This is a genomic window from Brachybacterium subflavum, from assembly GCF_009299795.1.
Taxonomy (GTDB): Bacteria; Actinomycetota; Actinomycetes; order Actinomycetales; family Dermabacteraceae; genus Brachybacterium; species Brachybacterium subflavum.
On sequence record NZ_VIGP01000002.1, the window covers coordinates 681,996 to 738,829 of the forward strand.

The 56,834-nt window shown below is 72.8% G+C and carries 47 protein-coding genes and 1 tRNA gene (2 of these 48 cut by a window edge); 30 read left to right on the top strand and 18 right to left on the bottom strand.

The window, feature by feature from the left end; genetic code table 11:
• The 3 genes in view from FHG10_RS06805 to FHG10_RS06815 are tightly spaced (at most 40 nt apart) and all read left to right on the top strand, a layout consistent with a single transcriptional unit that may run on beyond the window.
• Nucleotides 1-168, top strand: the 3' end of a protein-coding gene (locus FHG10_RS06805) for a phosphotransferase (RefSeq protein WP_152352538.1). The gene continues 912 nt to the left of window position 1, outside the view; only the last 168 of its 1,080 coding nucleotides appear in the window; its start codon lies off the left edge, out of view; its stop codon occupies nt 166-168.
• 40 nt (nt 169-208) lie between these two features.
• On the top strand, nt 209-1,990 hold the full coding sequence (locus FHG10_RS06810; protein ID WP_152352539.1) for a sensor histidine kinase: 1,782 nt from the start codon (nt 209-211) through the stop codon (nt 1,988-1,990).
• A complete protein-coding gene (locus FHG10_RS06815; RefSeq protein ID WP_152352540.1) occupies nt 1,981-2,643 on the top strand; it encodes a response regulator transcription factor in 663 nt (220 codons plus the stop codon). The genes FHG10_RS06810 and FHG10_RS06815 overlap by 10 nt, the downstream gene beginning before the upstream one ends.
• Nucleotides 2,644-2,673: 30 nt before the next feature.
• Here FHG10_RS06815 and FHG10_RS06820 read toward each other — a convergent pair whose 3' ends face one another.
• Complete coding sequence (locus FHG10_RS06820; protein ID WP_152352541.1) at nt 2,674-3,198, bottom strand: hypothetical protein; 525 nt, start codon at nt 3,196-3,198, stop codon at nt 2,674-2,676.
• Nucleotides 3,199-3,496: 298 nt separating this feature from the next.
• Between FHG10_RS06820 and exaC the strand changes: the two genes are divergently transcribed.
• Together exaC and FHG10_RS06830 are read left to right on the top strand one after the other, a co-directional pair.
• Nucleotides 3,497-5,020 (top strand): acetaldehyde dehydrogenase ExaC, encoded by a 1,524-nt coding sequence (exaC, locus tag FHG10_RS06825; RefSeq protein WP_152352542.1) that lies wholly within the window; start codon nt 3,497-3,499, stop codon nt 5,018-5,020.
• A 395-nt stretch (nt 5,021-5,415) separates the two neighbouring features.
• Nucleotides 5,416-5,865 (top strand): DUF779 domain-containing protein, encoded by a 450-nt coding sequence (locus tag FHG10_RS06830; RefSeq protein ID WP_152352643.1) that lies wholly within the window; start codon nt 5,416-5,418, stop codon nt 5,863-5,865.
• A 31-nt stretch (nt 5,866-5,896) separates the two neighbouring features.
• On the opposite strand, the gene FHG10_RS06835 is transcribed toward FHG10_RS06830, so the two are convergent.
• The 5 genes from FHG10_RS06835 to FHG10_RS06855 all read right to left on the bottom strand — a co-directional run bounded on the left by FHG10_RS06835 (nt 5,897) and on the right by FHG10_RS06855 (nt 11,198).
• Nucleotides 5,897-6,634 carry a MerR family transcriptional regulator gene (locus FHG10_RS06835; RefSeq protein WP_152352543.1) on the bottom strand — a complete coding sequence of 246 codons (738 nt, stop codon included), beginning with the start codon at nt 6,632-6,634 and terminating at the stop codon, nt 5,897-5,899.
• Between the two features lie 85 nt (nt 6,635-6,719).
• Nucleotides 6,720-7,430, bottom strand: coding sequence for an LrgB family protein (locus tag FHG10_RS06840; protein WP_152352544.1), 711 nt, complete (start codon nt 7,428-7,430; stop codon nt 6,720-6,722).
• Nucleotides 7,427-8,002, bottom strand: a complete 576-nt coding sequence (locus tag FHG10_RS06845) for a CidA/LrgA family protein (protein ID WP_152352545.1) — start codon at nt 8,000-8,002, stop codon at nt 7,427-7,429. Before FHG10_RS06845 ends, FHG10_RS06840 begins: the two co-directional genes overlap by 4 nt.
• A 4-nt stretch (nt 8,003-8,006) precedes the next feature.
• Entirely contained in the window at nt 8,007-9,653 is a 1,647-nt protein-coding gene (locus tag FHG10_RS06850) for an AbgT family transporter (protein ID WP_152352546.1), read from the bottom strand.
• A gap of 126 nt (nt 9,654-9,779) precedes the next feature.
• Complete coding sequence (locus FHG10_RS06855) at nt 9,780-11,198, bottom strand: M20 family metallopeptidase (RefSeq protein WP_152352547.1); 1,419 nt, start codon at nt 11,196-11,198, stop codon at nt 9,780-9,782.
• 239 nt (nt 11,199-11,437) lie between these two features.
• Here FHG10_RS06855 and FHG10_RS06860 point away from each other — a divergent pair, with 239 nt between their 5' ends.
• From FHG10_RS06860 to FHG10_RS06880, 5 genes are all read left to right on the top strand, one after another.
• Nucleotides 11,438-13,321 (top strand): sodium-dependent transporter, encoded by a 1,884-nt coding sequence (locus FHG10_RS06860; RefSeq protein ID WP_152352548.1) that lies wholly within the window; start codon nt 11,438-11,440, stop codon nt 13,319-13,321.
• Nucleotides 13,321-13,431 (top strand): methionine/alanine import family NSS transporter small subunit, encoded by a 111-nt coding sequence (locus FHG10_RS06865; protein WP_152352549.1) that lies wholly within the window; start codon nt 13,321-13,323, stop codon nt 13,429-13,431. Before FHG10_RS06860 ends, FHG10_RS06865 begins: the two co-directional genes overlap by 1 nt.
• Nucleotides 13,432-13,561: 130 nt before the next feature.
• A tRNA-Ser gene (locus FHG10_RS06870) sits at nt 13,562-13,646 on the top strand.
• Nucleotides 13,647-13,721: 75 nt separating this feature from the next.
• Nucleotides 13,722-14,147, top strand: coding sequence for a HEAT repeat domain-containing protein (locus FHG10_RS06875; RefSeq protein ID WP_152352550.1), 426 nt, complete (start codon nt 13,722-13,724; stop codon nt 14,145-14,147).
• Nucleotides 14,148-14,247: 100 nt separating this feature from the next.
• On the top strand, nt 14,248-14,466 hold the full coding sequence (locus FHG10_RS06880; protein ID WP_152352551.1) for a hypothetical protein: 219 nt from the start codon (nt 14,248-14,250) through the stop codon (nt 14,464-14,466).
• Nucleotides 14,467-14,638: 172 nt separating this feature from the next.
• On the opposite strand, the gene FHG10_RS06885 is transcribed toward FHG10_RS06880, so the two are convergent.
• On the bottom strand, nt 14,639-15,274 hold the full coding sequence (locus tag FHG10_RS06885; protein WP_152352552.1) for a cysteine dioxygenase family protein: 636 nt from the start codon (nt 15,272-15,274) through the stop codon (nt 14,639-14,641).
• A gap of 222 nt (nt 15,275-15,496) precedes the next feature.
• Here FHG10_RS06885 and FHG10_RS06890 point away from each other — a divergent pair, with 222 nt between their 5' ends.
• Nucleotides 15,497-16,003 (top strand): OsmC family protein, encoded by a 507-nt coding sequence (locus tag FHG10_RS06890; protein WP_152352553.1) that lies wholly within the window; start codon nt 15,497-15,499, stop codon nt 16,001-16,003.
• A gap of 320 nt (nt 16,004-16,323) precedes the next feature.
• Here the strand turns inward: FHG10_RS06890 and FHG10_RS06895 are convergent, their stop codons facing one another.
• Nucleotides 16,324-18,366 (bottom strand): S9 family peptidase, encoded by a 2,043-nt coding sequence (locus FHG10_RS06895; RefSeq protein WP_152352554.1) that lies wholly within the window; start codon nt 18,364-18,366, stop codon nt 16,324-16,326.
• Between the two features lie 291 nt (nt 18,367-18,657).
• On the opposite strand from FHG10_RS06895, the gene FHG10_RS06900 reads away from it, so the two are divergent.
• From FHG10_RS06900 to FHG10_RS06935, 8 genes are all read left to right on the top strand, one after another.
• Nucleotides 18,658-19,812: an LLM class flavin-dependent oxidoreductase gene (locus FHG10_RS06900; protein ID WP_152352644.1), complete on the top strand. Its 1,155-nt coding sequence runs from the start codon at nt 18,658-18,660 to the stop codon at nt 19,810-19,812.
• A gap of 67 nt (nt 19,813-19,879) precedes the next feature.
• Nucleotides 19,880-20,587, top strand: a complete 708-nt coding sequence (locus FHG10_RS06905; RefSeq protein ID WP_227488085.1) for a CE1759 family FMN reductase — start codon at nt 19,880-19,882, stop codon at nt 20,585-20,587.
• Between the two features lie 115 nt (nt 20,588-20,702).
• Nucleotides 20,703-21,566 (top strand): SMP-30/gluconolactonase/LRE family protein, encoded by an 864-nt coding sequence (locus FHG10_RS06910; protein ID WP_152352556.1) that lies wholly within the window; start codon nt 20,703-20,705, stop codon nt 21,564-21,566.
• A 61-nt stretch (nt 21,567-21,627) separates the two neighbouring features.
• Nucleotides 21,628-22,803 carry a hypothetical protein gene (locus tag FHG10_RS06915; RefSeq protein WP_152352557.1) on the top strand — a complete coding sequence of 392 codons (1,176 nt, stop codon included), beginning with the start codon at nt 21,628-21,630 and terminating at the stop codon, nt 22,801-22,803.
• Nucleotides 22,800-23,888, top strand: coding sequence for a Sir2 family NAD-dependent protein deacetylase (locus tag FHG10_RS06920; protein WP_152352558.1), 1,089 nt, complete (start codon nt 22,800-22,802; stop codon nt 23,886-23,888). The genes FHG10_RS06915 and FHG10_RS06920 overlap by 4 nt, the downstream gene beginning before the upstream one ends.
• Before the next feature lie 4 nt (nt 23,889-23,892).
• The gene (locus tag FHG10_RS06925) at nt 23,893-24,087 is read left to right on the top strand and encodes a hypothetical protein (protein WP_227488086.1); all 195 of its coding nucleotides are present in this window, start codon (nt 23,893-23,895) and stop codon (nt 24,085-24,087) included.
• Nucleotides 24,084-24,866, top strand: coding sequence for a sugar phosphate isomerase/epimerase family protein (locus tag FHG10_RS06930; protein ID WP_152352559.1), 783 nt, complete (start codon nt 24,084-24,086; stop codon nt 24,864-24,866). The genes FHG10_RS06925 and FHG10_RS06930 overlap by 4 nt, the downstream gene beginning before the upstream one ends.
• Nucleotides 24,863-25,855: a hydroxyacid dehydrogenase gene (locus FHG10_RS06935; RefSeq protein WP_152352560.1), complete on the top strand. Its 993-nt coding sequence runs from the start codon at nt 24,863-24,865 to the stop codon at nt 25,853-25,855. Before FHG10_RS06930 ends, FHG10_RS06935 begins: the two co-directional genes overlap by 4 nt.
• A 6-nt stretch (nt 25,856-25,861) precedes the next feature.
• Here FHG10_RS06935 and FHG10_RS06940 read toward each other — a convergent pair whose 3' ends face one another.
• Entirely contained in the window at nt 25,862-28,153 is a 2,292-nt protein-coding gene (locus tag FHG10_RS06940) for a glycoside hydrolase family 3 C-terminal domain-containing protein (protein WP_152352561.1), read from the bottom strand.
• Nucleotides 28,154-28,311: 158 nt separating this feature from the next.
• On the opposite strand from FHG10_RS06940, the gene FHG10_RS06945 reads away from it, so the two are divergent.
• Nucleotides 28,312-29,763 carry an APC family permease gene (locus tag FHG10_RS06945; protein ID WP_152352562.1) on the top strand — a complete coding sequence of 484 codons (1,452 nt, stop codon included), beginning with the start codon at nt 28,312-28,314 and terminating at the stop codon, nt 29,761-29,763.
• Between the two features lie 47 nt (nt 29,764-29,810).
• Here the strand turns inward: FHG10_RS06945 and FHG10_RS06950 are convergent, their stop codons facing one another.
• Both FHG10_RS06950 and FHG10_RS06955 read right to left on the bottom strand, forming a co-directional pair.
• Entirely contained in the window at nt 29,811-30,773 is a 963-nt protein-coding gene (locus tag FHG10_RS06950) for an alpha/beta hydrolase (protein ID WP_227488087.1), read from the bottom strand.
• A gap of 234 nt (nt 30,774-31,007) precedes the next feature.
• Nucleotides 31,008-32,054 carry a hypothetical protein gene (locus tag FHG10_RS06955; RefSeq protein ID WP_152352564.1) on the bottom strand — a complete coding sequence of 349 codons (1,047 nt, stop codon included), beginning with the start codon at nt 32,052-32,054 and terminating at the stop codon, nt 31,008-31,010.
• 224 nt (nt 32,055-32,278) lie between these two features.
• On the opposite strand from FHG10_RS06955, the gene FHG10_RS06960 reads away from it, so the two are divergent.
• The 5 genes from FHG10_RS06960 (at nt 32,279) to FHG10_RS06980 (ending at nt 39,996) form a co-directional block, all read left to right on the top strand.
• Entirely contained in the window at nt 32,279-33,619 is a 1,341-nt protein-coding gene (locus FHG10_RS06960) for an MFS transporter (RefSeq protein ID WP_152352565.1), read from the top strand.
• A 43-nt stretch (nt 33,620-33,662) separates the two neighbouring features.
• Nucleotides 33,663-35,015, top strand: a complete 1,353-nt coding sequence (locus FHG10_RS06965; RefSeq protein WP_227488088.1) for an MFS transporter — start codon at nt 33,663-33,665, stop codon at nt 35,013-35,015.
• Between the two features lie 67 nt (nt 35,016-35,082).
• Nucleotides 35,083-36,261 (top strand): L-rhamnose isomerase, encoded by a 1,179-nt coding sequence (gene rhaI / locus FHG10_RS06970; protein WP_152352566.1) that lies wholly within the window; start codon nt 35,083-35,085, stop codon nt 36,259-36,261.
• A gap of 58 nt (nt 36,262-36,319) precedes the next feature.
• Complete coding sequence (locus tag FHG10_RS06975; RefSeq protein WP_152352567.1) at nt 36,320-38,362, top strand: bifunctional aldolase/short-chain dehydrogenase; 2,043 nt, start codon at nt 36,320-36,322, stop codon at nt 38,360-38,362.
• Nucleotides 38,363-38,427: 65 nt separating this feature from the next.
• Entirely contained in the window at nt 38,428-39,996 is a 1,569-nt protein-coding gene (locus FHG10_RS06980) for a rhamnulokinase (RefSeq protein ID WP_227488089.1), read from the top strand.
• A gap of 7 nt (nt 39,997-40,003) precedes the next feature.
• On the opposite strand, the gene FHG10_RS06985 is transcribed toward FHG10_RS06980, so the two are convergent.
• A complete protein-coding gene (locus tag FHG10_RS06985) occupies nt 40,004-40,591 on the bottom strand; it encodes a hypothetical protein (protein ID WP_152352569.1) in 588 nt (195 codons plus the stop codon).
• A gap of 188 nt (nt 40,592-40,779) precedes the next feature.
• Between FHG10_RS06985 and FHG10_RS06990 the strand changes: the two genes are divergently transcribed.
• Both FHG10_RS06990 and FHG10_RS06995 read left to right on the top strand, forming a co-directional pair.
• Nucleotides 40,780-41,550 (top strand): IclR family transcriptional regulator, encoded by a 771-nt coding sequence (locus FHG10_RS06990; protein WP_152352570.1) that lies wholly within the window; start codon nt 40,780-40,782, stop codon nt 41,548-41,550.
• A gap of 161 nt (nt 41,551-41,711) precedes the next feature.
• On the top strand, nt 41,712-43,055 hold the full coding sequence (locus FHG10_RS06995; RefSeq protein WP_152352571.1) for an MFS transporter: 1,344 nt from the start codon (nt 41,712-41,714) through the stop codon (nt 43,053-43,055).
• A 40-nt stretch (nt 43,056-43,095) separates the two neighbouring features.
• Here the strand turns inward: FHG10_RS06995 and FHG10_RS07000 are convergent, their stop codons facing one another.
• Entirely contained in the window at nt 43,096-44,139 is a 1,044-nt protein-coding gene (locus FHG10_RS07000; protein WP_227488090.1) for a LacI family DNA-binding transcriptional regulator, read from the bottom strand.
• Nucleotides 44,140-44,300: 161 nt separating this feature from the next.
• Here FHG10_RS07000 and FHG10_RS07005 point away from each other — a divergent pair, with 161 nt between their 5' ends.
• Entirely contained in the window at nt 44,301-46,661 is a 2,361-nt protein-coding gene (locus FHG10_RS07005; RefSeq protein WP_152352572.1) for a family 78 glycoside hydrolase catalytic domain, read from the top strand.
• Here the strand turns inward: FHG10_RS07005 and FHG10_RS07010 are convergent.
• The gene (locus FHG10_RS07010) at nt 46,649-47,641 is read right to left on the bottom strand and encodes a LacI family DNA-binding transcriptional regulator (protein WP_152352573.1); all 993 of its coding nucleotides are present in this window, start codon (nt 47,639-47,641) and stop codon (nt 46,649-46,651) included. The genes FHG10_RS07005 and FHG10_RS07010 overlap by 13 nt on opposite strands.
• Before the next feature lie 264 nt (nt 47,642-47,905).
• Between FHG10_RS07010 and uxaC the strand changes: the two genes are divergently transcribed.
• Both uxaC and FHG10_RS07020 read left to right on the top strand, forming a co-directional pair.
• Nucleotides 47,906-49,333, top strand: a complete 1,428-nt coding sequence (uxaC, locus tag FHG10_RS07015; protein ID WP_152352574.1) for a glucuronate isomerase — start codon at nt 47,906-47,908, stop codon at nt 49,331-49,333.
• 74 nt (nt 49,334-49,407) lie between these two features.
• Nucleotides 49,408-50,730: a mannitol dehydrogenase family protein gene (locus tag FHG10_RS07020; protein WP_227488091.1), complete on the top strand. Its 1,323-nt coding sequence runs from the start codon at nt 49,408-49,410 to the stop codon at nt 50,728-50,730.
• Nucleotides 50,731-50,779: 49 nt separating this feature from the next.
• Here FHG10_RS07020 and FHG10_RS07025 read toward each other — a convergent pair whose 3' ends face one another.
• The 4 genes from FHG10_RS07025 to FHG10_RS07040 form a co-directional block, all read right to left on the bottom strand.
• A complete protein-coding gene (locus FHG10_RS07025; protein ID WP_193636220.1) occupies nt 50,780-53,365 on the bottom strand; it encodes a glycosyl hydrolase in 2,586 nt (861 codons plus the stop codon).
• 122 nt (nt 53,366-53,487) lie between these two features.
• A complete protein-coding gene (locus FHG10_RS07030) occupies nt 53,488-54,963 on the bottom strand; it encodes a tagaturonate epimerase family protein (protein ID WP_152352576.1) in 1,476 nt (491 codons plus the stop codon).
• Complete coding sequence (locus FHG10_RS07035) at nt 54,960-56,243, bottom strand: Gfo/Idh/MocA family protein (RefSeq protein ID WP_152352577.1); 1,284 nt, start codon at nt 56,241-56,243, stop codon at nt 54,960-54,962. The genes FHG10_RS07030 and FHG10_RS07035 overlap by 4 nt, the downstream gene beginning before the upstream one ends.
• Nucleotides 56,240-56,834: the final stretch of a Gfo/Idh/MocA family protein gene (locus FHG10_RS07040; RefSeq protein WP_152352578.1), read on the bottom strand. Its footprint extends 797 nt past the window's final position; the window shows 595 of its 1,392 coding nt (coding positions 798-1,392); its start codon lies beyond the right edge, outside the window; it ends in the stop codon at nt 56,240-56,242. The genes FHG10_RS07035 and FHG10_RS07040 overlap by 4 nt, the downstream gene beginning before the upstream one ends.

The window sequence follows — 56,834 nt, forward strand, 5'->3', positions numbered from 1 at the left end:
CGCGCCGAGCAGGGGCTGCTGGCCGACCCCGCGGAGGCGGCCGGGGCCGTGCTCGAGGGCGCGCGCCCGGACGCCGCCGTGCGCGGAGCCCTGCCCGCCTGCGCGGAAGCGACCCGCCTGCGCCTGCGCGCCGTCTACGGCCTGCGTGATCCCGGGATCGCCACGTGAGGCCGCGCGCGCAGCGCGCGGCGTCGGGGAGACTGGCCCCATGACCACGCCCGCCGCCGACGCGCCGCCCCGCCGGGACCCGTCGGACGATGCCGGCGCCCCGGAGCCGACGGGGATCCGCCGGCGCCGCACCCTGAGCGTGCGCCTGCGCATCCTCACCGTGGTCCTGCTGATCACGGCGCTGGGGATGGCCCTCGCCGGTGGCACGTCGTATCTCATCGCCCGCGAGCAGGCGCAGGCGGAGGTCTACGGCAACCTGCGCCAGGAGGCCGAGGAGTTCCGCTCGAACGCGAAGCTCGCCGCCGATCCGGACACGGGCCTGGCGATCACCGATCTCTCGCAGCTGCTGAACTACACGATCAAGACCACCTATCCCAACGACGACGAAGCCGTGCTCGGCATCATCGACGGCGCCGTGCGCTGGGTGCCGGGGACCGACGACCCGGCCCACCAGAAGTCGGTCGAGGACGACGCCGAGTTCGTCGCCGAGGCCACCCGCGTCACGCCCGACCAGTCTCCGGGTGTCTATCGCGCGCACACCGCGAAGCATCCGGACCTCGCCTACATCTCCGTGCCGGTGCAGATCGAGGGCTCCCCGCAGCGCGGCCATTACGTCACCGCAGTGGACATGACCACGGCGTTCTCCACCGTGGACCGCGCCTACCTGGCCTATGCCGGCGTGTCCGCGGCGACGCTGCTGGTGATCTGGCTGATCGCGCACGCCCTCGTGGGCCGACTGCTCGCCCCGCTGCGCTCCCTGCGCACCACCGCCCAGCGCATCTCCGAGGCGGACCTCAGCGAGCGGATCCCGGCCGATCAGCTCGCCAGCCGCGACGAGGTCGCCGACCTCGGCCGCACCATGAACGCGATGCTCGACCGCCTCGCGCACTCCTTCGACTCCCAGCGCCGCTTCCTCGACGATGTGGGCCATGAGCTGCGCACCCCGATCACGATCATCCACGGCCACCAGGAGCTGATGGCGGCCGACGACCCGGAGGACGTGCGCGAGACCCGCGAGCTCACCCTGGACGAGCTCGACCGCATGCAGCGCCTGGTCGACGACCTGATGCTGCTGGCCAAGGCGCGCCGCCCCGACTTCGTGCGTCCTGCCCCGGGCGACGTCGACGAGATCCTGGTGGGAGTGCTCGAGCGCGTCGCGCCCCTGGGCCGGCGCGTGTGGACGATCGAGGGCGAGCAGGTCGGCGTGCGCACGATGGATCGCCAACGGATCGTGCAGGCCCTCGTGCAGCTCGTCTCCAACGCCCTGCGCTTCACCGAGGACGGCAGCGTCATCGCGCTCGGCGCGAGCCGAGGGCCGGGCGCGAGCCGGGGGCCGGGCACGAGCCGAGGGTCGGGCGCGAGCCGGGGCTCCGATGCGGCCAGGGCGCCCGGCGCCGTCCACGGCGAGGAGCCGCGTGCGCCCACCGGTGCGGAGGCCGCCGAGAGCGCCGACGTCCCCGCCACCACCCGGCTCTGGGTGCGCGACGAGGGGGCCGGCATCGCCCCCGAGGACCAGCAGCGCGTGTTCGAGCGCCACGGCAGCGGCGGTGCCAGGGGCGCAGGCAGCAGCAGCGGCGCCGGCGGCGCCGGCGGGGACGAGGCCCATCAGGGCGCGGGGCTGGGGCTCGCGATCGTCACCGCGATCTCGCAGGCCCACGGCGGGAGCGTCGAGCTCGACAGCGCCCCCGGCCGCGGTTCGACCTTCACTATCGTCATCCCCGATCCTGGGACGGCCCATCCGGGGAGCGGACGCGCCGCCTACCCTCCGGCCGGGCCCTCCCCGTCGACTCCCCCGCACTCGAAGGAGACCCCATGGCCGTGATCCTGATCGCCGAGGACGAGCCCCGCATCGCCGCGTTCGTCGAGAAGGGTCTGCGCGCCGCGGGGCTGGCCACGACCATCGTGCGCACTGGACCGGAGGCGCTGGACCAGGCCGCCGCCGGAGCGTTCGACCTCATGGTGCTGGACATCGGGCTGCCGGGGATGGACGGGTTCTCCGTGCTCGAGGCGCTGCGCGGCCAGGGCTCGCGCCTGCCCGTCATCATCCTCACCGCGCGCGACTCGGTCACCGACACCGTCACCGGCCTCGAGGGCGGGGCCGACGACTACATGGCCAAGCCGTTCCGCTTCGAAGAGCTGCTGGCCAGGATCCGCCTGCGGCTGCGGGACCAGAGCACCCAGCCCGAGTCGATGCGTCTGGGGGCCGATGGTCTGGTGCTGGACCTGCGCACGCGGATCGTGGAGGCCGACGGCCGCTCGATCGAGCTGTCCTCCCGCGAGTTCGCCCTGCTCGAGGCGTTCCTGCGCCATCCCGGGCAGGTGCTCAGCCGCGAGCAGCTGCTCTCACAGGTGTGGGGCTACGAGTTCGATCCGGGCTCCAACGTGGTGGACGTCTACGTGCGCTATCTGCGCGCGAAGATCGGCGCGGAGCGCATCCTCACCGTGCGGGGTGCGGGCTACCGCCTCGCCGGGTGAGGCGGCAAGGTCCTCGGATCTGGGTCCGGGTCAGTCGTCCTCGTCGGGCGAGTCGGCGGAGATCGGGGACGCCGGGCTGACGACGTGCGAGTCGTCATCGTCATCGTCATCGTCATCGCGCGAGGTCGTGCTCGAGCTCTTCGGATGCGCGGGCGCGGTGGTCCGCCGCGCGGTGGAATACCGCGAGGAGTCCCCGCTGGACTTCGCGGCGGAGGTCGACTCCTGCTCGCGCTGCTGGACCGTGAGGCGGTCTCCGCCCTCGGCATCCGCGTCGGCCGCGGCGGTCGAGGCGGTCGGCGAGCTCTCCGCCGCCCGGGTGGGCAGCCGCTGGGCGTCGGAGGAGACCGAGGAGTCCTTCTCGGCCGCGCCGTCGGCGCCGCCGCTCCCCGAGCCCCTCGAGTCCCCTGCGTCCCCCGCGCCGTCCTGGGCTCCGATGACGACCCCGCCGCCGGGGATCGCGGGCGCATCCGTGAGCGAGCCGGCGATCACGCCGAGCGGTGCCAGGGCGGCGGCCGCCGCCCCTCCGATCACGACCCATCTGCTCCTGCTGCGCATGCCTCCATGATCCCGTGTTCCCCGGCAGATGCCAGGCCCGGGCGATGAGAGTCCTCTCATCGCGGCGGCACGACCGGCCGGGGCGCCGAGGTCCGCGACGGGGCCCTCCGTCCGCCGCTCCCCTGCGATCGCAGCGCTCCCCCGTCGGCCGCCCGCCGACCCTCTCGCCACGCGAGAATCGGGCACCCACCAGCGCCTCCAGCGCCGTAGGATGGTGATGCCGGTCACGTCACGCGGGCACGATGTGCGCCCCGGGCGCGACCCACCACCGATGGAACCGATCTCGACGAGGAGAGTCATGACCGTCTATGCACGACCCGGGACCGACGGGGCGAAGGTCACCTTCGCCTCCCGCTACGACAACTACATCGGCGGCACGTGGGTGCCGCCGGTCAAGGGCGAGTACTTCGAGAACCCGACGCCCGTCACGGGCGAGGTCTTCTGCGAGGTCGCCCGCTCGACCGCCGAGGACGTCGAGCTCGCGCTCGATGCGGCGCACAAGGCCGCCCCTGCGTGGGGGAAGACGTCCGTCGCCGAGCGCGCCGTCATCCTCAACAAGATCGCCGACCGCATCGAGGAGAACCTCGAGACCCTCGCGGTCGCCGAGACCTGGGACAACGGCAAGGCGATCCGTGAGCCGCTGAACGCCGACCTGCCGCTCGCGGTGGATCACTTCCGCTACTTCGCGGGCGCGATCCGCGCCCAGGAGGGAACGCTCTCCCAGATCGACGACGACACCGTCGCGTACCACTTCCACGAGCCCCTCGGCGTGGTCGGCCAGATCATCCCCTGGAACTTCCCGCTGCTGATGGCGACGTGGAAGCTGGCCCCGGCGCTGGCCGCCGGCAACTGCGTCGTCCTCAAGCCCGCCGAGCAGACGCCCGCCTCGATCATGGTCCTCATCGACATCATCGGGGACCTGCTGCCCGAGGGCGTCCTGAACATCATCAACGGCTTCGGCGCCGAGGCGGGCAAGCCGCTGGCCTCCAACCGCCGGATCGCGAAGATCGCCTTCACGGGTGAGACCACGACCGGCCGCCTGATCATGCAGTACGCCTCGCAGAACCTCATCCCGGTGACCCTCGAGCTGGGTGGCAAGAGCCCGAACCTGTTCTTCGACGACGTCGCGAGCGAGAAGGATGCGTACTACTCGAAGGCCCTCGAGGGCTTCGCGATGTTCTCCCTGAACCAGGGCGAGGTCTGCACGTGCCCCTCGCGCGCCCTCGTGCAGAAGGGCATCTACGACTCGTTCGTGGCCGACGGCCTCGAGCGCGTGAAGGCGACGAAGCAGGGGAATCCGCTGGACACGGACACCCAGATCGGCGCGCAGGCCAGCAACGACCAGCTCGAGAAGATCCTTTCCTACATCGACATCGGCCAGCAGGAGGGCGCGAAGATCCTCACCGGCGGCGAGCGCGCCGACCTCGGCGGGGACCTGTCCGGCGGCTACTACGTGACGCCGACGATCTTCGAGGGCGTGAACTCGATGCGCATCTTCCAGGAGGAGATCTTCGGCCCCGTGCTGGCCCTCACGTCGTTCTCCGACTACGACGACGCGATCTCGATCGCCAACGACACCCTCTACGGGCTCGGCGCGGGCGTCTGGACGCGCAGCCAGAACACCGTCTACCGGGCCGGCCGTGCCATCCAGGCCGGGCGCGTGTGGGTGAACAACTACCACTCCTACCCTGCGCACTCCGCGTTCGGCGGGTACAAGTCCTCGGGCATCGGGCGCGAGAACCACCTGATGATGCTCGACCACTACCAGCAGACGAAGAACCTGCTGGTCTCCTACTCGGAGACCGAGCTCGGCTTCTTCTGATCCCGTCGCCCGTCCGGGCCCTGGATCCGGATCCCGGCGCCGGCCCCGGTCCCATCCGCCGGCCCCGGTCCCATCCGCCGGCCCCGGTCCCATCGCTCGCGAGAGGTGAGTTGTCGTCGTCAAGAGCCCCCTATGAGGACGACAACTCACCTCTCGCGAGATCGTGGCGCTGCGGCCGTGCCGGCTGCCGCGCACCACGCGCCTCCCACCACGACCACGCGCAGCGGTCTCCCCAGGAGGCCGCACATCGGAAGGAGCGCATCATGACGGATTCCTCCGCCGAGAACCCGACCCCAGCACCCGGCACCTCGTCGGCCGCGGGCCCCGCGCCCGCGCCCGCGTCCGCGTCCGCACCCGCACCCGCACCCCAGCCGGGCCAGCCGCCCGCTCCCCCGCTGCCCGAGCCCACCTCGGCCGACGACGTGCTCGAGACCGAGTCCACGATCGAGGGCGAGGACTTCTCCCGGGTGGCCTTCACCCAGGCGGCGCTCCAGCAGATCCAACGGCTCATCGACCGCAACGGCCCGCTCATGTTCCACCAGTCCGGGGGCTGCTGCGACGGCTCCTCCCCCATGTGCTACCCGGCGGGGGACTTCCTCACCGGCGACGCGGACGTGCGCATGGGACACGTGGAGGTGCCCCTGCCCGACGGCACCACGAGCCCGCTCGACTTCTGGATGAGCCGCGAGCAGTTCGCCTACTGGCGCCACACGCACCTCACGATCGACCTCGTCGACGGGCGCGGCGGCGGCTTCAGCCTCGAGACGCCCGACGGCAAGCGGTTCCTCACCCGTTCCCGGATGCTCCCGGAGGACGCGCGGGTCAGGGAGCACCTGGAGCTCTGAGCTCCCTCGACCCCGGCGCGGGCCAGGAGATCTACTCCGCCCCGCGTCCCATCTCCTGCGCGGGCCCGCGCCCCTTCGCGGGCTCGGACCCGTGTCCCTGCGCGGGCTCGGGCCCGTGTCCCTGCGCGTGCGCGATCGCGGACTCGCGCTGCTCGATCATGCGCAGCACGTCCAGCAGTCCCCGGCTCATCACGGTGCCCACCACGACCATGCGCATGGCCTCACCGGTGCTGCGGGGCATGTGGGCGATGTCGGCACGGGCCACGAGGGACATGGCCTCCGCGTAGGCGTCGATGTGGTCGTCGCCGGTCGGCACGCGGGCCTGATCGCAGGCGGACCATGCCTGCTCGAGGCGGGTCATGAGCGGGTCGGAGCGCTCCAGCACGGTCCACCCGCGGCGCTCGGCCAGGGCCCGCACGCGCGGCGAGATCCTGCCGGGTGCGAAGCGCGCGGCGTCCTCGTCGACGGTCGCCGTCTCGGCGTCCTCCGCGGTCTCCCCCGCGAGGGTGCGCTGAGCGATGCCGAGCATGTCGATCTGCTCCTGGTGCGGGGAGTCGAGGGCGTCGACGATGCGGCGCACGGCCGCGATGTTCAGTCCGCCGGCGTCGGTGAGTGCGCGGATCAGGCGCACGCGATCGACATGGCTCTCGTCGTAGACGGCGCTCGTGCGGGAGGTGAGCCGGCCGGGAGGCAGCAGGTTCTCGCGCAGGTAGAACTTGATGGTCGCCACGGGCACGCCGGTGGTGTCGGCAAGCTCGGAGATCCTCATGTCACGTCCTCGTCCGGCGGGCTGGAGCCTTGGATATTACCCATCGGAAACCATAGGTATGCGCCTGATATCAGCGTGCGGCCGCTCACCCTGACACGAGCGGCGCGAGCAGGGGCAGGACGAGCGTCATCGCGAGGGCGTTCAGAACCATCGCGGCGCTCGACCAGCCGCCGGTCACGGGCGACTCGTCGAGCGCACGCGACGTGCCGATCCCATGGGACGTGAGACCGATGGCGAAGCCGCGCGCCCTCGGGTCGTCGACCCGGGCGAGGCTCAGCAGCACCGGCGCGAACACCGCGCCGAGGATCCCGGAGAGGATCGTGAGCACCACGGCCAGAGGCGCCGAGGCCTGCAGGGACTCGGCGAGGGTGAGCGCCACGGGACTGGTCACGGACCTCGGCAGCACGGAGCGCAGGATCTCCGGGGCGGTGCCGAATGCCCGCAGCATTCCCACGGTCACCCCGAGGCTCACCACGGCGCCCGTCATCAGGGCGAGCAGCACGGGCGCGGCCGAGCGCGCCAGGGCCCGCCCGTTCGCGAGCAGCGGCAGGGCGAGCGCCACGGTCGCCGGGCCCAGCAGCAGCGTGAGCACCGTGACCTGCTCGAGGTATTCCGCGTACGGCAGGCCGACGAGCTCGAGCACCGCGGCGACCACCACCACCGTCACGAAGACCGGCGTGAGCAGGGCGGGCCGACCCGTGCGACGGTGCAGCCAGAGGGCGCCGAGGTAGACGGCGAGGGTGAGCACGAGACCGAAGATCGGCAGGTGGACGACGGTCTGGATGATGTCGTTCATGCGCCGCTCCCCTCGCTCCGCGGACCGCCGAGACGCTGGTGCCCGTCGTCCCCGCGCCGCCGGTCCTGCCGGTGCAGCAGCGCCTGCAGCACGCGGCCGACGACGAGCAGGGCCAGCAGGAAGGATCCGCCGACGGCGAGGGCGATCGGCAGGGCGTTGCGGGCGAGCGCTCCCATCTCGACGATCACGCCGACGCCCGGCGGGACGAACAGCAGCTGCAGGTGCGCGAGCAGCGGGGTGCCCGCCGGCTCGGCGACGCGCAGGATCCCGCGGGTGCGCGGGACGAGTCCCAGGATCACCAGCAGCACGAGTCCGAGCACCACTCCGGGGATCGGCACGTGCAGGAGCGCGGCGAGGGCGAGGCCGATCATCTGCAGGATCAGCAGCACCGCGAGGCCGAGCAGGACGGGCGGCACGAGCGCGCGGCGCGGCGCCGCCCCATCCGCCGTCGGCCCGTCCCCCGACGGCCCGTCGCCGATCGGCCCGTCGCCGATCGGCCCGTCCGCCGTCGGCCCGACATTCGTCGCCCCGTCCCCCGTCGGCCCGTCGTCGCTCGGCTCCCTCGTGCTCATCGGGTCACTGTCCCAGGTGGATCCCGTTGCCCGGGCCCAGAGGCAGGTCGAAGGCGAAGAACACGGCGAGGATCAGCGTCCAGGCGATCCAGAAGGGGACCACGAACGGGAGCATGCGTGCGAACAGGCTGCCCAGTCCGGCGGCCGGCTCGTACTTCCGCAGCATGCCCAGCAGCACCACCATGTACGGGTTCATCGGTGTGATCACCTGGGTCGCGGAGTCGCCCACGCGGAAGGCGGCCTGCGTGAACGCGGGCTCGTAGCCGAGCAGGGCGAACATCGGCACGAACACGGCGGCCATGATCGTCCACATGCCCGAGCCGGAGATGATGAACAGGTTCAGGACGCTCGCCAGCAGGATGAAGCCGATGACGGCGCCGAAGCCGGTGAGTCCGATGTGCTCGAGGGCCTCGGCCCCGGTCACGGCGATCCAGGAGCCGATGCCGGACCAGTTGAACAGGGCGATGAAGTTGCCCAGGATGAAGGCGAGGACGATGAACGGGAGCATCTCCTTGAGCGCCTCGGTCATCATCCGCGCGGCGTCGCGCGAGGAGCGCAGGCTGCCGATCGCGATCCCGTACACGCTGCCCAGGACCACGAAGTAGAGGAACACCAGGAACACGATCGAGTCCAGCAGCGGGGACTTCGGCAGGAAGCCGCCGTCCTCGTTGCGCCACGGAGAGCCGGGCACGAGCGCGGCGAGCAGCACGATCGCGGTGAGCACGAGGCCGGCGAGGATCGTGAGAAGCAGGCCCCGCCGCTCGGGTCGGGAGAGCGAGGCGCGCATCTGCTCGGAGGACTCGCCCGAGGTCTCCGGGGCGGTGCCGTCGGCGTCGTCGTCCTCGATGGCCTCGTCGCGCGGGATGGCCTGGCGCACCAGGCGCGGCTCGATGACGCGGTCGATGATGAAGCCGGCGATCAGGGCGAGCACGATCGAGGAGACGATGTTGAACCACCAGTTCGACACCGGGTTCACGGTGGTCGCACCGAGCCCGGAGACGGTCTCGGTCACGGAGTTCGTGATGCCCGCGAACAGGGCGTCCAGGCTCGTGGGCACGAGGTTCGTGGAGTAGCCGGCGCCGGCCGCCGCGAAGCCGCCCAGCAGGCCCGCGACGGGGTGACGGCCCGCGGCCTTGAAGACGAGGGCGGCCAGCGGCGGCACCACCACGAAGGCCGAGTCGGACATGATCGAGGCGAGCACGCCCACGATGCCCACCACGTAGGGAAGCAGCCAGGAGGGCGAGGAGCCGAACATCGCGCGGATCCCGGCGGCGAGCAGTCCGGAGTGCTGGGCGATGCCGATGCCCAGCAGGATCGGCATCACGGTGACCAGCGGCGGGAAGCCCAGATAGTTCTCGCCCAGGCTGGTGGTCAGCCAGGCCATCCCCTCCCCGGTGAACAGGCCTTTGATGACGGTGACCTCGTCGGAGCCGGGCACGCTCACCTTCACCCCGGCCAGCGCCATCGCGGTGGAGACGATCCCGGTGATCGCGAAGAGGATGAGGAACAGCATGAACGGCTCGGGCAGCCTGTTGCCCAGCCGCTCGACGACGTTCAGCAGGCGATCGGTGCGGGTCAGGCGCGCGGCGGAGCCGTCCGGGGCGGGCCCGTCGGGGGCAGGGCCGACGGGGCGCGGGGAAGGGCTGCTCATCGTCTCTCCTCGGGCGGAACGGGTTGGTCGACGGGCATCGGTCGACGGGCATCGGTCGACGGGCATCGGGCCGACGGGGGCTTCCGGCGGGGTCGATCGACGGGCGTGGTTCGACCGGATACGTGGTCAGTCGAAGTAGTGGGGCACGTCGATCGCACCGCCGGCGGCCTCGAACTCCTCGCGCACGGCGGCGGCGAGGTCGGCGTCGTGGAGCATGTCGAGAACGGTCGCGGCGAGGCCGTAGGCGCCGTCGGCCGCGGAGGCACGGGCCAGGTCCCCGGTCGCGGCCGCGGCGAACTCGCGCGTGTGCAGGGCGGTGTCGGCGTCGGCGACGTGGATGACCGGGTGCATGCCGGGCACGCGGAAGCTCACGTTGCCGAAGTCGGTGGAGGCGGCGAGGGTCTCCGAGACCACGCCGCGGGGCAGCGGGTCCCGCCCGCGCCGGCGCTGCGCCTCGACCCAGCGCCCGGTGAGCGCTTCGTTGGTGCGCACCGGGAGCGAGGGCGGGTGCTCGTCCCAGCTGATCTCGACGCCGCATCCGGTCATCAGCGCGGCGCCGCGGGCCGCGTCCTCCACACGGCGCGAGAGATCCCGCAGTGTGGAGGGGGCCAGGGAGCGCACGTAGAGGTCCAGGCGGGCGGTGTCGGGGATGACGCTGGCCCGTTCCCCGCCCTCCTGGATCACCGCGTGGATCCGGTCCGACGGCGGGGTCTGCTGACGCATCAGCCCGATCCCCTGGTACATGAGGCTCGCGGCGTCCAGGGCGTTACGACCCATAAACGGCTGCGCGGAGGCGTGGGCCGTGTGCCCGCGGAAGACGACGGTGAGGGTGCGCCGACCCAGCCATGCCTGGTCGGCGAGGTCGTAGCCGGGGTACGGGTGGGCCATGACGGCCGCGTCGAGGCCGTCGAAGGCCCCCTCGCGGGCCATGTACTCCTTGCCCGTGTGGCCCTCCTCGGCGGGGGTGCCCAGCAGCACGACCCGTCCGGGCACGGCCGCGGGGTCCGTGGCCGCGAGTCGTGCGAGGGCGAGGAAGGCGCCCACGCCCATCGCGGCGATCACGTTGTGGCCGCAGCCGTGGCCCACTCCCGGCAGGGCGTCGTACTCGGCGAGGATCGCGATCGTCGGCGCGTCCTCTCCGCCGTCGCCGCTGATCTCCGCGCGGATCGCGGTGCCCAGGCCGAACACCCCGATCTCGGGATCCAGGGCGTGGTTCTCGAGCAGCGCGGCGATCTGCGCGGCGGAGCGGTGCTCCTCGAACGCGGTCTCGGGGTGCGCGGCGAGGTCCACGAGCAGGTCGACGAGGGCATCGGCGTCGGACGCGACGGCCTCCTCGAGGCGGGCGTGCAGCTCCTCCCCCGCGCCCGCGAAGTCGGATCCGGGATGGGAGGTGGTGCGCATCGCCTGCTCGCGCGCCGCGTCGAGCTCCTCGAGGTAGGCGCCCGAGGCGGGCACGGGGCTCGCCGCGGGGACACCGGCGTCGAACGCGCGGGCCGCGTCCGGCGCCCCGCTGCGGCCGTGGGACTGCAGGTCGGCATCGGTCATGGTCAGACCCTAATGGACCGCCCCTCCCCGCCGCGCAGCCCCGGACCCGCGCCGCCTCGTCGGCCCCGACCGACCAGTGGTCCCCAGGTGCCCGGAAGACCCGATATCCCTTAAGGTGCACGCTCAACGTGCACCGCGGATCCGATCCGCCGCGTCCGGGCTCGCCGCCCGCCGCGCGTCCGGGGCCCATCTGCCCGGGGCGCCCGTCGTCCTCTACTCCTCCATGCGGAAGGCATCCCATGTCCTCCTCCCCAGCCACCGCCGCCGGCGGCGACGCGCCGCAGCGCGAGCGCGCGAACCGCGGCGCCTTCAGCGGCCGCTCCGCGTTCATCTTCGCGGCCATCGGCAGCGCCGTCGGCCTCGGCAACATCTGGCGCTTCCCGGCCGCCGCCTACGAGGGCGGCGGAGGAGCGTTCATGATCCCCTACCTGGTCGCGCTGCTGACGGCCGGCATCCCGCTGCTGTTCGTCGACTACGCGATCGGCCACCGCTGGCGCGGCTCGGCGCCGCTGGCGTGGCGGCGCCTGAAGCGCTGGACCGAGTTCATCGGCTGGTGGCAGGTGCTGATCTGCGTGATCATCGGCGCCTACTACGCGCTGATCATCGCCTGGTCCCTGAACTACATGGTCTTCTCCGTGGGCCAGAAATGGGGCGATGATGCGCAGGGCTACTTCTTCGGCCAGTTCACCCATTCGCTCATGGGGTCCGACGCGGGCATCTCCTTCGATTACGTGGGCCCGGTGCTGGTGACGATCCTGCTGGTGTGGGTCGCCGTGATCATCACCCTCGCCCTCGGCGTGGAGAGCGGGATCGCGAAGACCTCGATGATCTTCATCCCGCTGCTCGTGGTCATGTTCGTGATCCTCGTGGCGCGCGCACTGTTCCTGCCGGGAGCGATGACGGGCCTGAACGCGCTGTTCCAGCCCAACTGGGAGGCGCTGGCGGATCCGTCCGTGTGGATCGCCGCCTACGGGCAGATCTTCTTCTCGCTGTCGGTGGCGTTCGGCATCATGCTCACCTACTCCTCGTACCTCAAGAAGAAGACCGACCTCACCGGTTCGGGCCTGGTGGTGGGCTTCGCGAACTCGAGCTTCGAGATCCTCGCCGGCATCGGGGTGTTCTCCGCACTGGGCTTCATGGCGCAGGCGCAGGGAGTCCACGTGCAGGACGTCGTCACCGACGGCATCGGGCTCGCGTTCATCGCCTTCCCGACGATCATCTCCCAGGCCCCCGGCGGCGCCCTGATCGGCGTGCTGTTCTTCGGGTCCCTGGTGCTCGCGGGCTTCACCTCGCTGGTCTCGATCATCGAGGTGATCGTCTCCGCGGTGCAGGACAAGTTCGGGCTCTCGCGCGTGCCCGGCACGCTCGTGGTGCTGCTGCCGATGGCGATCGGCTCCACGCTGCTGTTCCCGACGACGATGGGGCTCGCGCTGCTGGACACGCTCGACAACTTCGTGAACTCCTACGGGATCGTCGGGGCGGCACTGGTCTCGACGATCGCGCTCGGATACATCGTGCGCGGCCTGCCCACCCTGCGCGACCACCTGAACTTCAAGGGCACGTTCCGCCTCGGCATCGGCTGGGAGACCTGCGTGAAGGTGATCGCGCCCCTCGTGCTGGGCGTGACGATGATCCTCTCGGCGGTCGAGCTGCTCACGGCCGACAAGCCGTACTCGGAGTACCCGGGCTGGTTCGTCAACGTCTTCGGCTGGGGCATGGCGATCGCACTCGTGGTCATCGCGATCGTGCTCTCGCTGCTGCCCTGGCCCGCGAACTCCAACAAGGACCGCCCCGATTCCGATGGCGATCCGATCGCACCGCCCGTGGCCGCCGACAGCGTGCTCGCCGCGCCCGGCACCCGCGTCGTGATCGATGACGGCGCCCTGCCCGACACCCCGCAGGAGCTGCGCCCGCCGCAGGTCTCCGCAGCCGGGTCCGCCCGCGGCACCGGCGGAGCGGACGGGGCCCAGGAGCTCGCCACGAGTGCGATCGCGACCGTCCGCAGCGGGCCCTCGGGCCCGGGCGGCTCCGGCGGACCGACGGAGTACGACGGGCCGACGAAGCCCGGCGGGCAGACGGGGTCCGGCAACACCCACCGCGCCGCGCAGGAAGGAGGGAACTGATGTCGGCATCGGCCATCGTCATGCTCTGCGTCGCGATCGTCACCGTCTGGGGCGGCCTCGCCGCCGCGATCGTGAACATCGTGCGTCACCCGGAAGAGCCGGAGGACTGACTCCGGCGCCGGCGGCGCCCGCGGCACGGTCCCGTCGGTCCGGCCGGGTGTGACATGCACCCGGCCCGGCCGGGGCCGGCTCGCACCACCCGGGGTCCTCCGGTAGTGTGTCTCCTGCTCTACGAGCAATGGAGGATTCGCATAGCGGCCTAGTGCGCACGCCTGGAACGCGTGTTGGGTGAAAGCCCTCGGGGGTTCAAATCCCCCATCCTCCGCCGAAGGGAACGCCCCTGATCCGCGGCATCGCGGATCAGGGGCGTTCTGCATCCGCTGGTGGCAGGATGAGCCCCATGGTGCAGGAATCCACGCCCCGCCGGCGGATCGCCGGGGCGGTCTCGCGCGAGGGCGAGGAGGCCTTCGTCGGCCGATGTCTGTCGATCCTCGGGGACGGAGAGATCGACGTGGAGCTGATCGGGGTGCTCGGCGGGAACTCCGCGGGCCCCGTCCTCGCCGGAAGGTCCGACGGCCCCCGTGGCTACTGGGTGCGCACATGGGCCCTGCGCGCCCTCCTCTACGCCTGGTCCGCTCCCGCCGAGCCGGCCGTGGTCGCGGCCACCGCCGACCCGCACTGGCGGGTGCGGGAGATGGCCGCGAAGGTCCTCGCCGCCCGGGCGTCCTCGCGCTGCGGCGCCGAGGCGGCGCTGGAGCGGCTCCGGCAGGACGGGCATCCTCGCGTGCGCGCCGCGGCGCGACGAGCGCTGGACCGGCCCGGCTGATCGGTTCGAAGCGACGCTCCCTCCTCCCGGGAGACGGAGCATTCCACGCCGCGGATGAGATGAGAGCGCAGTCGACGCAAGAACATGGAGGTGCTGGAGGTTGGCAGACGGAGCGGGGGCCTTCTCGATCGTCACCCCGGAGAGGGAGCTCGAGTTCATGGGAACGGGCGCCACCGCGACCTTCCTGCTGGACAACGGTTTCGCGAACGCCGACCGTGAGCCGCATTGGCATCTGCGGTGGTGCCTGGATCGGATGGAGGTCGGAGAGTCCATGGACGTCGGCTCCGCGCGGGTCGTCCGGGAGGCCCTCCACGACTGAGCGGCACCGCCGTCGATGTCGTCCGTGTCGTGCAGCCCGCCCGGCGGCGAGACCGCGCGGCGAGCGCGCCTGCCGCGTCGGATGCCGCTCGCAGCCCGCACGAGCCGACGGGACGTTCCGGCGGGAACGTCAGTCCCTCCCGCTCCGTCAGATCGATGGGTGACGGTGCGCGTCAGCGCTCCGGCAGGTCGTAGGTGCGCCGGATGCTCGAGCCGAGCTCGCGGATGTCCGCGCCGTAGACATGGATCGAGATCGCGGTGCCCTCCCCCGCGTTCCAGACCCGATGGAGATCCCCGGGCGGTGCGAAGCCGTCGGCGCTGCCGTTCGGGTTGGTCACCTCCGCGGTGCGCACGAGGCGCAGGCCGCCCTCCGGGTCCGGCACCTGCCCGTCGGCGAGGTGCACCTCGCCCCCGACGGTGTCCTCGACCCGGTACCGGATCTCGGCCTCCTCGCCCTCGTAGACCCCGACCACGCACCAGGAGATGTGGTCGTGCACGGGCGTCTGCTGTCCGGGGAGCCATACCAGTGCGACGATCGAGAAGCTGCCGTCGGGCTCGACGTGGACGATGTTCTGCCGGTAGCGCTCGGGGTCCGCGACGCGGGCCTGCGCCGGCAGCAGGTCCGGCACGACGAGGTGCCGCTCCAGGGTCCGGGTCACCCGCCGTGACGTCTCGGCGGCGTCGCCGCCGGCTGCGACCGCTCCGCGGATCTCGTCGATGAGACGCCGGAGCGAAGGCGGGGATTCCTGCGGCGCATGGTCGTGCTGCGCGTCTTCCGGCCGGACCGCCGAGGTCTCCTGCGCACTCATCGGCCCCGTCCCTTCTCCGAGTGCACCCCTGCGGCCAGGAGGCGCACGCTCATCAGCGGTCGTCGACCAGGCTACCGAGCGGTCCGCGTCGACGGCGCACCCGGCGAACCTCCGATGTCGAGAGGGTGACGAGCGCGTGGACGGCGCCGGCAGCGCCTCCCGTGCGCTCGGGAGCGCTCACTCCGCGGCCGCGACTCCCCCGGCCGCGTCTACCCTGGGGCCATGGCGGAACCATCCGGACACTCCCCGACCGAGACGGCCACCTCCGCGGGAGCCTCTGCGGCCACGGCCCCCGACGCCCTCCCCGAGAAGTACACCCGCGCCCTCTATACCGCGCACGTGGAGAACGTCGGCGGCACGGCGGGCGAGGTCCGCGTCGAGAACGGGCCCACGCTGCCCACGGGCGGTCCGTCGGCCGACGCCACGGGCTCGAATCCCGAGCAGTTCCTCGCGATGGCATGGAGCACGTGCCTGGGCGAGACGCTCAAGGCGGTGCTGCGCGAGCAGGGGATCGACGCCGCGACTCACGTGCACGTCGAGGTCGGCCTGCACTTCGACCCCTCGGGCGGCTACCGCTTCGCGCCGCGCGCCCTGGTGAGCATCGAGGACGTGGAGGAGGACGAGGCCCGCCGCCTCGCGGAGGCCGCGCACGCGCGCTGCCCCGTCTCCCGACTCCTCGGCCGTGCCGATTCGGGTGCACTCGAGGTCGTGCCGCCGCCCCGGAGCTGATCATCCCGGCGGCGGCCGACGAGGCGGCGAGCGTCCCGATCCGCCCCGGGAGCGGCATGGGAGCACGAGTGCACGGAGATCGCGTCCGCCGCCGCCCGGCCGCTCGCATAGGGAACCGACAGCTCGCGTTCAGCGCCTGCAGGGCTGGGACCGGTTATGTATATCCCAGGTGCTGACGGAGCGGCGAGCCACTGAGGAGAGGCTCCCGCCTGACCCGCAGCACCGGGGAAAGGGATGGCCCCGGCCCGTGGGGACGGGCCGGGGCGCTTTCTGTTCCGGGGGTTCTGCGACCGGGCCGGCCCCGCCAGCCGGACACCCGTTCACCCGAGCGCCGCAGGGCGGTGCCAGGCGATCCCGCGCACGTGCTGATCGAGGAACCCGAGGAACGTCTCGTACCAGACCTGCGCATTGCCGCGACCGGTGATCCAGTGGCCCTCGTCGGGGAAGTAGAGGAAGCGGTGGCGGGTGCGGCCCTGCTCGTCGCGCGGCGTGGCGGAGAACTCGTGCAGGTCGTACCAGAGCGCGTGGCCCTGCGCGATGGGCACGCGGCAGTCCTTGTCACCGTGGATCACGAGCATCGGCACCTGGATCTCGGCGACCGAGTCCTTGGGGTTGAAGCGGCGGTTCTGCTCGCGCATGGGCCGCTCCCAGCCGGCGTTGTCGGTGGTGCGGCCCATCGATGCCGTGTCCCACAGCGAGGCATGGGTGACCACGCAGCGGAAGCGGTCGCCGGTGTGCCCGGCCACCCAGTTCGCCATGTACCCGCCGTAGGAGCCGCCCGCGAAGGCGGTGCGCTCGGCGTCGATGTCTGCGCGGGCGACCGTCGCGTCCGCGAGCGCCATGATGTCGGTGAACGGGGCGCCGCCGAGCTCGTGCTGACCGCGGTCGATCATCTCCTGCCCGTAGCCCGTGGAGATCGCCGGGTCCGGCAGCAGCACGGCGTAGCCCGCGTCCACGAAGGGACCGGGGTTCCAGCGAGAGGTCCAGGCGTTCCAGGATCCCCAGGGGCCGCCGTGCGCGAAGACGACCAGCGGGTGCGGGCCCTCCCCCTCGGGCAGACGCAGCCAGGCCCGCAGCGCCGTGCCGTCCTGGGCGGTGGCCGAGACCTCGGTGAGGGTGCCGGGCTGCTCGACGGCGTCGGCGGGGTTCGGCAGGTCCACGATCTCGCCGCTCGCCAGGTCGATGCGCACGGGGTGCGGGGCGACGGCGATCCCGGAGGCTGAGGCGACGGCCGCACCGCCCGCGACGGCCAGCTGCGCGAAGGAGAGCTCCTGGTCCGGTCCGCCGGCGAGTCGGCGCGGGGCGGCCTCGCCGAGGCCGCCGATCCACACGGACCCGCGGCCCTCGTCATCGCCCGCGCCCACGAGGGTGTCCCCGTCGACCCAGGTGGGATGGGGGTCCCGATCCAGCTCGGGCCAGACCTCACGGCTCTCCCCGGTGGCGAGGTCGAGCACCTCGGTGCGCGAGCGGGCGGAGGCGGTCTGCGTCCAGGTGCGCTCGCGCGAGATCAGCACGCGCGTCCCGTCGGGGCTGAACTCGCCGGGCCAGAACTCGACCTCGTTCGTGGCGTCGCGCAGCAGCTGCGGTGGCTGCGTCCCCGTCAGGTCGAGCAGGTAGAGGCGGCCGACGCCCAAGCGGTCATCGAGCGAGTCGGTCATCGCCGCGAGCGCGCGGCGGCCCTGCCGATCCGCGCTCCACGCGCTCAGCCGCCCGGGCGGCATCTCCAGGTGCCGGAAGTGGAGGACCTGGCGGCGCGGGGCGTCGTCGTCATCGCCAGACGGGACCTGATCAGCCGGGGCGGTCGCCGTGGCGGAGAAGAGATCCTCGGGAAGGGCCGCGACGGCGAGCGCGCTGCGGGCGGGGCCCAGGTCGTGGTCCCAGTGGCGGGTCGGGAAGCCGTCGTGGAGGGCGGCGCTGACCTCTGACTTCTTGCGCTCGCGGGAGAGGCGGGCATGCTCTGCCTCGTCGGACGCCTGGGAGTGGACGTCGATCTCGGCGACGAGCACGCCGTTGGCGAGATGCAGTCCCCCGAAGCCGCCGGGACGGGAGGCGACCTCCCGGGCCTCGCCCCGCGAGGGCAGGGCCCAGAGCTGGGCGTCGTCGGCCTCCTCGCCGTCCTCCCCCACGCGCTGGGCGGTGAACAGGGTGGCGCCGTCCTCGGCGAGTGCCACGGACCCCACGGACGCGCTGCCGCGAGTCAGGGGAAGGGACGAGGCCCCGAGTATCTCCACGAGTGAGCTGCGGAAGGAGGTGCCCTTCGCGTCCGGGGCCGAGACCTTCGCGACGATCCTCCCGCCCGGCGTCGTCTCCAGTCCCGCGAGGCGGCGGGCGTCCAGCAGTGCAGTGATGCTCCGATGCGTCATGGCCAGCAATCCTGCCAGAGCGGGTGCGCGCGCGGGCCGCCGCGTACTGCCGACCGTCGCCGGTGCACCCCTTCGATGTCGCCCAGTGAGACCTCAACGGCCATATGGGGTCGAGACCTCATGGAGAGACATCGAAGCGCACGCGCACCCCACCGCCTCCATGCCACGCCCCCAGGGCCCCGAACCCGCAGGTCAGCGCCTCCACTGTGTCCCACCATGCGTCGTGCTTGCCGTCGCCCCCAAACTAGTTTAATGTTGAACCATCTTCAGACGCACAGCCAGGAGGCCGTCATGCAGTTCGGAATCTTCACCATCGCCGACATCACGCCGGACCCCACCACGGGGCGCGTGCCCACCGAGCACGAGCGGCTCGAGCTGATGGTCGAGGAGGCGAAGCTCGCCGAGCAGGTGGGCATGGACGTCTTCGCGATCGGCGAGCACCACAACCCGCCCTTCGTCACCTCGTCCCCCACCACGACCCTCGCGTACATCGGGGCGCAGACGCAGGACCTCATCCTCTCGACCGCGACCACGCTGATCACCACGAACGACCCGGTGAAGATCGCCGAGGACTACGCGATGCTCCAGCACCTCACGAACGGCCGCGTCGACCTCGTGATGGGCCGCGGCAACACGGGCCCCGTCTACCCCTGGTTCGGCAAGGACATCCGCAAGGGCCTCGAGCTCGCGATCGAGAACTACGACCTGCTGCACCGCCTGTGGAGCGAGGACGTCGTGGACTGGCAGGGCGAGTTCCGCACGCCCCTGCAGCAGTTCACCTCGACCCCGCGCCCGCTGGACGGCGTCGCGCCCTTCGTGTGGCACGGCTCGATCCGCTCTCCGCAGATCGCCGAGCAGGCCGCCTACTATGGCGACGGATTCCTGCACAACAACATCTTCTGGCCCATGAGCCACACCAAGCAGATGGTGCAGTTGTACCGCGAGCGCTACGAGCACTACGGCCACGGCAAGGCCTCGCAGGCGATCGTGGGACTCGGCGGCCAGGCGTTCATGCGCAAGAACTCCCAGGACGCGATCGCGGAGTTCCGCCCCTACTTCGACAACGCCCCCGTCTACGGCGGCGGCCCCTCGATGGAGGACTTCACGGCGCAGACGCCGCTGACCGTCGGCTCGCCCGAGCAGGTCGTCGAGCGCTACCTGGGCATGGCCGACGCCGTCGGCGACTACCAGCGCCAGCTGTTCCTCATGGACCACGCCGGCCTGCCCCGCCAGACCGTCCTCGAGCAGATCGAGCTGCTGGGCACCGAGGTCGTCCCCGTCCTGCGCCGCGAGCTCGAGGCGCGCCGCCCGGCCGACGTCCCCGAGGGTCCGACGCACGCGGCGATGGTCGCGGCGCGAGACGCCGAGAAGGGCGCCTTCGATGCGTCGTACCGTTTCGAGACCGGCGACAACTGGACCGGCCTGCGCGCCGAGGACCGCGCCTGACGCGCTCCGACCCGGATCTCGCCGTCCCGCCCTTCGTCATCACGCCACCTCGTCGAAGGAGGCCATCGTGCCCCGCAGCTTCCGCATCCTGACCCTCACCGCGGGCCTGTCGACCCCGAGCTCGACCCGCATGCTGGCCGACCAGCTCACCGCTGCGTCCCGCATGTCCCTGGAGACCGCTGGGGCCGAGGTCGAGACCAGCACGATCGAGCTGCGCGAGCACGCCCATGACCTCACCGATGCCCTGCTCTCCCACTTCCCCGGCGAGCGCCTGCGCCCCGTGGTCCAGGCGATCAAGGAGGCCGACGCGGTGATCGCGGTGACCCCGATCTTCAACGTCGGCCCGTCGAGCCTGTTCAAGCTGCTCATCGACGCGCTCGACAAGGACCTGTGGCGCGGCAGGCCCGTGCTGCTCGGCGCGACTGCCGGGACGGCCCGCCACTCCCTGGCACTGGACTTCGCGATCCGGCCGATGTTCTCGTACCTGCGCGCGGAGATGGTGCCGACGGCCGTGTTCGCGGCCTCAGCAGACTTCGGCGGCGCCTCGGCCGCCGAGTCCTCGCAGGATCCGCTCGCCGAGAGGGCGCACCGAGCGGGCGGGGAGCTCGCGGCGATGCTCGGCGCGGGCGTCGGGAAGACGGAGGCCGGCGGGGCCGACGGGTCCGGAGAGTCCGACGGGTCGACCGTCGCGGCTTCCGATGCGGCGTCCGGCGCTCCGGCACTCGACGCGGAGTTCTCCGACTTCGTGCCGATGGGACGGCTCCTCGGGCACTGACCGCGCCGGGTTCCGGGCATTCCGCCCGCGCGGCGGAGGTCGGCGCGACGCATCCTCCGCGAGGCCTCCTCACGCCCGGTAGCGTGAGCATGTCCCGCCGCAGCCAGGAGGAATCATGCACGCCGACCGTCTCACCGACTCCCTCTGCTACCACGGGGAGGGGCCGATCTGGTCGGCGAGCTGGGGCGGGGGCGGCGCTCTGCGCTTCGTGGACATGCTCGCCGGATCCTTCCTCGAGCTCGATCCCGCGAGCGGCGCCATCACCCGCACCGAGGTGCCGGGGCCGGTCGTCGCGTGCGTGCGCCCGCGTCGCGGCGGCGGCGCCGTGCTCGCCCTCGAGAAGGGCTTCGGCCTGCAGGATCCCGACGGCACCGTGACCGCGCTGCCCGCCCTGTGGGAGGAGCCGGTGCGGATGAACGAGGGCACGATCGCGCCCGACGGCACCTTCTGGTGCGGCTCGATGGCCTACGACCGCACCGAGGGCGGGGCGGCGATGTGGCGGCTCGGCACCGACGGCACGGCCGTCCGCGCCTGGGGCGACGTCACGATCTCCAACGGCCTCGCCCTCTCCCCCGACCATGCCCGCGCCTACTACGTGGACACCCCCACGGGCCGCGTCGACGTCCTGGACTGGGACGAGACCGCCGGGTTCGTCGGCCGCCGCACCTTCCGCGACCTGGCAGACGAGGACGGCCATCCCGACGGCCTCACGGTCGACGCCGACGGCCGCGTCTGGGTCGCGATGAACGGCGCGGCCCGCGTGCTCTGCCTCGAGGCCGACGGCGCCGTGGCCGAGCGCATCGAGGTCGGTGCCCGCCAGGTCACCGCCTGCACCTTCGGCGGCGAAGACCTCGCGACGCTCTTCATCACCACGAGCAGGGAGAACCTGCCCGACGGCAAGGACCCCGCGGCCGGTTCCCTGTTCGCCCTCGAGCCCGGCGCCCGCGGCATCGCCGAGGAGCCGGTGTTCGGTGGGTGAGGGCGTGATGCCGTCGTCGGCCGAGGATGAGCGCGGGACGACTGCTCCGTCGGAGCCGGCCATGACCGAGGCCGAAGTCGCCGCCGCGCTCACCCGCGGCCCGCGCGGGCTGCGGATGCTGCTCGAGTTCGCTCTGCGCAGCGAGCGCGCGACGCAGCCCCACCCGCGAAAGGTCGGCCGGCTCGACAAGCTCGCGCACGACGCGGCCGTGCGGCGCGAGGACAGCGTCCCCCGTGCCTACGTCCGCAGGCTGCCGTTCCTGCGTTCCACGCTGGCGCCTCTCCCGCCCGACCCCTCCCTGGAGGAGATCGCCGCGCTCATCGATGACCTCCCCCTGCTCGATCCTCGCGAGGACGTGCTGCGCGCATGCGTCGCCGACGCGGTGACGACCGCGCGCTACTGGCAGGGCATGGCCGGTGAGGACGTGCTCGCCTCGACGCCCCCGGTGAGCCAGGCCCTGGAGAGGGTCGCGGAGCGCCTCTCGCGCTCTCCGCTCGTGCGCTCCTGGTTCTCGGACATCGCCGCGGAGGATCAGCAGCGGATCACGTGGGATGAGGAGGAGCCCTCCACGATGCGTGACGGTCTCGGCTACGAGGCCAACGCGCTGCGCGACCTGCTGGAGCAGCGCGAGGAGTGGCGCGCCGACGCCCGCTCCGGCGGCACCAGCACCTGGTGGACCACTCCGCACTTCCGCATCGAGGGCACCGCAGGGGTGTTCGCCGACGGCGTTCCGGTGCACCTCTGGCTCGTCGAGGACGACTTCGGATACGACGACGCCCATGCGCAGCGCCTCGAGAGCACGCGCGGGCGACGGATCGTGGAGATCCGGTCGGAGCAGGACTGGACCGACCTCTGTCGCGAGCATCCCGTCGACCCCATGCAGGATCCGGGCGGCAACTGGCATGCGTGCACGGGTGCCGACGGCCCGTGGGTGATGCCGGACTGGGCATCGCTCGCGCGCACGGCGGACGGCGTCCGCCTGAGCCTCGGCGCCTATCTCGACCTCGCCGGGCGACCGCTCGCGGTGAGCAGCATCGAGGCGCCGCCCGCACGTCGGAGCAGGCATGATGCTCCCCGCACCGCGCTGTCCATCGTCGCCGGCTGGCACCCGGACACGACGTACTGGCTGCGCGAGGCCCCGCGTCCCGCGGATCGACCCGAGGCCTGGCATCGGATCGATGTCGACGAGGCGCCCGGCGAGCTCTCGTGGACGCGTGATCGAGGGGCACGGGGATGACCGGCCACCTCGATCCGACGCGCACGGCGGCCCCCGTCGCGAGCAGTTCCTCGGGCCGCGCGGGCCCCGCGGCCGACGTCGGCCGCTGGTTCTCGACGGGCGCGCGGCCCGCGAGCGCCGGTGCGCCCGACAGCCCGCCTGCTCCCACGCCGAGCGCACCCCGCACCCACGTCCGCGACCACCCCTGGGGCCCCGAGGACTCGTCGCTCTACGGCCTGCTGAGCACGCCCGAGGAGGTGCTCGGCGCCCTCGCCGTGCTGCGCGATCGCCCGGTCGCGGTGCTGACCGGCGCGGGGCTCTCCACGGAGTCCGGGCTGCCCGACTACCGCGGGCCCCGCGCGGTGCCGCGCACCCCGATGACGTACCAGGAGTTCGTCCGCTCGGACCTCTCGCGGCGGCGGTACTGGGCGCGCTCGACCGTCGGCTGGACGCAGTTCGGGACGGCTCGGCCGAACCACGGGCATCGGCTCCTCGCCGAGCTCACGGACGCGCTGGAGATCACCGGAGTGATCACCCAGAACGTCGACCGGCTGCACGAGCAGGCGGGCTCGGATCCGGTGGTCGACCTGCACGGGCGCCTCGACGTGGTGCGCTGCCTGGACTGCGATCGCACCATCTCCCGCGATTCCCTGCACTCCCGGCTGCTCGGCATGAACCCCGACGTGGCCGCGCGCCTGGACGACCTCGCCCGGGACGCCGCGCAGGCCCCGGACGGCGACGCCGAGGTGGACCGCACCAGCCGCTTCCGGTATCCGCCTTGCGCGCTGTGCGGAGGGATGCTGAAGCCCGACGTCGTCTTCTTCGGCGAGAGCGCCCGCCGCGAGCACGTCGCCGATGCCTTCGATCTGCTCGAGCGCTCCCGCGCGCTGCTCGTCCTGGGCTCGAGCCTGACGGTGATGTCGGGCCTGCGCTTCGCCCGTCGGGCCCTCGTCGACGGCAAGCCCGTGGTGATCGTCAACGACGGCCCCACCCGGGCCGACGACAGCGCCACGGCCCGGATCCATGGCCGTGTCGCCGACGTGCTCGGCGCCTGGGCGCTGGAGCTCGGCGTACGAGACCACCCCGGGCGCCACCGGGGTGGATGAGACCATGACGCCCATGCACGATCTCTCGTCCGCGCCGGTGGAGTGGATCTCGCGGACCGTGAGCGCCGGCGGCGTCCGCGTCGCCGCCCGCAACCCCTACTGGGACACGTGGGGCGTGACCCTGCGCGACCCCGACGGATACCTCCTCGTGCTCTGCCGCCGCGACTGGGACACCCCGGAACGGACCGGCGAGCGATGATCCGTCCCGGACTCTGCTCCATCACCTTCCGCGACCTCACGCCGGAGCAGGTCGTCGATCGTGCCGCGCGCGCCGGCCTCGCCTGCATCGAATGGGGCGGGGACGTGCACGTTCCGCCCGGGGACACGGCATCCGCCGAGCGCGTCCGAGCTCTCACCGGGCATGCGGGGCTCGCAGTCGCCTCCTACGGCTCCTACCTGCGGTTCGAGGAGGACGACGCCGCCCACCAGGCGAACGCGGAGGCCGTGATCGCCTCCGCCCGGGCTCTGCGCGCCCCGCGGATCCGCGTGTGGGCGGGCGGCACGGGGTCCCGGGAGACTCCCCCGCCGCGGCGGGCCCTGATCACCGAGCGCATCCGCGACGTCGCGTCACGAGCCGCCGAGCACGGAATCGATATCGGCCTCGAGTTCCACGGCAGGACGCTCACCGACGAGATCGGATCCACCCTTCGCCTGCTGGACGAGATCGGCGCTGACTCCGTGCACACCTACTGGCAGCCGCACCAGGACATGCCGGACGCCGAGGCGCTGCAGACGCTGCGCAGGGCGCTGCCCCGCACATCGACCATCCACGTGTTCTCGTGGTGGCCCGGCTCCACGCGTCTGCCGCTCGCGGAGCGCGCGGACCTGTGGCGCGCAGTGTTCTCGGTCCTTCAGGACGAGGGCTCGGACCGCGACGCGCTGCTCGAGTTCGTCCCGGACGACGATCCCGCGGTGCTCGACCGCGAGGCGGCGACGCTCCGCGAGCTGATCGAGGAAGGACGGGCGGGAATCCCATGAAAGCTCTGCTCGCGATGCCCGACGGCCTGCAGCGTCACATGTTCGACCGCGATCAGCTCGCTCGCCTCGCCGCGCTCGCGGAGGTCGAGGTCGACCGCGCCGCACCTGACCTCTCGAGCCTCGAGGACTCCGAGCTCGCTGCAGTCGAGGTGCTGCTGACAGGCTGGGGATCACCCGTCGTGGATGCGGCGGCCGTTGCGCGAATGCCCCGCCTGCGCGCGATCGTGCACACGGCCGGCACCATCCGCTTCGTCGTCTCCGACGCCGTGTGGGAGCGCGGTGACATCCTCGTCACCTCCGCGACCGAGGCGAACGCCGTGCCCGTCGCCGAGTTCGCCCTCGCGCAGATCCTGCTCGCCGGCAAGCGCACGCTGGCGCAGGCGGCGCAGCACCGCGCGGTGCGCGATGCGGGTCGGGAGAGGCCGGTGAGCGAGCGCCTGGGGAACTTCGGGGGCGTCGTCGGACTCATCGGCGCCTCGCGCATCGGGCGCCTGGTCGCGGAGCACCTGCGGCACTTCGATCTCGAGGTGCTCATCAGCGACCCCTTCGCGAGTGCCGAGGAGATCGCGGCGCTGGGCGGCCGGAAGGTCGAGCTCGAGGAGCTGTTCGCGCGCAGCGACGTGGTGAGCCTGCACGCGCCCGACGTCCCCTCCACCCAGGGGATGGTCACGGCGCGACTGTTCGCTGCGATGCCCGACGGCGCCACCTTCATCAACACCGCGCGCCCCGCCCTCGTGGACCGTGACGCACTGCGCGCCGAACTGCTCGGCGGACGCATCAGCGCCGTGCTCGACGTCGAGGACGACCTGCCGGCCGACGACCCGCTCTGGGAGGTGCCGACGGTGCTGATTACCCCGCACATCGCGGGATCGCAGGGGAACGAGCTACACCGCATGGGCGAGGCCGCCCTCGAGGAGGTGCGCCGCCTGGCCGCGGGCGAGCCGCCGCGGTTCCCCGTGGACCCGCAGCGGCTCGACGTGAGCGCCTGAGCGCGGTCAGCCCCTGTTCACGCGGTCGAGCATCTCTTGGAGCTGCTCGCGGCTGAACCCGCCGAGGCCGGTGAAGCGGCCGACGGGGATCTGCTCGGCCATCTTCAGCATCTCGGGGTCGGCGAACAGCCCGCTGCCGCCGAGCAGCTCCTCGAGCGCCTCCTCGCCGCCGGGGATCGCGCGGATCTCGAGCGGGGTCGAGGTCATCGTCATCTCGGGCCGGGGCTCGTCGCCCGCGATCTCGACGTCGGCCGCGAGGCGCAGATCGCGGCTCGAGGCGCCGACCTCGACCCGGTAGGTGCCGCTCTCGACGGCCCAGCCGCCGGCCGCCGGGCTCCAGAACTGCAGGTCCTCGGCGGGGACCTGGATCCGCACGCGCTCGCAGGCGCCGGGCTCGAGCTCGACCTCGGCGAAGCCCTTGAGCTCGCGCGGGGCGCGGGTCACGCGCGAGTCCGGCACGGAGACGTAGGCCTGGACGACCTCGCGGCCGGCGCGATCCCCGATGTTCTCGACGGTGACCTCGAGGTCGATGCCGCCCCCTGCCGCGGCGGTCGCCGTCAGGTCGCTGTGCGCGAACGTCGTGAAGCTCAGGCCGTGGCCGAAGGGGTAGGCGACCGGCACGTCCACGGCGTCGACGCCGCGGTAGCCGACGAACAGACCCTCGCCGTAGCGCACGCGCGAGTCCTCGCCGGGGAAGTGGAGATAGGAGGGGCTGTCCTCGAGGCGCAGCGGGATGGTCTCGGCGAGGCGGCCCGAGGGGTTCGCGCGGCCGAAGAGGACGTCGGCCGTGGCCTCTCCCCCGCCCTGGCCCAGCAGCCAGCCCTCGAGCAGGGCGTTCACACTGCGCAGGGACTCGGGCAGGCGCACCACGGAGCCGCCCGAGAGGACGACGACCACGCGCTCGGCGACCGCACGCACCTCCTCGAGCAGCTGCAGCTGGGCCGCGGGCAGCTCGATGTCGGTGCGGTCGAAGCCCTCGGACTCGACGTCCTCGCCGAGCCCCAGGAACAGCACGGCGGTGCGGGCTCCGCGCGCGAGCTCGACGGCCTCCGCGCGCAGGGCCTCGTCCGAGGAGTCCCCGTCGGCCCCGCCGGGCACGAAGCCGCGCGCGAAGGGCACCTGCTCGCCGGCGATCGCGCGGATCGCGCCGAGGGCGTCGGTGAGGCGGGTCGGGTTCACGTGCGAGGAGCCGGCGCCCTGGTAGCGCGGGGTCTGCGCGAAGTCGCCGAGGACCACGAGACCCTCCGCGCCGGACGCCGCACCCGCAGCGCCGCCCTCGACCGTCCCCACCTCGGCGAGCGGGAGGGTGCCGTCGTTCTCCAGCAGCACGAGGGCGCGGTGCGCGGCCTCGACGGCGATGCGGTGGTGGGCGTCCACGTCGTAGGTCGCCTCCGGATCGGCGGCGGCGAGCCCGCGGCGCAGGAGGGCGACGGCCTTCCCGGCGGCGCGGTCCAGGGCCTCCTGGTCCACGTCCCCGTGCTCGACCGCGTCGCGCAGGTCCTGCTCGCCGAAGGGATCGGCGGGCATCTGCAGGTCGAGCCCGGCCTGCACGGAGGCGGGGCGGTCCTCGACGGCGCCCCAGTCGGAGACCACGAGCCCCTCGAAGCCCCACTGCTCGCGCAGGATCTCGGTGAGCAGTCGGCGGTTCCGCGCGACCGGCGTGCCGCCCACGCTGTTGTAGGAGCACATGACGGTCCACGGCTGGGCGCGCGTGACCACGGTGCGGAAGGCGCGCAGGTAGATCTCGTGCATGGTGCGCTCGTCGACGTCGACGTCCACGCGCATGCGGTCGGTCTCCTGGTTGTTCAGGGCGAAGTGCTTGATCGAGGTGCCGACGCCGCGCTCCTGCATGCCGTCCACGAAGGCGGTCGCGAGCTCGCCCGCCAGGTGCGGGTCCTCGGAGAAGTACTCGAAGTTGCGTCCGCACAGCGGCGAGCGCTTGATGTTCATGCCCGGGCCCAGCACCACCGAGACGCCTCCGGCGAGGGCCTCCTCGGCGATCGCTCCGGCGACGGCGACGGCGCTCGAGCGACTCCAGGTCGAGGCGAGGCCGACGGCGGGCGGGAAGCAGGTGGCCTCGACCGAGTCGTTCAGCCCCAGGTTGTCGGCCGCGCCGGACTGCTGGCGCAGGCCGTGCGGGCCGTCGCTGACCTGGATCTGCCCGAGCCCCAGGGACGGGGCGCCGTGCAGATGCCAGAAGTCCGCGCCGCCGGTGAGCGCGATCTTCTCCTCCTGGGTGAGCGCGGCGACGTCGGCCGACGGGTCGACAGGTCGGTCGGGGGCGGTGTTCTCGGACATGGCGGTCCTTCCTGCGTCGGGACCTGCGGGCCGACGGCGCACCGCGCGCGGCCCCTGCGGATCGTGGTGATCGCACAGTACGTCAGAGCGGCCCCGCCGGATCCTGGGCACTCGTAGCATGGCCGGGCTCGTCCCCGACTCCCCCGGAGGCTCCGTCCATGGCTGATCTGAAGAAGACACTCGGCCTGCCCTCGCTGATCGCCCTCGGCGTCGCCGGGGTCGTCGGCTCCAGCTGGATCTACACGTCCTCCTCGTTCTTCGCCGACCTCGGCGCGGGCGGCATGATCATCGGCCTGCTGATCGGCGCGGCCCTCGCCGCCTGCGTGGCCCTCGCCTACGGCGAGATGACCAGCGCCGTGCCCCGCGCGGGCGGCGAGGTCGTGTGGGGGTACACGTCGCTCGGACGCTCGGCTGGCTTCGCGACCGGCTGGTTCCACATCGGCGCCTTTATCTCCTCCCTCGCCTTCTACGTCACCGCGTTCGGGACGCTGCTGGCGAAGTACGTCCCGGCGATGGACACGATCCCCCTGTACTCGGTGGGTGGCGCGCCCGTGACGCTGCCGGTGCTCGCCGCCGGTCTCGGCCTGACCCTGGTGGTCTTCGGGCTCAACTGGTTCGGGGTCTCGCTCGGCGCGCAGATCCAGGTGGTGCTGTTCGGGGCGATGCTGCTGATCGGCGCGGCGCTCGTGATCGGCGCCCTGGTGGTCGGGTCCCCCGCGAACCTGTGGCCGATGTGGACCTCGGAGCAGCCTCCGGTCGCCTCGACCCTGCGGATGGTGGTCCCCGGCATCACCTACGTGGTCGGCTTCTCCCTGGTCGCCGTGCTCGCCGAGGAGTCGAGCCTGTCCCCGCGGCGCGTGGGCCGGGCGGTGGTCGCCACGGTCGGCTGCGCCGCCGCGTTCTACACCGCGGTGCTGCTCGCGACGGCGTACGTGGGCCCGTGGGAGGACGTCGCCGGCATGGACCTCGGCACGATCGACGCCTTCACCGCGGCCGGGCTGCCGCTGCTGGGGCTCGGCGCGTTCCTCATCGCCGTGCTGGGCCTGATCACGAGCTTCCTGGGGCTGTTCGTCGCCTCCAGCCGCGTGGTGCTCGCGCTCGCCCGCTCGCGACTGCTCCCCCACGGCCTCGCGAAGGTCGACGAGCGCTCGGGCGTGCCCCGGCGGGCGCTGCTGTTCATCCTCGTGGTCACCGTGCTGCTCGGCCTGCTGGGCCCGGGCGCGATCATCTGGTTCCTCGATGCCGGCGGCGTGTTCCTGGGCATCGTGTGGTTCCTCGTGGTGCTCGCGAAGTACCGGCTTCCGCGCGTCTACCCGGGACTCGATCGCACCTACCGGGCCCGGCCCGGGTTCCTCCCGGCCGTCGGCGCGCTCGGGGCGATCCTGGTCATCGTCTTCACGCTGGTGCCCGTGCCGGGCGTGGAGATGTCGCTGCAGTGGCCGCAGGAGTACCTGATCCTCATCGCGTGGGTGGTTCTCGGCGCGATCCTGTTCGTCCTCACTCCGCGGCCGACTGACCCCGAGCGCGCGTTCGACGAGATGGTCGGCCCTCTCGCAGGGACCCTGCGGGAGGCGAAGCGGGAGCCGCAGCGGGCCGTGGTTCGGGGCTGAGCGGAGCGGCCGCGGCGGCCCCGCCCCGGCGCCGGATCATCCCGGGTTCACAGCTCGCGCATGATCTGGGCCATCCGGTCCATGGACTCGCCCGTCTCGCGCAGACCCACACGATTCAGATGCCCATGGCACACGCCGCGGCGCACCACGTGCTCGACGTCGACGTCGGCCTGCGCGAGCTGGTCGGCGTAGGCACGCGAGCTGACCCGCAGGTCGTCGAACTCGTCGGACTCGATGTACGTGCGCGGCAGGGCCGCGAGGCGCTCGGCGGAGGCGAACGCGGGGAACACCTCCGCACCGGCGTCCTCGGGGTCGCCGCCCACGTAGGCGGCGCGCATGATCCGCATCGTCTCCGGCGGGAAGCGGAGCACGGGCGGGGTGACGCCGAGCGCCGCCTCCTCCTCCGCCGTGGGCTCCGGGAGCGAGGCGTGGGCGACGGGGTACATGAGCAGGGACGCGGCGAGCGGTATGCCCTCCTCGGAGAGGCGCAGGGTCGCGGCGGCTGCGAGGTTGCCGCCCGCGCTCGCCCCGCCCAGGGCGATCCTCAGCGGGTCGGCGCCCAGCTCGTCGGCGCTCTCGCGGGCCCAGTGCACCACTGCGCACACGTCGTCGCCGGGGATCGGGGCGTGCACCCCTCCGCGTGATCCACCCACGCTGCGGGCGGGGTTCCCGCCCAGCTCCGGGGGCTCATCGCACAGGCGGTAGTCGACGGATACGACGATCGCGTCGGCCCGGCCGGCGACGCCGCGCGCGACCTGATCGGCCTCGGGCATCTCGAGGTCGCCGTGCATGAAGGAGCCGCCGTGGCACCACACCAGCAGCGGGCGCGGCGCGAACGCCGGCCCCCGCGGGGTGTACACGCGCACGGGCACCGGGCCGTGCGGGCCCGGGATCTCGCGGTCGACGGCCTCGACCGGCCACTCCTCGGCATCGCCGTAGGGCGCGTCCCATGCCGCGCGGACCTCCTCGTCCACCTCCTCCCAGCTGGCCGCTGCACCGAGGGCCCTCATCCGCCGGGCCATCTCACCCCCTGGAGGCTCCGGGGTGGGCTGCTCGGGTGCGGTCGCGGTCTGCGAGGGCGCCGGTGACGACGCTAGGTCGGCGGGCATCAGTGCTCCGATCGGTCGGGAAAGCGCTCGCGCGGGCCGCCTTTCGGGCACCGCCGCGAGCCGTGAGGGCGCTTCGATGATCCCACATCGCGGCCGACCTCGCGGTGGCGGCGGGCGCGCGCGGCGGCCGCGCGCTCACGCCAGGGCGGCTGCCAGCAGGTCGACCGACTCCTGCCCCACGAGGCGGTGACCTGCGGTGGAGACGACGAGTGCGGGGTGTTCGGAGGGGGCGGGGCAGGTCTTCTCGAGGTGCGTGCCGTCCGTTGCGTCCGTGCTGTCCGAGAGGCTCGCGCCCCACAGCCCCTCCAATCGAGCGAAGGACTCGCGGGCGGCCTCGATCGGGAAGAGCGGATCCGCCTCCCCTGCCTCGAGCACGAGAGTGCGCGGGGCGACGAGGGCGGCGATGTCCGCCATCTCGAACGCTGGAAGCAGGCCGGGAACGATGTTGCACGGGCAGTGGGGACGCGCGGCGATGCTCGCGGCGAACGACGAGAAGTAGTTCGCGACCAGGGCTGCGGGAATCGCGGTGTCGGCTGCCGCGAGGAGCAGCGCGACGGTGCCTCCGCCGGAGCCGCCCGCGACCCCGACCCGCTCTGGAGCAATACCCGGCAGATCGCGCAGGGCCGCCGCAGCGGCGGAGGCGTCGGCGACGCGGGCACCGAGCAGCGGGATGCCGTGCAGGAGATGCCGGGCCGCATCGACCGCGCAGCTGCTCTCGGCGGGCCCGTAGGGTTCGGCGCCCGGCGCGGGCGGCGTGCGACGCTCCCCGAAGGAGATCATCTCCGGCACGAGCACCGTGATGCCGCGGTCGTCGAGGCGCTGGAGGATCGCCCCGTGGTACGCATCGCCCGGACCGACGACGGCCCGCATCCCCGCGCCGTGCCCGGGCACGAGCACCACCGCGGCACCGGTCGCGCGATGGGGCGCCGGCCGCAGCAGGAGCGCGGGGAACGGATCGCGGTCCGCGGGGGCGACCTGCACGTCCTCGGGCCCGGGCGGGGCCGGCGAGCCCGGAGGGGCGGGGTCGAAGCGGTCCGCACCGGAGACGAGCGCCGCAGTCGGCGCCGGCGCGGCAGCGGGAACCAGCGCCCCGGGGCGATCGCACCCGAGCAGGGAGCGGAGCTCGGCGCGCTCGGCCTCGCGCGGGTCGGTCGGCGTGCCCTGCGGCGTCTGCGTCGTCACGGCCCCATTCTCCCGCTGCCACCTGTCACCGCCCGTCACCGCCCGCGCGCAGGTGCACTCCTGAGTCCGCAGGGCACGGACCGACCACCCCGCTTGACGAATGAATCGTTTCAGATCTACGGTGTGCATCGCCGGCCCACCATGGCCCCGCCCGCAGCCCGGAGATCGCGCCGCGGACCGCACCCCACGACCGGCCCCGCAGCACGACGAAGGAGTCAGCGCTCATGCCCATCGGCCGACCCAAGCCACTGACCGGCTGGAAGGCGACCGCGGCCGTCTCGATGTCCAACTACATCGACTCCGGCTCGATCATCGCGATCGCCACGTCCCTGGGGTTCTGGGGCGCCGCCTACTTCCCGGACGACAGCGGCCGCATCGCCGGCCTGCTCGCCGCGTTCAGCTCGAACGCCTTCGGCGCCGCCGTCGGCGCGCTCATCGGCGGCCCGCTCTGCGACAAGTACGGCCGCAAGTTCATCTACACCTACGACCTGCTGCTGTACGCGGTCGGCGGCCTGATCGCGACGTTCGCGATGAACCTGCCGATGCTCTTCGTCGGCTTCATCGTCATCGGTCTCGCGGTGGGCGCATCGGTGCCCGCCGGCTGGACGTACATCGCGGAGTCCGCGCCGACGCACCAGCGCGGGCGCCACATCGGCGCCACCCAGCTCGCGTGGTCCGTCGGCCCGTTCATCGGCTTCGGTCTCGCCGCCCTGCTCTCGCCCCTGGGTCTGGTGGGCAGCCGGATCATCTTCGCGCACCTCGTGGTGATCGCCCTGGTCACCTGGTACATCCGCCAGGGACTCTACGAATCCGAGGCATGGCAGAAGTCCAAGGGCGGACAGCAGGCCAAGGCCCCGTCGATCTGGACCTCCCTGCGCGGCCTGTTCAGCCGCAAGGCCAACATCACGGCCCTGCTGTTCCTGGTCGCCATCTACACCTTCTGGAACCAGGCGGCGAGCCAGAACGGGATCTTCCTGCCCACGATCCTGTCGTCGATGGGCTTCGGGACGCTCGCCTCGGATCTCTTCTCGATGCTCACCTGGGCCTTCGTCATCATCGGCACGATCGTGTTCATGGTGTTCGTCGACAAGGTGTCCTACCGCTGGTTCATCCTCGTCGGCGGAGCGATGGCCGTGGTCTCGTGGGTCGTCCTCGTCTTCGGGCCCTCCACCGCGGCGGCCACCGCCTTCGGCTACGCGATCCTGTGGGGGCTCTCCTCCGGGCCGTCTGCGCAGGCGTTCTACTCGGTGTGGTCGCCGGAGCTGTTCGCGACTCCGTATCGCGCGGGGGCCCAGGGACTGGTCTTCTTCACCGTCCGCGTCGCCTCGGGGATCATCTCGCTGGTCTTCCCCGTGATCCTGATGGGCGCGAACGGCCTGCTCATCGACGGCCTGATCCTCATCGCCTTCCTGCTCGCCTCCACCCTGATCGGCACGATCTTCGCGCCGCGCACGCAGGGCAAGGAGCTGCGGGAGATCGAGATCGAGCGCTACGGCGAGGTCGTCTCGGCCGGGCTGCTCGATGCCGAGGCGGGACGTCCCCGGACCGACGACGAGGGGCGCTGACCATGCACCACGACGGCCCCCGTCCGATCCCAGGAGCCCGATCATGACCGTCGACGCCGCGCGTGCGCGCGCTACCCGTCCGTGGCACGTCGCGATCGTCTGCGGCATGGCCTCCTACATCGACGCCGCCGCGATCGTGAGCTCCGGGATCGCCCTGGTGATCTACCAGCAGGCGATCGGCCTGACGAACGGCCAGGTGGGGATCCTCTCCGGTCTGCTCACCTTCTGCATCGCGATCGGCGCGATCACGGGCGGGCGACTGGGCGACCGGCTCGGCCGACGGCACGTCTTCATCGCGACGATGGCGATGGTGGTCCTCGGCGCCGTGCTCCTCGTCCTCGCGGGCACCTTCACCAGTCTGCTGCTGGGCACGGTGCTCGTGGGACTCGGCACCGGCGCCGACCTGCCCGTCTCGCTCGCCACGATCTCCGAAGCCGCGACCGACGCGAACCGCGGGAAGCTGCTCGGCTTCTCCCAGGTGCTGTGGACCGCGGGCATCCTGGGCACGACGGCCACTTCCGCGGTGGTGGGAGGAATGGGCCACCTGGGCGGGCAGATCATGTTCGCCATGATCGGGGTGATCGCACTCGTGGTCCTCGCGCTGCGCCTGACGATCCCGGAGTCTCGCTCGTGGCAGGACGCCCACGCCGAGCGACTCGCCGGGGCGGGCACCGTCCGCGCCCAGCGCACCGGGCTGCGGGACCTGCTGACCGAGCGCCTCTACCTCGTGCCCTTCGCCGCGATCCTGGTGTTCTATTCGCTCACGAACATCGGCGCGAACACGGGCGGCCAGTTCGGCACCTGGATCGCGGTGAACGTCGTCGGCGTCTCGGTGCAGCTGAACTCCCTGATCAGTCTGGTGCTGTTCCCCGCCGGCTTCCTCTGGGCGTTCCTGTTCATGCGGATCGTGGACACACCGCACCGCATGACCTGGTTCCTCGTCGGCGCCGTGGCGCTGGTGGTCTCCTACCTGCTGCCCGCCGTGCTGGGCTTCTCGCTGCCGGTCTGGATCATCATGCAGATCGTCAACGGCTTCGGCGGCGGCTTCGCCTTCGAGGCCATCATGAAGGTCTGGTCCCAGGAGTCCTTCCCGACCCTCATGCGCTCGAGCGCGCAGGGCACCACGATCGCCGTGGCCCGCGTGATCGCGGCCGTCACCGGCATCCTCACCCCGTCCCTGCTGTACGCGAACCCCCGCGCCTTCTACGCGGGGATCGCGGCGGTGGTGCTGATCGGCGTGGTCATCGGATACGTCGTCTTCCGCGGGCGCCGCGCGAACCTCTTCGACGTCGAGGCGAAGGACCTCGGCGAGGCGCAGGAGGAGCTCAGGGAGCAGGGACTCCGCTCCGACGCTCCCGCCGCCCGGGACAGGCCGCCGTCCGCGACTCCGGCCTGATGCACCGCCCGCCGCAGCCCCACCCATGCACCCCGCTCCCCGCACCCCTCTCACGAAGGAGAACCCCATGCCGCAGCTGACCGCCCTCCCCGCCCCGATCGCCCGCGACCTCGCCGACTTCTCGATCGAGGTGCCCAGCTGGGGCTACGGGAACTCCGGCACCCGCTTCAAGGTGTTCACGACGCCCGGCACCCCGCGCGACCCGTACGAGAAGATCGCCGACGCCGCACAGACGCACGCCTTCACCGGCGCCGCCCCGCGGGTCTCCCTGCACTACCCCTGGGACCGGGTCGAGGACTTCGGCGGCCTCGCCGACTACGCCCGTGAGCAGGGCGTCACCGTCGGCATGATCAACTCCAACACCTTCCAGGACGACACCTTCAAGTTCGGCTCCCTCACCCACGGCGACAGGACCGTGCGCTGCCAGGCGATCGACCACCACCTCGAGTGCATCGACGTCATGCGGGCGACCGGTTCGAAGGAGCTGAAGATCTGGCTGGCCGACGGCACGAACTACGCCGGCCAGGACTCGATCCGGGAGCGCCAGGACCGCCTCGCCGAGTCCCTGCAGGAGGTCTACGGGGGCCTCGCGGACGACGAGCGGCTCGTGCTCGAGTACAAGTTCTTCGAGCCGGCGTTCTACCACACGGACGTCCCGGACTGGGGCACGAGCCTGCTGCACTGCCTCGCCCTGGGCGAGAAGGCGATGGTCGTGCTCGACACCGGCCACCATGCGCCGGGCACGAACATCGAGTTCATCGTCGCCCAGCTGCTGCGCCAGCAGCGCCTGGGCGCCTTCGACTTCAACTCCCGCAACTACGCGGACGACGACCTCATCGTGGGCGCCGCCGACCCGTTCCAGCTCGTGCGGATCCTCTTCGAGATCGTCCAGCAGGACGCCCATCGCCCGGAGTCGGGCGTGAACTTCATGCTCGACCAGTGCCACAACCTGGAGTCGAAGATCCAGGGCCAGATCCGCTCGGTGATGAACGTGCAGGAGGCCCTGGCCAAGGCGCTGCTCGTGGATCGCGAGGCCCTCGGCGACGCCCAGCGCCGCAACGACGTGCTCGAGGCGAACGGCATCCTCATGGACGCCTTCTGGACCGACGTCCGCCCGGCGCTCGCGGCCTTCCGCGAGGAGCGCGGCCTGCCCGCCGATCCCTTCGCGGCGTTCCGCGCGAGCGGCTACGAGGAGAAGGTCGCCGCCGAGCGCGTGGGCGGCGACCAGATGGGCTGGGGCGCCTGAGCCCTCCCACGTCGGCCGGACCCGATCTCCCCTCCGCATCCTCGACAGGAGAATCTTCATGACCACTGCCCGCGAGACCATCGACGCGCTCCTGGAGCGCTCCCACCAGCTGGGCGCGGACCCGCGCACCACGAACTTCGCCGGCGGCAACACGTCGGCCAAGGGCACCGACACCGATCCCGTGACCGGCCAGGACGTCGACCTGCTGTGGGTCAAGGGCTCCGGCGGCGACCTCGGCACCCTGGAGGAGAAGGGCCTGGCGGTGCTGCGCCTGGACCGCGTGCGCGCGCTGCGGGATGTGTACCCGGGCGTGGAGCGCGAGGACGAGATGGTCGCCGCCTTCGACCACTGCCTCTTCGGCAAAGGCGGCGCGGCCCCGTCGATCGACACGGCGATGCACGCCCTCGTCGACGCCGCGCACGTCGATCATCTCCACCCCGACGCCGGCATCGCGATCGCGACCGCGGCCGACGGTGAGCGCCTGACCCGCGAGATCTTCGGCGAGGCCGTGGTGTGGGTGCCGTGGCGCCGGCCGGGCTTCCAGCTGGGCCTGGACATCGCGGAGATCAAGCAGGCGCACCCGCAGGCGATCGGCTGCATCCTGGGCGGGCACGGCATCACCGCCTGGGGCGAGAGCTCGCAGGAGACGCAGCAGAACTCCGAGCGGATCATCCGCGATGCCCAGGCGTTCCTCGACGAGCACGGGACCGCCGAGCCCTTCGGCGCGCACGACCCCTCCCGCGAGGCGCTCCCGGAGGCCGAGCGCCGCGCGAAGGCCTCGGCCCTGTTCCCGGTGATCCGTGGGCTCGCCTCGACCGATGCGCCGATGATCGGGCACTGGACCGACACCGAGGACGTCCACGAGTTCCTCGCCGGCGAGAAGCTCGCCGCCCTCGCCGAGCTCGGCACCTCATGCCCCGACCACTTCCTGCGCACGAAGGTCAAGCCGCTGGTCCTCGACCTGCCCTCGGATGCCTCGACCGAGGAGCAGGTGGCCCGACTGCGCGAGCTGCACGAGGTCTACCGCGAGGACTACGCCGCCTACTACAAGCGGCATGCGTCGGCCGACTCCCCCGCCATGCGTGGTGCCGATCCGGCGATCGTGCTGGTCCCGGGCGTGGGCATGTTCTCCTTCGGGGCCGACGCGCAGACCGCGCGCGTGGCCGGCGAGTTCTACGTCAACGCGATCCGTGTGATGCGCGGCGCCGAGTCCGTCTCGACCTACGCACCCATCGACGAGGCGGAGAAGTTCCGCATCGAGTACTGGGCGCTCGAGGAGGCGAAGCTGCAGCGCCGGCCGAAGCCCAAGCCGCTCGCGACGCGGGTCGCGCTCGTGACCGGCGCCGGATCCGGGATCGGGAAGGCGACGGCGGAGCGGCTCGTCGCCGAGGGCGCGTGCGTGGTCATCGCCGACCTGAACCTGGAGAACGCCCAGTCCGTCGCCGAGGAGCTCGGCGGCAGCGACCGCGCGATCGCGCTGCGGGTCGACGTCTCCGACGAGGCGTCCGTGGTGCAGATGGTGGCCGACGCGGTGCTCCCCTTCGGCGGCATCGACCTGATCGTCAACAACGCCGGGCTCTCCCTCTCCAAGCCGCTGCTCGAGACGACCGCGAAGGACTGGGACCTCCAGCACGACGTGATGGCGCGCGGCAGCTTCCTGGTCTCCCGCGAGAGCGCGCGCGTGATGATCGACCAGGCCATGGGCGGGGACATCATCTACATCTCCTCGAAGAACTCCGTGTTCGCGGGCCCCAACAACATCGCCTACTCGGCGACCAAGGCCGATCAGGCCCACCAGGTGCGCCTGCTCGCGGCCGAGCTCGGCGGCCACCAGATCCGCGTCAACGGCATCAACCCGGACGGGGTGGTGCGCGGCTCGGGGATCTTCGCGGGCGGCTGGGGCGCGAGCCGCGCGAAGGTCTACGGTGTCAAGGAGGAGGAGCTGGGCGAGTTCTACGCCCAGCGCACCCTGCTCAAGCGCGAAGTGCTCCCCGCAAACGTCGCGAACGCCGTGTTCGCGCTGACCGCAGGCGACCTCTCCCACACCACCGGTCTGCACATCCCCGTCGACGCGGGGGTCGCGGCCGCGTTCCTGCGATGAGCCCGGGACCGGCGTCCGACGGGGCACACCCGCAGGCAGACGGGGCCGGCGGCCACCCCCTCGCCATGGCCGCGATCGACCTGGGCGCGACCTCTGGCCGCGTGATGGTAGGCCTGCTGCGCGGATCCTCCTCCGACGGGGCCGTCAATACCGACATTCCTGCGCCCACCCGCCTCGAGCTCCACGCCGCGCACCGCTTCGAGAACGGCCTGGACCGTCGCGACGGCCATCTGAGCTGGGACATCGACGACCTCTGGTCGCAGGTGCGGCAGGGACTGAGCGCCGCCGAGCATCTCGCGGGAGACCTCGGTGCCGACGGCATCGCCTCGCTCGGCGTGGACTCCTGGGCGGTCGACTATGCCCTCGTCGGCCCCGACGGCGAGCGCCTCGGCGAGGTGATCGCCTATCGCGACGAGCGCACCGACGGCGCCGCGGAGAGCGTCGCCGACCGGGTCGACGTCGCTCGGCAGTTCGCGCTGACCGGCATCGCCCAGCAGCCCTTCAACACCCTCTACCAACTCGCGGCCGACGATCGCCTCGGAAGCTCCCCCGCGGGCACGCAGGCGCTGCTGGTCCCCGACCTGCTCGCGCTCCTGCTCACCGGTGAGCGCCGCACGGAGCTCACGAACGCCTCGACCACGGGGATGCTCGCGGCCGACGAGGACTCCTGGTCCCCCGAGCTGCTCGCGGCCGCGGGCGCGGACGAGGGACTGTTCCCGCTGCTCGTGAGGCCCGGGGAGCGCGTCGGCATCGTCCGCGCCGACCTGGCGCGCGACCTCGGCATCCGTGAGGTGCCGGTGATCGCCGTCGGCTCCCACGACACGGCGTCGGCCGTGCTCGCCGTGCCCGCCGGGGGCGGCGGGGGCGGCGGGGTCGATGGGGGCGACGGGGGCGACGGGGCTTCTGCGCCCACAGCATCCACCGGGTCCGACGACCCCGTCGCCTTCATCTCCTCGGGCACCTGGTCGCTCATCGGCCTCGAGCTCGAGTCGCCCGTCCTCACCGAGAGAGCGCGCGAGGCGGGGTTCACGAACGAGCGCGGCGTCGACGAGACCTTCCGCTTCCTCAAGAACGTCGCGGGGATGTGGCTGGTCAGCGAGTCGATCGCGCAGTGGGAGGAGACTGGCGCCCGCATCGACCTCGACGACCTGCTCGCTGCCGCGGCCGCGGTCCCCGGCGACAGGTTCCGGATCGACCCGACGGACCCGTGCTTCCTCGCCCCGGGCCGGATGGCCGACCGGGTGGCCGATGCCGCCCGCGTGATCGGCGGAGACGAGGAGCGCCCGCGCACCCCGGCCCAGCTGGTGCGCTGCATTCTCGAGTCCCTCGCCGAGACCTACCGCGACGAGCTGCACGCGGCGTGCCGACTCGCGCGGCGCTCGCTGCCGGAGCGCCTGCACGTGGTGGGCGGCGGCAGCCGGAACCGGCTGCTCAACCAGCTGACCGCGGACGCCCTGGGCATCGAGGTCGTCGCGGGGCCGATGGAGGCGACGGCGCTGGGGAACCTGGCGCTGCAGGCGCGGAGCCTGGGCGCGATCCAGAACGGTCCGGGCTCGATCCGCGAGCTGGTCCGCGCGAGCGTGGAGTTGGAGGTGTTCGCGCCCCAGGGGAGCTCGGAGACGAGCGGGCGATGAGCGCCGCTCAGGCCCTGCGCCACACCTGACGGGCGAACACCGCCGCGTAGGCGGCCGTGCACGCGGCGAGCGTGAGACCTGCCAGCGCGCGTCCGGCGGCCTCGTCCAGATCCCCGCGCAGGACGAGCACGATCGCGACCCCCGCCCCCAGGCAGCCGACCACCGCAGCGACGATGTGCAGCACTTGGTCCTGGACCAGGCGGAACAGGGCGAAGTGCGCTGCGACGATGAACGCCACCGCGGGCACGATCAGTGCGCCGTGGCCGGTGATGCCCAGCAGCATGCAGACGAGTGCGATCACGATCACCTCGATGCCGGCGAAGATCCCGGCCGCGCGGCCGGAGACGAGCCGGCCACGTGACCCTCCGGGTTGCGCGGGCACGGGCTGCGCGGGCCGCGACGGGCCGCTCGCGCCCTGCGGGACCCGTCGGCCCCGCACCAGGCCGACCGCGCCCAGGACGACGGCGAGCGCCCCGAGCGCCATGCCGATGACCGCGATGACGGGGAGGGTCTCCAGGGCGTTGGAGGACCAGGCCGTCGTCATCAGTCCCATGAACACGGTGAGGGCGGCGAGGATGCGTCGTTCGGAGGTCATGCATCGATCCTGCCGATGCCGCGGGGTCGCCGGCTCCGCTGCGCGTCATCCCCGCCCCGTGACAACCGTCATCGGCGCAGGCCCCGGATCCTCCCCGCGAGGTCCCGCACCTCTGGTCCGGGCTCGATCCGCGAGCTGGTCCGCGCGAGCGTGGAGCTGGAGGTGTTCGCGCCCGTAGACTGCGCCGGATGAGCGTCGACGAGCACCGGACCCGCTCGCCCGTGGAGGCGATCGACCGCGCGGCCCTGCTGCTCATCCGCCTCTCGGAGGCGGGCCCCGAGGGCATGGCGCTCGCGGACCTCGCCGCGGCGACCGGCATGCACAAGGCCACCGCCCACCGGGCGCTGCAGGCGCTGCGCCTCCGGGACTTCGCGGAGCAGGTCGATGGCCGCTATCGCCTGGGAACCGCCGCCGCCCGCCTGGGCGAGGGTTTCACCGCCGGGGCGCATCTGGCGCCGCAGCTGCACCCCGCCCTGGTCTCCCTGAGCGCACGCACGCAGGAGCTCGTGCACGCCGGCGTGCTCGAGGGCGCCCATGTCCGCTACATCGACAAGGTCGAGCCGGAGCGCACGATCCGCGTCTGGTCGGCCGTCGGCGGCACCGTTCCCGCAGCGGTCTCGGCGATGGGGCGCGCGCTCCTCGCCGCCGGCGGCGTCTCACGCGAGCAGGTGGAGGTCTTCACCCGCGCGACGGACCCCGCCCTGCGCGTCGACCCCGACCACGTGTGGGACGTCCTGGAGCAGGCGCGCGCACGCGGCTGCGCGTGGGAGGTCGACGAGAACGAGCCGGGCATCGCCTGCATCGCCTTGCCCGTGCTGAGGGGCGGCCGCGCCGTCGCGGCCGTCTCGATCACCGCGCCCGCGGAGCGGATGGCCCCCGAGCGCCGCGAGGCGCTCCGCCTCGCCATGCGCGAGGAGCTCGCAGCGCTGCTGCCCGCACCCCTGACGATCCAGGACTAAGCGCCCTCGCCGCGTCGCCCCCTCGCGCATTCCCGCCGTTCCCGCCGTTCTCGCCGTTCGGATGCCGACCGTGGTTTTGCTCTGATCCCAGCACGCCGTTACGCTCTACGAATCGCGCGTACCGCAGAACGAAACGCCTTTGCAACGATGCCAGGAGTGCCATGACCCCCGCCCCCACTGCCGCGACCGAGTCTGCGGTGGACCGCGCCCATCTTCGCCAGGCGTCCCTCGCCGGTCTCGTCGGCACGATGCTCGAGCAGTACGACTTCGTCATCTACGGCACGGCCTCGGCGATCATCTTCAACTCGCTGTTCTTCCCGGATGTCTCCCCGGCCGTCGGGATCATCGCCGCCATGAGCGCCTACGCCGTCGGCTTCGCGGCGCGGCCGCTGGGCGGACTGTTCTTCTCGCGCTTCGGCGACCGGCTCGGACGCAAGTGGGTGCTCGTCGCGACGCTGTTCCTGATGGGCATCGCGACCTTCGCGATCGGCTGCCTGCCCACCTACCAGCAGGCCGGCATCCTGGCGCCGATCCTGCTGGTGGTCTGCCGCATCCTCCAGGGCTTCGGCGCAGGGGCCGAACAGGCCGGCGGCGTCACTCTGCTCGCCGAGACGGCCGGCCCGCGCCGACGCGGCTTCTTCACCTCGACCGTCTTCGCGGGCGCGGCCCTGGGGTCGGTGCTGGGCGCGCTCGCCTGGATGGCGGCGCAGGCCCTGCCTGCCGACGCCCTGGCCTCCTGGGGCTGGCGCGCGGTGTTCTGGTCCTCGCTGATCGTCACGCTCGCCGCCTATGTGCTGCGGCGCCGACTGCGGGAATCGCCCGTGTTCGCCGAGACCCAGAAGGCGCGGATCGGCCAGGAGTCGACCCCGATCGGAGACGTCCTGCGCCACGGGCGCGCGCCGCTGTGGCGCGTCTTCCTCATCAACATGGGCTCGAACGGCCAGAGCTACATCTACCAAGTGTTCATGGGGTCGTTCCTGGTCACCTGGCTGGGGGTCGAGGCGAAGTTCATCCCCGAGCTGCTGCTCTACGGGGCGATCGGCGCCGCGGTGGGATGCGTCCTGTTCGGCGCCGCCACCGACCGCTTCGGGCGGCGCCCGGTCATCATCGCCGTCCTCGCCTTCCTGCTCGTCTTCCCGATCCCCGCGTTCCTGCTGATCAGCACCGGGCAGCCGCTGCTGATCGGGGTGGTCGTGTTCATCGGCTTCGTCGTCGCCGGGTACGGGACCGTCGGCAGCCAGGGCGCGTTCTACGCGGAGATCTTCGGCGCCCGCTACCGCTACGCGGGCATCTCGCTCGCGCGCGAGTTCTCCTCCGTGCTGGGCGGCGGCGTGGCGCCGCTGGTGTGCTCGGCCCTGATCACCTGGGCGTCCGGCTCGTGGTGGCCGGTCGCGATCTACATGATGGTGATGATCGCCCTGTCGCTCGTCGGCGCCGTCATGTCTCCGGAGACGCGCGGCCGCGACCTTCGGCTCGAGGAGGACGCGGTGCCCGTGCGAGCGTGAACCGGAGCCCCGTGCTCACCGCGCCTCCGCTCCGCGGCCCTCATCCCCGCGACGATCCGCGCCGCACCAGCTCCGGGCTGAAGCGCACGTGCCGGTCCACGGCGTCGACGCCCGCGCTGATCTTCTCCTCGAGCAGGGCGAGGGCTGTGCGGCCCATGAGTTCGGAGGGCTGGGCGATGGAGGTCAGCGGGACCACGGTGCTGCGGGCGAAGGCGATGTCGTCGTAGCCCACCATCGCGATCTCATCGGGCACGGCGATCCCGGCCTCGTAGGCGAAGGCCTGCATCATGCCGACGGCCACCAGGTCGTTCACGCAGAACACCCCGTCGGGCCGGTCCTCCGGGGAGCGCTCGGCGATCTCGGAGCCGGCGGCGCGCCCGGCGAGGACGCTGAGGTCGTCGGCCTCGACGAGCTCGAGCTCGAGCCCGGCCTCCGCGGCGGCGGCCTCGGCGCCCTCGATGCGGGCGGAGACCTGGTGGAGGTCCCCGCGGGCGAAGACCATGGCGGGGCGCTGCGCACCGCCCTCGATGAGGTGGGCGACGGCCAGGCGCCCTCCCTCGACGTCGTCCACGGAGACGGTAGAGCCGCTCGCGCTCGCGCCCGCGCGCCCGTCAGCACCGCGTCCGCCCTCGTCCTCGACCATCACCACGGGGGTGCCGCGATCGACGATCGAGCGCACCAGCTCGCGGTCGGTGCCCGCGGAGGCGAGGAGGATGCCGCGCACGCGCTGCTCCTCGAAGAGGGAGAGGTAGAGCTTCTCGCGCTCGGCGCTGTTGCCGGAGCTGCCCACGATCACGGCGAGCCCGGAGTCCTCGGCGGCGGCCTCCATGCCGTGCACGAGGTCCGCGTAGAAGGGGTTCGTCGAGTCCAGGACGATCGCGCCGACCGTCCGCGAGCGTCCCATCTTCAGCAGGCGGGCGGCGTCGTTGCGCACGTAGCCGAGCTCGGCGATGGCCTGCTCGACGCGGGCCCGACGGTCCGCGGAGACGATGTCGGGCCGGTTCAGCACGTTCGAGACGGTGCCCACGGATACCCCGGCCGCACGGGCCACGTCCTTCATGCCGACCGGTCGCGAGTTCCCCACGGCGCAGACGCTACCGCACGCCGCGACCGTCTGACCGCATCCCCTTCCCCTCTTGCAACGTTTCATCACTCGTGGTGGACTTGCCCGCATCGCAGCGCGCACGGCACCCCGTGCGCGCAGGCCGCACCCCGACACCGTCGTCCTCCGCAGGAGCAGCCCTCATGTCCTCCGCCCCCGCCACCGCTTCTCCCGTCGCGGCCGAAACCGCGGCAGCCACCCCCTCCCCCGCCGACCTCCTCGCGGAGTCCCTCGCGATCACCGCGCCCGCGGACACCGGCCGCCCGCCGATCCTGACCGGCGCCCTGGCCCTCGCGCAGGACGCCGATCAGGTCACCCGCGCCACCCTCCACGCGACCTCCCACGGCGTCTTCGAGGCCACGCTGAACGGGCTCCCGGTGACCGGCTCGCTGCTGAACCCGGGATGGACGGTCTACGAGCGGCGGCTCCAGGTCCCCGCCTTCGACGTCACGGACCTCGTCCACGAGGCCCCGATCGAGGACCCGGACGCCCCGGCGCTGCGCCTGGACGTGACGCTCGCGGGCGGGTGGTGGCGCGGCGATCTGGGCTTCGAGAACGCCGACGCGAACTACGGCGAGGATCTCGCCCTGCTCGCCGTGCTCGAGGTCGTCTTCACCGATGGCACGGTCCAGCACCTGCGCACCGACGAGTCCTGGACCTCGAGCCTCTCGTGCATCGAGATCGCGAACATCTACCAGGGCCAGCGCGAGGATCGCCGCGTCGCCCCGTCGGCCCCCGAGCCGGTGCGCGTCGTCGAGATCGACCGCTCGACCCTGATCCCGCAGGCCTCGCCGCTGATCACCCGCCACGAGACGATCGCGCCCCAGCGGATCTGGACCTCGCCGTCGGGCCGGACACTGCTGGACTTCGGGCAGAACCTCGTGGGCTTCCTGCGCTTCTCGGTCACCGGCCCCGCGGGAACCGAGATCACGCTGCGCCACGCGGAGGTCCTCGAGCACGAGGAGCTGGGCACCCGTCCCCTGCGCGGCGCCGAGGCGACCGACCGCATCACCCTCGCCGGGGACCCCGACGGCGAGTTCTTCGAACCCACCCTCACCTTCCACGGCTTCCGCTACGCGGAGGTCACCGGATGGCCCGGCGAGCTCGCCGGGGAGGACATCGAGGCCGTCGTCGTCGGCTCCGACATCACCCGCACCGGCTGGTTCGAGAGCTCCCATCCAGGCGTGAACCAGCTGGTGAGCAACTCCGTGTGGTCCCAGCGCGGGAACTTCCTCGCCGTCCCCACGGACTGCCCGCAGCGCGACGAGCGCCTGGGCTGGACCGGCGACATCGCCGCCTTCGCCGCGACCTCCGCCTTCCAGTTCGACGTCGCCGACTTCCTGCACAACTGGCTGCTGGACCTCGCCGCGGAGACCGCGGCGAACACCGACGGCTGGGTCCCGTTCGTCATCCCCGACCTGCTCAAGCTCGCCCACCACGACCCCGAGGTCGAGGCCGCCGGATGGGCCGGGGCGACCGCGATCTGGGGCGATGCCGCCGTCTGGGTGCCCGAGGCCCTCTGGAACGCCTACGGCGACCTCGAGCGCCTGCGCGAGGAGTACCCGGGGATGGTTCTCCACCTGCGCAGCGTCGAGAAGGCCCTCTCCCCGAGCGGCCTGTGGGACACGGGCTTCCAGTTCGGCGACTGGCTGGACCCGGACGCCTCCCCGCACGCCCCCGCCGATGCGAAAGCCGACAAGGGCGTGGTCGCGACCGCGTGCCTGATCCGCTCCGCGCGCTTCGCGAGCCGCGCCGCCCACCTCATCGGCCGCGAGGAGGACGCCGCCTCCTGGCAGGACCTCGCCGATCGCGTCCTCACCGCGTTCACCGACGCCTATGTCCACGAGGACGGCACGATCACCTCGGACTGCGCGACCGTCTACGCGCTCGCGATCACCTTCGACCTGCTGGCGCCGCGGACCCGCGAGAGGGCCGGCGAGTGCCTGGCCGAGGTGGTGCGCGCCGCCGAGTACCGCGTCTCCACGGGCTTCGCGGGAACCCCCTTCGTCACCTGGGCGCTCTCGGAGACCGGGCACGTCGAGGACGCCTACCGCCTGCTGCTCGAGGACCAGTGCCCTTCCTGGCTCTACCCCGTGTCGATGGGCGCGACGACGATCTGGGAGCGCTGGGACTCGATGCTCCCCGACGGCTCCATCAACCCCGGTGAGATGACGAGCTTCAACCACTACGCCCTGGGCGCGGTCGCCGACTGGATCTACCAGGTCGTCCTCGGCATCCGCGCCGCGGAGCCCGGCTACCGGCGCGTCCGCATCCAGCCGGTCCCCGGCCCGGGCCTCGACTGGGCGCGCGGGGCCCTGGACTCACCGGTGGGCCGCATCGAGGTCTTCTGGAGCACCGAGGGGGCCGACGGCCCGGCGGCCGACGGTCCGGCGGTCGACGGGGGCTTCCGACTCGAGGTCACGATCCCCGAGGGGATCCTCGCCCAGATCGTCCTGCCCGACGGCCGGGTCGAGGAGGTCGTGGGCGGCTCTCACGTGTTCTGAGACGGCGCGGGCGGCGCGGTCGTGCCGCGCAGCACGAGCTCGGTGGGCAGGAGACGGTGCAGCGGCGCGTCGGCGTCGTCCGCTCCGGGGTCGAGCAGGGCGTCGATCGCGGCCTCGCCGATCTCGGTGCGCGGCACGCGCACGGTGGTCAGCCCGGGTGCGAGCATGCCCGCGAACTCGATGTCGTCCCAGCCGATCACGCTGAGCTCGCCGGGGACGTCCACGCCGAGGGTGCGCAGGTGGTCGACGAGCCCGAGCGCCATCACGTCGTTGTAGACGAGCACCGCGCCCACGCCCGAGGCGAGCACGGCCTCGGCGGCCTGCGCCCCGCCGTCGGCCGTCGGCGGGAAGCGCCCCAGGTCCACCTGCTCCATGCCTGCCCGGCAGGCCAGCGCGATCGCCCGACGCCGATCGGCGTCCGAGCGGCTCGCCTCGGGGCCGCCCACGTAGGCGATCCGCGTGTGCCCGAGCCCCTCGAGGTGCCGCACGGCCTCGCCCACCCCGGGCTCGGGATCCGCGAGCACCCCCGGGAGGCCCGGATCGGTGCGGTTGACCAGGGCGAGGCGGGTGAGGTCTGCGGCTTCGCGCAGGCTCGCCTCGTCCATGCGGCTCGAGCACAGCACGATCCCGTCGACCTGCTGGGCGAGCGTCCGCACGAGCGGCAGCTCGCCCTCGGGCTCCTCCTCGGCGTCGGCCAGCAGCAGCTGCACGCCGCGCTCGCGGGCCCGCGCCCGCGCCCCCTTGAGCACCGCCGGGTAGAAGGGGTTCAGCAGGTCGGGGACGACCACCCCCACCACGTCGCGCCTGCCCGTGACCAGCGCGCGAGCGGTGGAGTTCGCGACGTAGCCGAGCTCCTGGGCGGCCTCGAGGATCCGGGTGCGGGTCGCCGCTCCCACCATGTCGGGACGCTGGAATGCGCGGGAGGCCGTCGCGACCGAGACCTGCGCCCGCGCGGCGACCTCCCGCAGCGTCGCGACCATCGGCTCCCCCTTCGTGCTCGCCCGCCCTCGTGCCGCCTCGAAGCGCCGCGGCCTCGACGTCGAGGCCGCGGCATCACCGTGCAACCGTTTCGAGGGCGGTGGGCGCACGGTCACTATATAGTCGTTCGAGCCCCGCGTTGCAAACGATTGCATCCCGGTGGGCCGCACGCCCCGGCACCCGTCCGGAACCGCCCCGGAGGCGGAGTCGGAACCGAGCCCGGAGCCCCTGCGCTCCCGTCGTCGCCATCTCGAGGAGGAGACACCATGACCACGCCGCTCACCCTGCACCCCCATCGCGCGCTGCCCGCGGACCCGGCGGTGCGGGACATCGCCGTGCGGATCTACGAGCAGGTCGCGGGTCTCCCGCTGATCTCGATGCACGGGCACGTGGAGGCGCAGGCCTTCGCGGAGAACACGCCGTTCGCCGATCCCGCGCAGCTGCTGATCGTGCCGGACCACTACGTGACCCGCATGCTCGCCTCCCAGGGCATCTCCTACGACGCCCTCGGCCTCGCGCGCAGCGACGGCGGAGCGGTCGAGACGGACTCCCGGAAGATCTGGCGCACGTTCTGCGAGAACTGGAAGCTCTACCGGGGCACGCCGTCGCGCTACTGGATCGAGCACGAGCTGGTCGAGGTCTTCGACGTCCACGAGATGCCGTCGGCCGAGTCCGCGGACCGCATCTACGACCAGATCGCCGCGGTCGTCGCGAGCGACGACTTCCGTCCCCAGCAGCTCCTGGACCGCTTCGACATCGAGATCATCTCGACCACGGACCCCGCGACCTCCGACCTCGCCTTCCACGCCAGCATCGCGGAGCAGGGCCTCGGCGAGCGCGTGGTGCCGACCTTCCGCCCCGACGCGGTCTTCCAGATCGGCGGCCCGAGCTGGGCCCGCGAGGTCGATGCCCTGGCGGCGGTCTCCGGCATCGACACCGGCGACTTCCCGGGCTTCCTCGACGCCATCCGCGAACGCCGCCGCGCCTTCGTCGCCGCCGGCGCGCGGGCCTCGGACCACGGCCATCTGCGGGCCGACACGACACCGATGGATCCGGCCGACGCCGCCGCGCTCTTCGCGCGCGTGCGGGCCGGCGAGACGCCGAGCACCGAGGAGGCCTTCGCCTTCGAGGCCCACATGCTGTTCATGACCGCCGAGATGTCCTGCGAGGACGGCCTGGTCATGCAGATCCATCCCGGGGTGCTGCGCGACCACCACTCGGGCGTGCTGGAGACCTACGGCAAGGACAAGGGCTACGACATCCCCGTGCCCGTGGACTACGCGCGCGGCGTGCAGCCCATGCTCGACCGCTTCGGCCGCGACCCGCGCTTCCACTGCATCCTCTTCACGATCGACGAGACCGTCTACTCGCGCGAGCTCGCCCCGATCGCCGGCACCTACCCCTCGGTGCGCCTCGGCGCCCCGTGGTGGTTCCTCGACTCGCCCGACGGCATGCGCCGCTTCCGCGAGCTCGCCACGGAGACCGCCGGGTTCTACAACATGTCCGGCTTCGTCGACGACACGCGCGCCTTCGCCTCCATCCCCGCGCGCCACGACCTCTCGCGCCGCGTGGACGCCGGCTACCTCGCGAACCTGGTCGCCGAGCATCGCCTGGGCGAGGACGAGGCCACCGAGGTCGCGATCGACCTCTCGACCACCCTCCCCCGCGCGGCCTACCCGCCCATCGCCCACTGAGCCGGCGCCGCGCGGCCGCCCGCGCGGCGCCGCCCGCACCCTCGCCACCGCACCGCTTCCTGGAGGTCAGCACCGTGAGCACCCTGTCCACCCCCGCCGCCGCGGCATCCGCCGCCGAGTCCGCTCCGTCCGCAGGCGGCCGACTCGTCCACCTGGGCATCGGCAACTTCTCCCGCGCCCACACGCTGCCGTACACGGCGGATGCCGGCACGGGCGAGGAGGCCTGGCGCGTCAGCGCCTTCACCGGCCGCTCCCCCGCGATCGCCGAGACGCTCGAGGCGCAGGGGAACCGCTACGGGCTCGTCGTCCGCGAGGCCGACGGCGACCAGGTGCGCCTGCTGGACGTCCTCGACGAGGTCCGCCCCGCGTCCGACGTCGAGGCCCTGCAGCGCCTGGTCGCCGATCCCGAGGTCTCCGTGGTGACGCTGACGATCACCGAGAAGGGCTACGCGGCGGGCGACGACCCCGCCGTCTCCGCCCCGGCGCGCCTCGCGCTCGGTCTGCGCGCCCGCCGCGAGGCCGGCGTCGAGGAGCCGATCGCCCTGGTCTCGTGCGACAACCTCCCGGGCAACGGCGAGGTGCTGCGCGAGGCGGTGCTCTCCGCGGCCGACGAGGACACCCGCGCCTGGTTCGACGACCACGTGGACGTCATCTCCACGATGGTCGACCGGATCACCCCGGCCGCGAGTGCCGAGGACCAGAGGATCGTCGAGGAGGCGACCGGGTTCGCCGACCGCGCGACCGTGGTCACCGAGCCCTTCACCGAGTGGGTCGTCCAGGACTCCTTCCGCGGCCGCCGCCCGGCGTGGGAGACGGCGGGCGCGCAGCTCGTCGAGGACGTCGAGGTGCATGAGAAGCGCAAGCTGCGCCTGCTCAACGGCGCCCACTCCCTCATGGCCTACGCGGGCCAGCTCGCCGGCCACGAGCGCGTGGACCAGGCGATCTCCGACCCGGAGGTCCGCGCGCTGGTCGACGCCCTGTGGGCCGACGCCCGCGCGACCCTGCCCCTGCCCGCCGCAGAGCTCGACGCCTACACGGCGGCGCTCGTCGAGCGCTTCGAGAACCCGCGCATGGCAGACGCCCTGGACCGCATCGCGGCGGACGGCTCGGTGAAGCTCACGGTGCGCGCCTTGCCCGTGATCGCGGACCGCGGCGGTCCCGCGCAGGCGTCCGGCGTCCTCGCGCTCGTCGCGGCCTGGACCGCCTTCGTCACCTGGCGCGTGGAGACCGGGACCGCATTCTCGGATCCACGGGCCGACGGGATCGCCGAGGCCGCCCGCCTCGCGGATCCGACGACGCGCGTGCAGGCCCTGCTCGACCTCGTCATCGACGGCGGCGCCCCGCAGGATCTCGTGGACGCGGTCGTCGCCGCCGAGGGGACGCTGCCCCGGGCCTGAGGCCCGGGTGTGAGGCCCGGGGGCCGGGGCCGGGTCGGGGGCCCGGCCCTCAGCCCCGCAGGACCCGCAGCACCGGCACCTCGTGCAGGCCGCGGTGGACGTCCTCGAGGGCGCGATCGAGGTCCTGCAGGGCGAACCGGTCGCCGTACAGCCTCCGGGACTCCTCGACCATCGGCCCCACATGCGGGTCGACGGCCGAGGCCCCGGCCGCGGTGGTCAGCACCGTCAGCCGCAGCCGGTGCGTCCCCGGGCGCAGACGATCGGTGAGATCCAGGCGGTGCGGTGCCCGCCAGATGATCCCGGCCCGCTCGCCGTCGACCCCGACCACGGCGATCTCCCCCACGGGCGGGCGCACCTCCGCGCGGAAGCCCTGTGCGCCGCCCGGCCGAGGCATCGGCGTGCACGACCCCAGGTCGAGCTCCACGCGGGCACCGGCCGGCACCTGCTCCGCCCCGATCCGGACCTCGATCTCATAGACGCCGCGCGAGCGCTCCGGCGGCAGCTCCCCCTCCCAGCTGTGCGGCAGGGTCACCTCGCGCTCCGTGTCCCCCGCACTCGTGAAGGTCCACGGCCCCGCGAGGGAGAGCTGCGCGTGCGGCTCCGCCCGCGACGCGACGCCGTCGACCGACGCCGCGTCCCCGTGCGCGTCCGTCCGGGCCGGCTCGTCGTCGCTCCCGATCAGCACGAGCGCCTGGTAGGGGTGCAGCTCGACGGTGATCGTCCCCTCGTCGACGCGACCCTCGTCCCCGCCCCCGATCTCGCCCTTCGCCTCGGCGCTGCCCTCCGCCTCGGCCGAGGACCGTTCCCCGAGTGCGCGGCGTCCGCCGTCGTCCGGATCGAGGACCTCCCAGTGCACCCGGCGGGTGCGCGGGGTGATCGCGACGCGGCGCACCGCGGCACCGGTGTTCGCCACCAGGTACAGGTCCCCGTCGTCCAGTCTGCGGTGCACCGTCCCGATCTCCCCGCCGTCGCCGCGGAGGGACACGTCGGGCGGGAGAGCGGAGCGCAGGGCCGCGCCGAACTCCGCCTCGGGGACCTGCTCCCGCGCGGGGCACGCCGGTGCCTCGACGGCGATCACGGTGCCGCCGGCCGCGCGCACCGCGTCGAGCCATGCGCGCGTCGTCTCCGGCATCCGGGCCGCCCGGGCGACCACCACCGCGGGGTAGGCGTTCGGCGCGAGGGTCTCGAGCGCGGGGTCGTCCACCAGGTCGAAGTCCCAGCCTCCCGTGCGGATCGCCGCCGGGATCCGGGGGCCGATGAGGTCCCGCGCGGCCTTGAACAGGTCGAAGCCGCCGGCGTGGGCGGCGCGGGCGTCATCGGCGGGCACCAGCACGGCCACGTCGGCGACCCGCTCCCCGCGCCGCAGCGCCCCGCAGAGCCGGGCGAGCGAGGCGGTGAGCTCCGGCATCGCCGGCCACCACGGATTCCGGTCGTCCAGCGCCCCGGCGGCGTAGAAGCGCCAGCCCGGTCCCGGCGCCTCGGGCGGCGAGTACGGCCACCCGTGGCCGACGAACCGGGTGATGCCCGAGAGCAGGTGGTCGTGCGCCTCGGCCCGCAGGTCCAGCGGCGTCGCGCGGAAGGAGGGCGAGTGCACCCACGTCCACACCTCGCTGGAGACCACGTCGTGCCCCAGCAGGTGCGCGGCGGAGGACGCCCAGCGGCAGGCGGTGATCTCCTTCCAGCCTGCGCCCTCCCCCTCGATGAGGTCGGCGGAGCGGTACGCGCTGAGCGTCACGGGCGGCTCGCCGTAGGCCTGGACGCGGAAGGGGACGCCATGGCGTGCGGCCCAGTCGCGGCACACTGCCAGGAAGTTCTCCTCGACGAGCTCGCCGAGGGTGCGGCCCATGTCGACCCGCAGCTGCGCGGAGGTCGGCCCCTCGCGCCCGTCCTCCTCGGTGACGAGGCGGTGCAGCACGGGCACGGGGTCGTAGCCGCGGCGCCGCGCGAACTCCTCCGGCAGCCGCGGCGTCCAGCCCGCCTCGTACACCTCGAGGCTGTCGCAGAACACCGAACCCAGCAGCGCGGCGGGCACTGCGCCGAGCAGCGCCTCGCCCACGACGTGCAGATGGTGCCGTGTCGCGTCGGCGCTCAGGTGGTCGAGCACGGGCCCCTCGGCCCCGGCCGATGCGCGTTTGACCTGCTGGCCGGTCACCTCGGACCAGGCCAGCAGCACGGTGCGGGGCCCGAGCCCCGCGGGGATCTGCAGCACCTCGGCATCCGTCGCGGTCGGCACGTGCACCCACTGCGACGGCGCCGTGCCCTCCCCGACATAGACGCCCACGAGATCGTCGCCCGGCCAGGAAGGACGCACCGGGACGTCCAGCGGCGCCGGGGAGATCTCGCGGCGCTCCCAGCGCAGGCGCCGCGAGGCGTGCTCGGGTCCGATGTGGGGTCCGCCGAAGGACCAGCCACTTCCGAGCGTCACGTCCAGCCGCAGGCCGAGCTCCCGCGCCCGCTCGGCGGCGTGGCGCAGGGCCGCGAGCATCCGCAGCGAGCCGAAGCGGTCCGCCGTCTCCCGCAGCGGGTGGACGAAGGCGACCTCGGCGCCGCCGAGGCCGGCGGCGGCCATGGCCTCGAGCTCGCGGTCGATCTCCCCGAGCTCCTGGTCGGGCCCGAACCACCACCAGCGCATCATCGGCCGGTCGGCAGGGTCCGGGTCCCGCCACCCGCGGCGCAGCGCGGTGGGGGTGCTGGCTCCCGCGTCTGCCGAGCCCGCTCCGCCTCCTGGTCCGAACCCGCCGCTCATCCCGCGCCCGTTCAGCGCGCCGGCACGGCGGCGAAGGGTGCGAGGTGCCGGGAGATGTGCGGGACGAGCACCCGCGTGTACCGGTCGTGGTGGGCGCGCAGATCCGCCGCGAAGCGCTCGCGCAGCGGGGTCCCGTCGGCGAGGTCGGCCGTGAGGGAGTCGCCGTAGCCCACGTGCAGGATCTGCCGGGCGTCGTCGCTGTCCCGCACGAGCTGGACGAGGGCCTCCGCGCCCAGGCCCGTGAGGTCCGTCGGGGTGCGGTCCTCGTGCGCGGAGACCTGGTAGGAGGCCTTCGCCCGTGCGTAGGCCTGCCGCGAGATGCCCCAGACGGCGGCGAACAGCTCGGGGTCCTCCTCGGCGATGACCTCGAGGGCGCACAGGTAGGAGGTGCCGGAGGTCTTCAGGTGGACGAGGCCGTCGGTGGCCTCGAGGGCGAGCGGGTAGATCGAGAACTTGTCGGACCCCGAGTGCAGCGAGATCTTGTAGCCGCCGTGCAGCGCGCCGATCGCGTGATGGACCTCGAGGTTGCGTCGCAGCTCCTCCCGGTCGCCGCGGAACTCGAGGCCCTTCTCGAAGCCGTCGACGTAGCGGGGGGCGAAGGAGAACCAGGTGACGCCGAGCCTCTCGAGCTCGGTCGCGAGGTAGTGGTGCTCGAAGAAGGTGGTCTGCCAGGCCGTCTCGTCGACCGCGATCTCGACCTCGACGGCGGGCTCGCCGCCGTGCGCGGCGCGCGCGGCCTCGGGTGCGTGCGCGGCCAGGTGGCGATGCAGCCGCGCGGCCTCGGCGACCGCCCCGCCGTACTTCACGGCGGCGGTGAGGATCTCCGCGTCCGACGGCGCGATCCGCTCCCCCGCGGCCTCGATGTCGAGGCCGCGGTAGCGGGCGTGGAGGTCGGTCCGGGTGTCCTCGAGCGCCTTCCACGGCAGGTCGTCGACCTGCCGCTCGGTCACGCCGCCGGTGACGTCCTGGACCATGTCGCCGGGGTCGAGGGTGAACATGCGGAACCCGGCATCGAGCCCGCGGTCGATGCCCTCGGTGGTCTTGATGTGGTCGCAGTCGGCCCCGTACCCGCGCTCCCATCCGGCTTCGACCAGGCCGAACACCGCGTCGTCGAGGACTTCCCTCGCGCTGCGCCCGAGCCGGTCCATCTCGCGGATCGACTGCTGGGCGAGCACGGGGAGGACTCCTCCCCCGGCCTCCGCGAAGGCGCGCGCCTGCCCGGCGGTCGCGAGGCCGGTGCGGTCCCCGGTGCCCACCGAGGTGCGGTGCCCGCTCACGAGCCGCGGGCGCAGCGCGGGCACCGCCGCCCGCAGGGCGAGCGCGTTGGCGTGGCTCGCGGGTCCCTCGAGGACCGCCCCGTCGGCCGTCTCGGAGACGGTCCCCTCGAACGCGGCCAGGTCCGCGGGGCGGGCGGCGCGCAGCAGCAGGCTGCTCTTCTCACGGCTGCGGACCACATCGGCCTGCAGGGCAGCGGTGTGCAGGGTCATCGGGAATCTCCTCCGGTGGGATCGGGTGCGCGGTGGCGTGGGGGCGCGAGGGCCGACGCGGTGGTCTCGTGGACCGCGTCGGGGTCGGCGAAGGGCGCGCCGATGCGGCTGAAGGGCGCGCCGGCGTGGAGCGCCCGGCCCATCCAGTCCTCGACGTCGCGGACGACGGGGTGGGCCGCCTCGCCCTCGCCGACCCAGGCGACGTGCTCAGGGCCGATGGGCCCCGGGTCGGGCCCGCTCTGGGTGGCTTCGAGGACGGTGGTGAAGGCCTCGGTGCTCTCGAGCGGGGAGAGCAGCGGCGCGGACGAGTCCTCGCGGCCGTCGAGAGGGTCGGGGCCGTCGCGATGGTCGAGGAGGTCGAGGCGGTCGAGATGGTCGAGGAGGTCCACGAGCAGATCCCTGCGACCGGGGGACTCCTGCGTGCGCACTCCGGAGGCGTCGACGAGCTCGAGGCGATCCGTCGTGTACTCGAGCCGGGCGCGTCCCTTCTCCCCGCGGATCTCGATCCAGGGGTCGCTCTGCGAGGGCGCGGTGGTCACGAGCGCCGCCTGGACGAAGGGGCCGGGGGCCGCGGGGTCCACGCGCAGGTAGGTGGTGTCGTCGGCCTCGATGTCGTGGGCGCGGCGCAGTTCGGTGGTGATCCGCGCGATGTCGCTCCTGCGGGAGATGCCGGCGATCTGCAGGGCGAGGTCGACGGCGTGGGCGAGGGGGTTGGTGGCGACGCCGTCGGCCACGCGCCGACCGTCCATGCGGCGCCTGCCCGCCCAGGGGCTGCGCGCGTAGTAGGCGCGGTCTCGCATCCAGGCACCGAAGGCGTCGACGCTGCGCACCTCGCCCAGCGCGCCGGATGCGAGCAGCTCCCGCATCCGCGCGGCTCCTCCCCCGCCGCGGGCCTGGAAGCCGACCTGCACGACGCGTCCGGCCCGGGCCGCGGCACGCAGCAGGTCCTCGTGATCGACGAGGGAGGGCACGGGCGGCTTCTCGAGGTAGAGGTGGCAGCCGGCGGCGAGGCCCTCGCGGGCCAGGCCGGCGTGGGTGGTGATCGGCGTGGCGATGATCAGCACCTCGGGCGCCTCGTCGGCGCCCTCGAGCAGCGCCTCGAGGCTCGGGAACCACGGGGCGCCGATCCCCGGTTCGGGCTCGGCGACGTCGACGACGCCCACGAGGCGGATCCGCCCGCTCTCGCGCAGCGGCGCCATCCGCCGCAGGTGCACGGCGCCGAAGCCGCGCGTGCCGATCAGTGCGATCGGCCGCGCCGCGAGGGTCCCGTCTGCGCTCATCGACCGATCCCCATGAACTCCTCGACGTCGACGGCCTGTCCGGTCTCGATCGAGGCGTTGCCGCAGATGCCAATGGAGATCGCGCGCAGGCCGTCGCGCCAGTCCGCCGCGCGGCCCAGCGGATCCGCGCCCGCGTCCTCGGATCGCCCGCGGAAGACCTCGGCGAGCATGAGCGCATCGCCGCCGCCGTGGGCGCCCTCCCCCTGCGGGATCTCGATCTCCTGGGCGGTCTCGAAGTGTCGCTGGAGGACGAGTCTCTCGCCGGCACGGCGCGCGCCGCCGCCGTCGTCATCCACCCGCACGGCGCTCGGGTCCACCACTGCCTCGCCCGCGGACGCTCCGTCGCCCTCGGCCCGTCCGTCGTCGGAACCTCCGTCGGCCCCGTCCCGCGCCCCGGAGCTCGTGAGCACGGCGGTGCGCTCGACGACCTCGAGCTCGACGCGCCCCTCGGTGCCGTTGACGGCGACCCGGTAGCCCTCCCAGGGGCTGTGGGCGTTCAGCGCATAGGTCAGGGCGAGGCCGCTGTCGAAGTCCACGATCGCCGTGAGGTTGTCCTCCGTGGTGACGCCGGGAGCGAAGACGTCCTGGTCA

What these genes read in the sequence shown, in the direction of transcription:
- FHG10_RS06900 (WP_152352644.1), top strand. Translation starts at nt 18,658, where the DNA reads ATGCAGTTCGGAATCTTCACCATCGCCGACATCACGCCGGACCCCACC.
- FHG10_RS07030 (WP_152352576.1), bottom strand. Translation starts at nt 54,963, where the DNA reads ATGACCCTGCACACCGCTGCCCTGCAGGCCGATGTGGTCCGCAGCCGT.
- FHG10_RS06965 (WP_227488088.1), top strand. Translation starts at nt 33,663, where the DNA reads ATGACCGTCGACGCCGCGCGTGCGCGCGCTACCCGTCCGTGGCACGTC.
- FHG10_RS07035 (WP_152352577.1), bottom strand. Translation starts at nt 56,243, where the DNA reads ATGAGCGCAGACGGGACCCTCGCGGCGCGGCCGATCGCACTGATCGGC.
- FHG10_RS06960 (WP_152352565.1), top strand. Translation starts at nt 32,279, where the DNA reads ATGCCCATCGGCCGACCCAAGCCACTGACCGGCTGGAAGGCGACCGCG.
- FHG10_RS06885 (WP_152352552.1), bottom strand. Translation starts at nt 15,274, where the DNA reads ATGAGTGCGCAGGAGACCTCGGCGGTCCGGCCGGAAGACGCGCAGCAC.
- FHG10_RS07010 (WP_152352573.1), bottom strand. Translation starts at nt 47,641, where the DNA reads ATGGTCGCGACGCTGCGGGAGGTCGCCGCGCGGGCGCAGGTCTCGGTC.
- FHG10_RS06950 (WP_227488087.1), bottom strand. Translation starts at nt 30,773, where the DNA reads ATGAGGGCCCTCGGTGCAGCGGCCAGCTGGGAGGAGGTGGACGAGGAG.
- FHG10_RS06865 (WP_152352549.1), top strand. Translation starts at nt 13,321, where the DNA reads ATGTCGGCATCGGCCATCGTCATGCTCTGCGTCGCGATCGTCACCGTC.
- FHG10_RS07005 (WP_152352572.1), top strand. Translation starts at nt 44,301, where the DNA reads ATGTCCTCCGCCCCCGCCACCGCTTCTCCCGTCGCGGCCGAAACCGCG.
- FHG10_RS06895 (WP_152352554.1), bottom strand. Translation starts at nt 18,366, where the DNA reads ATGACGCATCGGAGCATCACTGCACTGCTGGACGCCCGCCGCCTCGCG.
- exaC (WP_152352542.1), top strand. Translation starts at nt 3,497, where the DNA reads ATGACCGTCTATGCACGACCCGGGACCGACGGGGCGAAGGTCACCTTC.
- FHG10_RS06915 (WP_152352557.1), top strand. Translation starts at nt 21,628, where the DNA reads ATGACCGAGGCCGAAGTCGCCGCCGCGCTCACCCGCGGCCCGCGCGGG.
- rhaI (WP_152352566.1), top strand. Translation starts at nt 35,083, where the DNA reads ATGCCGCAGCTGACCGCCCTCCCCGCCCCGATCGCCCGCGACCTCGCC.
- FHG10_RS06990 (WP_152352570.1), top strand. Translation starts at nt 40,780, where the DNA reads ATGAGCGTCGACGAGCACCGGACCCGCTCGCCCGTGGAGGCGATCGAC.
- FHG10_RS06985 (WP_152352569.1), bottom strand. Translation starts at nt 40,591, where the DNA reads ATGACCTCCGAACGACGCATCCTCGCCGCCCTCACCGTGTTCATGGGA.
- FHG10_RS06860 (WP_152352548.1), top strand. Translation starts at nt 11,438, where the DNA reads ATGTCCTCCTCCCCAGCCACCGCCGCCGGCGGCGACGCGCCGCAGCGC.
- FHG10_RS06835 (WP_152352543.1), bottom strand. Translation starts at nt 6,634, where the DNA reads ATGAGGATCTCCGAGCTTGCCGACACCACCGGCGTGCCCGTGGCGACC.
- FHG10_RS06995 (WP_152352571.1), top strand. Translation starts at nt 41,712, where the DNA reads ATGACCCCCGCCCCCACTGCCGCGACCGAGTCTGCGGTGGACCGCGCC.
- FHG10_RS06850 (WP_152352546.1), bottom strand. Translation starts at nt 9,653, where the DNA reads ATGAGCAGCCCTTCCCCGCGCCCCGTCGGCCCTGCCCCCGACGGGCCC.
- FHG10_RS06855 (WP_152352547.1), bottom strand. Translation starts at nt 11,198, where the DNA reads ATGACCGATGCCGACCTGCAGTCCCACGGCCGCAGCGGGGCGCCGGAC.
- FHG10_RS07025 (WP_193636220.1), bottom strand. Translation starts at nt 53,365, where the DNA reads ATGATGCGCTGGTGGTGGTTCGGGCCCGACCAGGAGCTCGGGGAGATC.
- FHG10_RS06890 (WP_152352553.1), top strand. Translation starts at nt 15,497, where the DNA reads ATGGCGGAACCATCCGGACACTCCCCGACCGAGACGGCCACCTCCGCG.
- FHG10_RS06945 (WP_152352562.1), top strand. Translation starts at nt 28,312, where the DNA reads ATGGCTGATCTGAAGAAGACACTCGGCCTGCCCTCGCTGATCGCCCTC.
- FHG10_RS06935 (WP_152352560.1), top strand. Translation starts at nt 24,863, where the DNA reads ATGAAAGCTCTGCTCGCGATGCCCGACGGCCTGCAGCGTCACATGTTC.
- FHG10_RS06940 (WP_152352561.1), bottom strand. Translation starts at nt 28,153, where the DNA reads ATGTCCGAGAACACCGCCCCCGACCGACCTGTCGACCCGTCGGCCGAC.
- FHG10_RS06810 (WP_152352539.1), top strand. Translation starts at nt 209, where the DNA reads ATGACCACGCCCGCCGCCGACGCGCCGCCCCGCCGGGACCCGTCGGAC.
- FHG10_RS06910 (WP_152352556.1), top strand. Translation starts at nt 20,703, where the DNA reads ATGCACGCCGACCGTCTCACCGACTCCCTCTGCTACCACGGGGAGGGG.
- FHG10_RS06845 (WP_152352545.1), bottom strand. Translation starts at nt 8,002, where the DNA reads ATGAGCACGAGGGAGCCGAGCGACGACGGGCCGACGGGGGACGGGGCG.
- FHG10_RS06820 (WP_152352541.1), bottom strand. Translation starts at nt 3,198, where the DNA reads ATGCGCAGCAGGAGCAGATGGGTCGTGATCGGAGGGGCGGCGGCCGCC.
- FHG10_RS06920 (WP_152352558.1), top strand. Translation starts at nt 22,800, where the DNA reads ATGACCGGCCACCTCGATCCGACGCGCACGGCGGCCCCCGTCGCGAGC.
- FHG10_RS06815 (WP_152352540.1), top strand. Translation starts at nt 1,981, where the DNA reads ATGGCCGTGATCCTGATCGCCGAGGACGAGCCCCGCATCGCCGCGTTC.
- FHG10_RS06980 (WP_227488089.1), top strand. Translation starts at nt 38,428, where the DNA reads ATGGCCGCGATCGACCTGGGCGCGACCTCTGGCCGCGTGATGGTAGGC.
- FHG10_RS06840 (WP_152352544.1), bottom strand. Translation starts at nt 7,430, where the DNA reads ATGAACGACATCATCCAGACCGTCGTCCACCTGCCGATCTTCGGTCTC.
- FHG10_RS06975 (WP_152352567.1), top strand. Translation starts at nt 36,320, where the DNA reads ATGACCACTGCCCGCGAGACCATCGACGCGCTCCTGGAGCGCTCCCAC.
- uxaC (WP_152352574.1), top strand. Translation starts at nt 47,906, where the DNA reads ATGACCACGCCGCTCACCCTGCACCCCCATCGCGCGCTGCCCGCGGAC.
- FHG10_RS06875 (WP_152352550.1), top strand. Translation starts at nt 13,722, where the DNA reads ATGGTGCAGGAATCCACGCCCCGCCGGCGGATCGCCGGGGCGGTCTCG.
- FHG10_RS06930 (WP_152352559.1), top strand. Translation starts at nt 24,084, where the DNA reads ATGATCCGTCCCGGACTCTGCTCCATCACCTTCCGCGACCTCACGCCG.
- FHG10_RS06925 (WP_227488086.1), top strand. Translation starts at nt 23,893, where the DNA reads ATGACGCCCATGCACGATCTCTCGTCCGCGCCGGTGGAGTGGATCTCG.